Annotated in this window: 52 protein-coding genes (1 of these 52 running past the window's edge); 22 read left to right on the top strand and 30 right to left on the bottom strand. The window is 53.9% G+C overall.

Annotated elements, in window-relative coordinates; genetic code table 11:
* From ACYVHB_RS21980 to ACYVHB_RS21945, 8 genes are all read right to left on the bottom strand, one after another.
* A protein-coding gene (locus ACYVHB_RS21980) for an HD domain-containing protein (RefSeq protein ID WP_461053951.1) crosses the window boundary here: on the bottom strand, nucleotides 1-539 show its 5' portion. 91 nt of this gene lie to the left of the window's left edge; 539 of the gene's 630 nt are visible here — the first part of the coding sequence; its start codon is at nucleotides 537-539; the stop codon falls past the left edge of the window.
* Nucleotides 540-658: 119 nt separating this feature from the next.
* Complete coding sequence (locus ACYVHB_RS21975) at nucleotides 659-1,024, bottom strand: heavy-metal-associated domain-containing protein (protein ID WP_461053950.1); 366 nt, start codon at nucleotides 1,022-1,024, stop codon at nucleotides 659-661.
* A 43-nt stretch (nucleotides 1,025-1,067) separates the two neighbouring features.
* Nucleotides 1,068-2,561 (bottom strand): hypothetical protein, encoded by a 1,494-nt coding sequence (locus ACYVHB_RS21970; protein WP_461053949.1) that lies wholly within the window; start codon nucleotides 2,559-2,561, stop codon nucleotides 1,068-1,070.
* Nucleotides 2,562-2,631: 70 nt separating this feature from the next.
* Nucleotides 2,632-2,985, bottom strand: a complete 354-nt coding sequence (locus ACYVHB_RS21965) for a four-helix bundle copper-binding protein (protein ID WP_461053948.1) — start codon at nucleotides 2,983-2,985, stop codon at nucleotides 2,632-2,634.
* Nucleotides 2,986-3,093: 108 nt separating this feature from the next.
* Nucleotides 3,094-3,660 (bottom strand): helix-turn-helix domain-containing protein, encoded by a 567-nt coding sequence (locus tag ACYVHB_RS21960; RefSeq protein ID WP_461053947.1) that lies wholly within the window; start codon nucleotides 3,658-3,660, stop codon nucleotides 3,094-3,096.
* Entirely contained in the window at nucleotides 3,660-5,990 is a 2,331-nt protein-coding gene (locus ACYVHB_RS21955) for a TonB-dependent receptor plug domain-containing protein (protein WP_461053946.1), read from the bottom strand. Before ACYVHB_RS21955 ends, ACYVHB_RS21960 begins: the two co-directional genes overlap by 1 nt.
* A 74-nt stretch (nucleotides 5,991-6,064) precedes the next feature.
* The gene (locus ACYVHB_RS21950) at nucleotides 6,065-6,511 is read right to left on the bottom strand and encodes an HYC_CC_PP family protein (protein ID WP_461053945.1); all 447 of its coding nucleotides are present in this window, start codon (nucleotides 6,509-6,511) and stop codon (nucleotides 6,065-6,067) included.
* Between the two features lie 148 nt (nucleotides 6,512-6,659).
* Nucleotides 6,660-7,187: a DUF4494 domain-containing protein gene (locus ACYVHB_RS21945; RefSeq protein WP_461053944.1), complete on the bottom strand. Its 528-nt coding sequence runs from the start codon at nucleotides 7,185-7,187 to the stop codon at nucleotides 6,660-6,662.
* Nucleotides 7,188-7,414: 227 nt separating this feature from the next.
* On the opposite strand from ACYVHB_RS21945, the gene ACYVHB_RS21940 reads away from it, so the two are divergent.
* Nucleotides 7,415-8,188 (top strand): hypothetical protein, encoded by a 774-nt coding sequence (locus ACYVHB_RS21940; RefSeq protein WP_461053943.1) that lies wholly within the window; start codon nucleotides 7,415-7,417, stop codon nucleotides 8,186-8,188.
* A gap of 58 nt (nucleotides 8,189-8,246) precedes the next feature.
* On the opposite strand, the gene ACYVHB_RS21935 is transcribed toward ACYVHB_RS21940, so the two are convergent.
* The 7 genes from ACYVHB_RS21935 to ACYVHB_RS21905 form a co-directional block, all read right to left on the bottom strand.
* A complete protein-coding gene (locus tag ACYVHB_RS21935) occupies nucleotides 8,247-8,864 on the bottom strand; it encodes a DUF1579 family protein (RefSeq protein ID WP_461053942.1) in 618 nt (205 codons plus the stop codon).
* A 144-nt stretch (nucleotides 8,865-9,008) separates the two neighbouring features.
* The gene (locus tag ACYVHB_RS21930; protein WP_461053941.1) at nucleotides 9,009-9,638 is read right to left on the bottom strand and encodes a DUF2490 domain-containing protein; all 630 of its coding nucleotides are present in this window, start codon (nucleotides 9,636-9,638) and stop codon (nucleotides 9,009-9,011) included.
* Between the two features lie 39 nt (nucleotides 9,639-9,677).
* Nucleotides 9,678-10,496, bottom strand: coding sequence for an N-acyl homoserine lactonase family protein (locus ACYVHB_RS21925; RefSeq protein ID WP_461053940.1), 819 nt, complete (start codon nucleotides 10,494-10,496; stop codon nucleotides 9,678-9,680).
* A gap of 132 nt (nucleotides 10,497-10,628) precedes the next feature.
* The gene (locus tag ACYVHB_RS21920) at nucleotides 10,629-11,060 is read right to left on the bottom strand and encodes a nuclear transport factor 2 family protein (RefSeq protein WP_461053939.1); all 432 of its coding nucleotides are present in this window, start codon (nucleotides 11,058-11,060) and stop codon (nucleotides 10,629-10,631) included.
* 41 nt (nucleotides 11,061-11,101) lie between these two features.
* A complete protein-coding gene (locus ACYVHB_RS21915; RefSeq protein WP_461053938.1) occupies nucleotides 11,102-11,998 on the bottom strand; it encodes an alpha/beta hydrolase in 897 nt (298 codons plus the stop codon).
* Nucleotides 11,999-12,098: 100 nt separating this feature from the next.
* Nucleotides 12,099-13,004, bottom strand: coding sequence for a helix-turn-helix domain-containing protein (locus ACYVHB_RS21910; protein ID WP_461053937.1), 906 nt, complete (start codon nucleotides 13,002-13,004; stop codon nucleotides 12,099-12,101).
* Between the two features lie 255 nt (nucleotides 13,005-13,259).
* Nucleotides 13,260-15,422 (bottom strand): M3 family metallopeptidase, encoded by a 2,163-nt coding sequence (locus ACYVHB_RS21905; protein WP_461053936.1) that lies wholly within the window; start codon nucleotides 15,420-15,422, stop codon nucleotides 13,260-13,262.
* Nucleotides 15,423-15,649: 227 nt separating this feature from the next.
* Here ACYVHB_RS21905 and ACYVHB_RS21900 point away from each other — a divergent pair, with 227 nt between their 5' ends.
* The 6 genes from ACYVHB_RS21900 to ACYVHB_RS21875 all read left to right on the top strand — a co-directional run bounded on the left by ACYVHB_RS21900 (nucleotide 15,650) and on the right by ACYVHB_RS21875 (nucleotide 23,613).
* Entirely contained in the window at nucleotides 15,650-16,810 is a 1,161-nt protein-coding gene (locus ACYVHB_RS21900; RefSeq protein ID WP_461053935.1) for a glycosyltransferase family 61 protein, read from the top strand.
* Between the two features lie 694 nt (nucleotides 16,811-17,504).
* Nucleotides 17,505-17,975, top strand: coding sequence for a MarR family winged helix-turn-helix transcriptional regulator (locus tag ACYVHB_RS21895; protein WP_461053934.1), 471 nt, complete (start codon nucleotides 17,505-17,507; stop codon nucleotides 17,973-17,975).
* A 57-nt stretch (nucleotides 17,976-18,032) separates the two neighbouring features.
* Nucleotides 18,033-18,260, top strand: a complete 228-nt coding sequence (locus ACYVHB_RS21890) for a hypothetical protein (RefSeq protein WP_461053933.1) — start codon at nucleotides 18,033-18,035, stop codon at nucleotides 18,258-18,260.
* Nucleotides 18,261-18,313: 53 nt separating this feature from the next.
* The gene (locus ACYVHB_RS21885) at nucleotides 18,314-19,387 is read left to right on the top strand and encodes a TolC family protein (RefSeq protein ID WP_461053932.1); all 1,074 of its coding nucleotides are present in this window, start codon (nucleotides 18,314-18,316) and stop codon (nucleotides 19,385-19,387) included.
* Between the two features lie 23 nt (nucleotides 19,388-19,410).
* Nucleotides 19,411-20,466 (top strand): efflux RND transporter periplasmic adaptor subunit, encoded by a 1,056-nt coding sequence (locus ACYVHB_RS21880; protein ID WP_461053931.1) that lies wholly within the window; start codon nucleotides 19,411-19,413, stop codon nucleotides 20,464-20,466.
* Between the two features lie 12 nt (nucleotides 20,467-20,478).
* Nucleotides 20,479-23,613, top strand: coding sequence for an efflux RND transporter permease subunit (locus ACYVHB_RS21875; protein ID WP_461053930.1), 3,135 nt, complete (start codon nucleotides 20,479-20,481; stop codon nucleotides 23,611-23,613).
* An 85-nt stretch (nucleotides 23,614-23,698) separates the two neighbouring features.
* Here ACYVHB_RS21875 and ACYVHB_RS21870 read toward each other — a convergent pair whose 3' ends face one another.
* The 7 genes from ACYVHB_RS21870 to ACYVHB_RS21840 all read right to left on the bottom strand — a co-directional run bounded on the left by ACYVHB_RS21870 (nucleotide 23,699) and on the right by ACYVHB_RS21840 (nucleotide 29,565).
* Nucleotides 23,699-24,265, bottom strand: a complete 567-nt coding sequence (locus ACYVHB_RS21870) for a DUF4256 domain-containing protein (RefSeq protein ID WP_461053929.1) — start codon at nucleotides 24,263-24,265, stop codon at nucleotides 23,699-23,701.
* A gap of 21 nt (nucleotides 24,266-24,286) precedes the next feature.
* Nucleotides 24,287-24,667: a DoxX family protein gene (locus ACYVHB_RS21865; protein ID WP_461053928.1), complete on the bottom strand. Its 381-nt coding sequence runs from the start codon at nucleotides 24,665-24,667 to the stop codon at nucleotides 24,287-24,289.
* Nucleotides 24,668-24,673: 6 nt separating this feature from the next.
* Nucleotides 24,674-25,153, bottom strand: a complete 480-nt coding sequence (locus ACYVHB_RS21860) for an SRPBCC domain-containing protein (RefSeq protein ID WP_461053927.1) — start codon at nucleotides 25,151-25,153, stop codon at nucleotides 24,674-24,676.
* A 6-nt stretch (nucleotides 25,154-25,159) separates the two neighbouring features.
* The gene (locus ACYVHB_RS21855; RefSeq protein ID WP_461053926.1) at nucleotides 25,160-25,483 is read right to left on the bottom strand and encodes an ArsR/SmtB family transcription factor; all 324 of its coding nucleotides are present in this window, start codon (nucleotides 25,481-25,483) and stop codon (nucleotides 25,160-25,162) included.
* Nucleotides 25,484-25,610: 127 nt separating this feature from the next.
* Entirely contained in the window at nucleotides 25,611-26,807 is a 1,197-nt protein-coding gene (locus ACYVHB_RS21850) for an acetate/propionate family kinase (protein ID WP_461053925.1), read from the bottom strand.
* A gap of 14 nt (nucleotides 26,808-26,821) precedes the next feature.
* Complete coding sequence (gene pta, locus ACYVHB_RS21845; protein WP_461053924.1) at nucleotides 26,822-28,936, bottom strand: phosphate acetyltransferase; 2,115 nt, start codon at nucleotides 28,934-28,936, stop codon at nucleotides 26,822-26,824.
* 98 nt (nucleotides 28,937-29,034) lie between these two features.
* Nucleotides 29,035-29,565 carry an acyl-CoA thioesterase gene (locus ACYVHB_RS21840; protein ID WP_461053923.1) on the bottom strand — a complete coding sequence of 177 codons (531 nt, stop codon included), beginning with the start codon at nucleotides 29,563-29,565 and terminating at the stop codon, nucleotides 29,035-29,037.
* A gap of 162 nt (nucleotides 29,566-29,727) precedes the next feature.
* Between ACYVHB_RS21840 and ACYVHB_RS21835 the strand changes: the two genes are divergently transcribed.
* The 14 genes from ACYVHB_RS21835 to ACYVHB_RS21770 all read left to right on the top strand — a co-directional run bounded on the left by ACYVHB_RS21835 (nucleotide 29,728) and on the right by ACYVHB_RS21770 (nucleotide 48,138).
* A complete protein-coding gene (locus ACYVHB_RS21835) occupies nucleotides 29,728-30,177 on the top strand; it encodes a DUF2147 domain-containing protein (protein WP_461053922.1) in 450 nt (149 codons plus the stop codon).
* 127 nt (nucleotides 30,178-30,304) lie between these two features.
* Nucleotides 30,305-31,453 (top strand): flavin-containing monooxygenase, encoded by a 1,149-nt coding sequence (locus ACYVHB_RS21830; RefSeq protein WP_461053921.1) that lies wholly within the window; start codon nucleotides 30,305-30,307, stop codon nucleotides 31,451-31,453.
* A 57-nt stretch (nucleotides 31,454-31,510) separates the two neighbouring features.
* On the top strand, nucleotides 31,511-31,696 hold the full coding sequence (locus ACYVHB_RS21825) for a CsbD family protein (RefSeq protein WP_461053920.1): 186 nt from the start codon (nucleotides 31,511-31,513) through the stop codon (nucleotides 31,694-31,696).
* Nucleotides 31,697-31,851: 155 nt separating this feature from the next.
* Nucleotides 31,852-33,168, top strand: a complete 1,317-nt coding sequence (locus ACYVHB_RS21820; protein WP_461053919.1) for a TolC family protein — start codon at nucleotides 31,852-31,854, stop codon at nucleotides 33,166-33,168.
* Nucleotides 33,169-33,202: 34 nt separating this feature from the next.
* Nucleotides 33,203-34,294 carry an efflux RND transporter periplasmic adaptor subunit gene (locus tag ACYVHB_RS21815; RefSeq protein ID WP_461053918.1) on the top strand — a complete coding sequence of 364 codons (1,092 nt, stop codon included), beginning with the start codon at nucleotides 33,203-33,205 and terminating at the stop codon, nucleotides 34,292-34,294.
* Between the two features lie 110 nt (nucleotides 34,295-34,404).
* Complete coding sequence (locus ACYVHB_RS21810) at nucleotides 34,405-35,655, top strand: ABC transporter permease (protein ID WP_461053917.1); 1,251 nt, start codon at nucleotides 34,405-34,407, stop codon at nucleotides 35,653-35,655.
* Nucleotides 35,656-35,776: 121 nt separating this feature from the next.
* Nucleotides 35,777-36,478, top strand: a complete 702-nt coding sequence (locus ACYVHB_RS21805) for an ABC transporter ATP-binding protein (protein ID WP_461053916.1) — start codon at nucleotides 35,777-35,779, stop codon at nucleotides 36,476-36,478.
* Nucleotides 36,450-37,475, top strand: coding sequence for a sensor histidine kinase (locus ACYVHB_RS21800; RefSeq protein ID WP_461053915.1), 1,026 nt, complete (start codon nucleotides 36,450-36,452; stop codon nucleotides 37,473-37,475). The genes ACYVHB_RS21805 and ACYVHB_RS21800 overlap by 29 nt, the downstream gene beginning before the upstream one ends.
* Before the next feature lie 90 nt (nucleotides 37,476-37,565).
* Nucleotides 37,566-38,333, top strand: a complete 768-nt coding sequence (locus ACYVHB_RS21795; protein ID WP_461053914.1) for a LytR/AlgR family response regulator transcription factor — start codon at nucleotides 37,566-37,568, stop codon at nucleotides 38,331-38,333.
* Between the two features lie 282 nt (nucleotides 38,334-38,615).
* The gene (locus tag ACYVHB_RS21790; protein WP_461053913.1) at nucleotides 38,616-41,846 is read left to right on the top strand and encodes a ligand-binding sensor domain-containing protein; all 3,231 of its coding nucleotides are present in this window, start codon (nucleotides 38,616-38,618) and stop codon (nucleotides 41,844-41,846) included.
* A gap of 117 nt (nucleotides 41,847-41,963) precedes the next feature.
* Entirely contained in the window at nucleotides 41,964-44,789 is a 2,826-nt protein-coding gene (locus ACYVHB_RS21785) for a M16 family metallopeptidase (protein ID WP_461053912.1), read from the top strand.
* 157 nt (nucleotides 44,790-44,946) lie between these two features.
* Nucleotides 44,947-46,353 carry a leucine-rich repeat domain-containing protein gene (locus ACYVHB_RS21780; protein ID WP_461053911.1) on the top strand — a complete coding sequence of 469 codons (1,407 nt, stop codon included), beginning with the start codon at nucleotides 44,947-44,949 and terminating at the stop codon, nucleotides 46,351-46,353.
* Between the two features lie 154 nt (nucleotides 46,354-46,507).
* A complete protein-coding gene (locus ACYVHB_RS21775) occupies nucleotides 46,508-47,470 on the top strand; it encodes an EamA family transporter (protein WP_461053910.1) in 963 nt (320 codons plus the stop codon).
* Nucleotides 47,471-47,532: 62 nt separating this feature from the next.
* On the top strand, nucleotides 47,533-48,138 hold the full coding sequence (locus tag ACYVHB_RS21770; protein WP_461053909.1) for a DJ-1/PfpI family protein: 606 nt from the start codon (nucleotides 47,533-47,535) through the stop codon (nucleotides 48,136-48,138).
* Between the two features lie 6 nt (nucleotides 48,139-48,144).
* Here ACYVHB_RS21770 and ACYVHB_RS21765 read toward each other — a convergent pair whose 3' ends face one another.
* The 5 genes from ACYVHB_RS21765 to ACYVHB_RS21745 form a co-directional block, all read right to left on the bottom strand.
* The gene (locus ACYVHB_RS21765; RefSeq protein WP_461053908.1) at nucleotides 48,145-49,173 is read right to left on the bottom strand and encodes a patatin-like phospholipase family protein; all 1,029 of its coding nucleotides are present in this window, start codon (nucleotides 49,171-49,173) and stop codon (nucleotides 48,145-48,147) included.
* An 11-nt stretch (nucleotides 49,174-49,184) separates the two neighbouring features.
* Complete coding sequence (locus ACYVHB_RS21760; protein ID WP_461053907.1) at nucleotides 49,185-49,691, bottom strand: hypothetical protein; 507 nt, start codon at nucleotides 49,689-49,691, stop codon at nucleotides 49,185-49,187.
* Between the two features lie 99 nt (nucleotides 49,692-49,790).
* Nucleotides 49,791-50,564: an SDR family NAD(P)-dependent oxidoreductase gene (locus ACYVHB_RS21755; protein ID WP_461053906.1), complete on the bottom strand. Its 774-nt coding sequence runs from the start codon at nucleotides 50,562-50,564 to the stop codon at nucleotides 49,791-49,793.
* Nucleotides 50,565-50,649: 85 nt separating this feature from the next.
* Nucleotides 50,650-51,519 (bottom strand): SMP-30/gluconolactonase/LRE family protein, encoded by an 870-nt coding sequence (locus tag ACYVHB_RS21750; RefSeq protein WP_461054080.1) that lies wholly within the window; start codon nucleotides 51,517-51,519, stop codon nucleotides 50,650-50,652.
* A gap of 205 nt (nucleotides 51,520-51,724) precedes the next feature.
* Nucleotides 51,725-53,101 (bottom strand): Gfo/Idh/MocA family protein, encoded by a 1,377-nt coding sequence (locus ACYVHB_RS21745; protein WP_461053905.1) that lies wholly within the window; start codon nucleotides 53,099-53,101, stop codon nucleotides 51,725-51,727.
* Nucleotides 53,102-53,289: 188 nt separating this feature from the next.
* On the opposite strand from ACYVHB_RS21745, the gene ACYVHB_RS21740 reads away from it, so the two are divergent.
* Entirely contained in the window at nucleotides 53,290-54,420 is a 1,131-nt protein-coding gene (locus ACYVHB_RS21740; RefSeq protein WP_461053904.1) for an aldose epimerase family protein, read from the top strand.
* A 92-nt stretch (nucleotides 54,421-54,512) separates the two neighbouring features.
* Here ACYVHB_RS21740 and ACYVHB_RS21735 read toward each other — a convergent pair whose 3' ends face one another.
* From ACYVHB_RS21735 to ACYVHB_RS21725, 3 genes are all read right to left on the bottom strand, one after another.
* Complete coding sequence (locus ACYVHB_RS21735) at nucleotides 54,513-56,234, bottom strand: IlvD/Edd family dehydratase (protein ID WP_461053903.1); 1,722 nt, start codon at nucleotides 56,232-56,234, stop codon at nucleotides 54,513-54,515.
* A gap of 394 nt (nucleotides 56,235-56,628) precedes the next feature.
* Nucleotides 56,629-57,045, bottom strand: a complete 417-nt coding sequence (locus ACYVHB_RS21730) for a PIN domain-containing protein (RefSeq protein ID WP_461053902.1) — start codon at nucleotides 57,043-57,045, stop codon at nucleotides 56,629-56,631.
* On the bottom strand, nucleotides 57,027-57,248 hold the full coding sequence (locus ACYVHB_RS21725; protein WP_461053901.1) for a hypothetical protein: 222 nt from the start codon (nucleotides 57,246-57,248) through the stop codon (nucleotides 57,027-57,029). The genes ACYVHB_RS21730 and ACYVHB_RS21725 overlap by 19 nt, the downstream gene beginning before the upstream one ends.
* Between the last annotated feature and the right edge of the window lie 423 nt (nucleotides 57,249-57,671).

The raw sequence follows: 57,671 nt of genomic DNA, 5'->3' as shown, positions 1-57,671 counted from the left end.
AACGACAGATTTTTGTCGAAATCCACGTGGCGGTTCATCATGTACGACATATCATACTCAATTGGCTCCCAGGTAGTAATATCGGCGTCGTTGTGCTGAAGCTGCACTTCCATTTTATCGAACGCGTTCGCTACTTTGGCCACGTACGTTTCCTTGTCCTCAAACTCGTACCACAACGCATAGATCTGCGGTCCTAACGGGTCACCCAGCCGGTCGCGCAGGTGTTCGATAGCAGCTACTTCACGCTGTTGTTTTAGCTCTTTCAGCGACGGATCACGTAAAATGTCCAAGGCCGACATATCGCCCGCTTCGGCTTCGATCAGGTCGTGGACAATAATCATTTTAAGCAATTTAGCCATGTCGATTTTTTGCTCAAGATGCGGCTCCATCAGAACCGCCATCAGGCTCATCCGCCAGGTGTGTTCGGCCACACTCTCCTGACGACCGCTCGACGTATAACTATGACGAAGCTCAAACTTCAGCCGTTCGGCCAATTTAAGCACCCCCAACACCGCCTGTAATTGATCCATCGTTGCCATAAATACCGTGGTTAGCTCGCATTGATAGCTACTAAACTACGAACGATTTGTTTTAAACAAACAAAGGCTCAGTCGATAAACGCTGGGCCTTTGTTGCATCCTTCCTACTTCAGAACGGTCTACTGGTTATCCATCGGACCGCCTTTTTTACAACAACTGGGTAGTTTGGCATACCCTGCTGCGTCGGCGGGGACTTCTTCAGCATCGTAGCCCGTTTTGCTGATATTCGCTTTTAGTTTCATCACGTCAGTTTTGGCCGGGTTGTATTTGATCGTCACAATCTTGGTCTTCACGTCCAGCGTGGATTCTTTAACACCCTTCTCAAACGCCAGATTGCGCTCAATGCGGGCTTTGCACATGCCGCAAATAGCCGACGTTTTTATCTTCACTTCCTTTTCTTTGTCGTCACGGGCTGACGCGCCAGCGAAACTATTGCCCAGGATCAATAGCGAAGTCAGAGCGGTTAGAAACAGGTTACGCAACATAATTGTACGTGGTTTATGGTTGATTGATAACGAAAATTAACTGTTAATGGTGCCCGTGACGGCTCATGCCCCGCATCATGCTGGTCATGGTCATCAGTGAGGGCGACAGACGTAGGTAAATCTGACCGGAAAGGGGCATTTTACCGTAGAACGTTTGCAATGTCTCATCCGGCACGGCACCTGTTAGTTGCACACCCAACACCAAATCGGTGTTGTATCGCTGCGCAAGGCGGTAGTTCATGCCGAGGGTAAGGTTGTTGATGGTCAGCACCCGGCTTTCCGGCTCTACCCGGTCCTGTAGTTCCAGTTCTTCGACGGACTTACCGACGTTTTCGTACCGGCCATAAAACGCTACGCGCTTAAGTTGTAAACTACTTTCGGCTAAGTACGAATCCTCCCGGCGGCCGGTCTGCGCATGGTCGTCCCGGCGGTTAAAACCCCACACAAACGCAGACGTAATGTAACTACCCGGTCCTAAGCCTTTGCTGTGCAGGATTGAAGCTGTTGTGCGCGTAACGTTTTCGCCGGGGTGTGCTTCTTCGGGATCGGTCAGAAAACCCTGTGAGAACTGTAGTGCCAGCGACGGCGAGGGATTCACCGACACGCGATACGAATAGCTGTCGAATTTGGGCTTGTCGAAGTCAAACCGGTTCTCGTCGGGTTCACGGCCTTTGAACGTCGAGCCTTCGAGCTTGACCCATTTGTAGCGAAAACCCACCGTTGCCACGCCGAAAAGAATGTGCGTGGCATCCTGCCAGTGGTGACCTAAGGGCGCGTCGGGGTTGTTGAACGACGAGATTCGGTGCATGAACGCGGGCGGGCCAACGGCCGGTTCGCCGGGGTAGCCAACGTAGCCGTACAGGTCAATGTCTTTGCTGAACGCGTGGGCGTAACTCACCGACAGTTCCGACACGATGTCGTGCGGGTGCTGCTTATCAATGAGCGGCTGACCCCGGTAGGTTTCGCCCGTCTGGAACAGCAGCGGATAACCACCATTGCCCACCGTGAGCGGGTCGAGCGAGAGCATGGCCCGCGCCTGAAATAGCCCGCGTTGCCCCACTTTGCGCTGAGCCATGCCCATCACCCAGTTCGGTGCGCCAAACTGCCGATCCCCACCGCGCCCGGTGGGATTGTTGACGTTCTGGTTCGTATAGCGCAGGTAAACAGCATAGTGAAGCATGTAACTCCACCCACCGGGGCTGGCCGGATGACGCATGTAGGCGTACATGGGTGTGTTGTCGGGATGCCACGACGTACCGGACCCGTTGCGGTTCATGGACAGGTTACGCGACAGCGAATGCGTCATGCCCATACTCGTGTCCATCGTCATTCCGTCGTTCAGTACCCGCATGTTCCTTGTCGAACCGTCCATTGCCAACGCACCGGCGGACCGTCCCGCAGGCACGGAATGATCCATTGATTTCGTGGTATCGGCAGAATCTGCCTTTGCAGGCATTGCCATTCCCTCGTGATGCTGGTGCTGCGCCGATGTCACAATCGGTAAGGCGAGGAAGGCGAAAAATATAAGATTGTTCATTCCGTTGACTTGTTAGTGAATAGGCGTAGCAGCGATAACGGTTTCCGTTCGCGTTATCGCTGCCACACCATCAGGCAGTCGCCATCTGGCGGCATTCCTGAGCACATTTGCGGCACGCTTCGGCGCAGGCTTTGCAGTGCGCCACGTGGTCGGCATGTTTCTCGCATTCGGCTGCGCAGGCGTCGCATACGTCGGCGCAAAGCCGCATGCACTGTTGCATAAACTGCGAACCCCGCGCTTCCAGCCGACCGCAGAGCGTACAGATATCGGCGCAGTCGCGGCAGAGTTTGATGCAGGCGGTCATGTCGTGATCCCGGCTATCACGGTCACCCATTTCGAGACAGGCAGTGGCGCAACGTTCGCAGGCTTCGGCGCACTCGAAACAGGTGTCGGCGTGGTTGTGGGAGTGTTGCATCGTGTCCATAGTCGTTTCTAAAGGTTGGGGAGACCACCGATGGTCTGATTCATAAACGGCCCCAAACTCATTCCGTTTTTACAAAATTCCAGGTGGATTGTGCACCATCGGGTATCCCTAAATCGAATCCAGCGGCCGACGGGCACTGGCAGCGGCTTTTCGGAACTGACCCGGCGTCTGGCCCGTCACCTGCCGGAACTGATTGGACAAGTGTTGCACACTGCTATAACTCAGCCGCCAGGCCATTTCGGTAAGGGTCAGCTCGTTATAGTGCAGCCATTCTTTCACCTTCTCGATTTTCAGGGCGATGGTATATTTTTCAACGGTTTGCCCTTCGATTGCCGAAAACAACCCGCTCAGGTACGAATACTCATAGCCGAGTTTGCGCTCCAGGAAGGTCGAATAATTTTCGGTTGGTAACCGGTCACCTTTCAGGTGCTGCACCTCGTTGATTAACAGCACTTTTATGCGTTCCACCAGTGCCTGTTTCCGGTCGTCGATCAGATCGAATCCATTCGCCTGTAACACTCGCCGAACGTCGTCGGGCGTGACCGCCAGGGGGAGATCGTCAATGGCCACCTCACCCAGTTCCACCCGGATTACCATCAGGCCGAGCGTTTCGAGTTCGTCGCGCACGACCCGCTTGCAGCGGTCGCACACCATGTTTCGAATTGTGAGCGTCATTATCGTACGGGTTTAAAGCGAAAGCCTGCGTACACCATCCGGCCCGTGACGGGTCCCCACACCCGCGACCCGGCGTCGAAATCCGCTCCGAAGGGATCGTTGGCTGCCACAATCGGATTCAACTGACGAAAACCGGTGAGATTCTCCCCTCCCAAATACACCTCCCAGCCGCTTTTGAACGCCCGGCTCACCTGCGCATTTAAGTTGTAATAACTGGGGGCATACTCCAGCGGAACAATCGCGTAGTCAACTCCCGCCCCCGTGCGCAGGTACGGAATTCGCCGGGTGCCATTCCATTGCAGCGTCGCGTCGAACTTCCACTTGTCATACGGCAGCGCGTAGCCGACGTTCAGCAACACCCGATCACGGGGAATCATCATGCGCGGCAGAAGCAACGTGTCTTCCGAGGGGACGCTCATGCTCTGCCGTACATCGAACAGCCGGTACGCCACTTTTACATCCATCCGGCGGATGGGCTGGTAGTTCAGTTCGGCCTGAAAACTATTGGCGAATGATTTACCGTATAGGTTGTGAAAGTGAAGCTCACGGGGGTGCTCGATGTCCACAAAAAGCTGCTCCCGGAAATCAGTTCGGTGGTAGTCTATCACCAGCGATGCTTTTTTGCCCAGCAAGGTAAAGTCATTGGTCAGGCTTCCGCCGTAATTCCAAGACACTTCGGGCCGAAGTTGGGCGTCGTTGATGACGGTCCGCGAACTGACCAAATAGCCAAAATTCTCAGCTAAGAAGTTGGGCACCCGGAAACCCCGCCCCGCCGACGCCCGCAGACTCAGGTTCGGGCTGATGTCGTACTTCAAATGAGCGCGGGGCGTCCACTGCGGGCCGAACAGATTGTGGTAATCGAACCGCCCGCCCAGCACAATGGTCACTTTTTCGGGATGGATGTAGGTGTATTCCGCAAAAACGCCCGGTACTGATTCGGTACGGCTCGTTTGCAACGTTCCCAATTGCTCCCGGTAATCATCGAGCAGGTAGCTGACGCCCGCTTTGTAGGCATGATTCGTGTTGCCGATGATGCTCTGGTAGATCACATTAGCGTAGACTGTCCGCTGCCGCCCGGCGTAGGGCCGAAAGCCGAAGTTGGCCGTCTGCTCGTGGTTCAGCGCGTTCAAAATCAGCCCCAATCCTTTGTAAGGCTGATCGGGATAGAGTTTAGCCGTTTTCGAAAAGAACTCCAGACGCTTCGTGGTATTGCCAAAGCTATAACGCGATGGGCCGGAGCCGGTGCCCTGGTTGCCACCGGATAACTGCCCCCCGTCGCGGTCTTCGTACAGGGCTTTTACACCAAACTGCGCTACAAACCGCTCACTGCTGTATTTGTAGCGGTTGATGGCGTTGAGCTGAGTATAGAGCGGCAGGTCGCGGAAGCCGTCGTTGTTCTGGTCCCGTTCGGTTTGCAGCGTACTGGCGTGACCCAGCACACCTACGCTCCATTTCTCGCCCATCGGCTTCGACCAGTTGACGTTGCCTTCCACCCGACCGAAACTATTGACGTAGCCATTTATAAACAGCCGGTCCGGGCTGTCGGGCTTTTGCAGTTCGATGTTCATCTGGCCGCTCATCGACTCGTAGCCGTTCACAACCGACCCGGCTCCCTTGCCCACGTCGATGCTGGTAATCCACGTACCGGGAATGTAGTTAAGCCCGAACGTTGTTCCTAAGCCGCGCACGGTCGGGATGTTTTCGACGTTGGTCTGGACGTACTGCCCGCCCAGCCCCAGAAACTGAATTTGCCGCGCCCCCGTCACAGCATCGGCGTAGGACACGCTCACCGACGCGTTGGTTTCGAAGCTCTCAGAGAGGTTGCAGCAGGCGGCTTTGGCCAGCGTCCGCTGGGTAATGAGTTCGGTCTGAATGGGGTTGATGCGGTCGATCTGACCCGGCGCACCCAACACCGTCACTTCCTGCAACGTTCGCCCACCACCAGGCAAGTCGGCCCGTAGGGTAACCGTCAACTCAGCCGTGGAATCAGTAATCGTCAATGTATCCGACTGGTAACCGACATAGCTGACTACCAGCCGGTTGGATATTGGCGGTGCATTGAGTTGAAAGCGACCGACCAAGTCGGTGACGGTGCCCACCGACGTACCGGCCCACACGACCGTAGCCCCTACGAGTGGAACACGTTTGCCGCCAACGGTTTCGCCAACGCTGCCCCGTACGGTGGTAGTCGCGGCCTGGAGTGGGCGGGTCGAAACGACCGAATCAGCCGGTAGTTTGCTGATGGAAACAGAATCGGATTGGGCCAGCGCCGGATGGCTAAGCCACAGCAAAGCGATTAGCGCAACAAGCCAATTAAGGGGAAAATGCATGATTTCGTTGATTGATGAAAAACACAACAAGCCCACGTCAGCCTGACGCAGGAGCGGTGAAATCAATCAACAAATCAAAGGAGGAGACTGCGAACGAGCGTCAGAATGTCGCGCCCGGAGGGGGAAGGGGGTGAATCAACAACCGAAAGAGCCGACGACTGCTGGTCAAAAATCCATTCGGCGAGGTAGGCAATAACAACCATAACGCCCGCCAGCACCGCTTCGGTAACGGTCTTGACAAATTTGGCAATGAGCTGACTCAGCGACGATTGACTGTCTACGTTCTGGTAGCTGCTTTCGTTCTGGCAACAGTCGGTTTTCCTGACGATCTGCTCCGATGGCATGGGCTTCCCATCGGCGGAGCAGCCCGGTTGTGTTTTAGCGTCGCTGAACGCCACTACCATCGTCGTTCGCTTACCGCGCATCTGACACGAGTGTTCAACCAGCCCAAAGCCGGTACTGCTCAGCAGCACGACGCAGACCATCAGTAGGTTGACCAGTTGGAACAGAGTGCGTTTCATGATGGGTCAAATATCCGCATTGGCAACGTTCAACGCAAGTATTTTCGGGTGAAATCCACGAATTGTGTAAACATGAACGATAATTCTACTCATCCGACAACTAAACCGGAACGCCGGGCGGTCGTCGGATGAGTACGCAGCCAGCCACTTACACCGTTTCCGGTTCGTGTTCGGCTACTTCGCTGAGCGGGCGCAGGTTGCGTTGCTCCTCTTCATTATACGGGAAAATGTCAAGAATCTTCGTCATGTTCACGTCCGTAATCTCATAGGGATCGAGGGCGGTTCTCAAACTCAACTCAATGCGCTCATACGCCTGCTTGGGCGTCTCGGCATTAACAAGCATGAGACTCGGCGTTTTCTTCTGCTTACCCGACTTCTCATCGTCGGTGATGAACATCGCCTTCACCTTATACCAGACCTCGCCCCCGTCTTCGTTGTGAAACACGTCGGCGAGTTTCATGCGGGAAATGTCCGTAATCTCGAAATCGGGCATCGAGGTGGTGTTGGCCGCAATTTCCTGATAAAGGCGGGCTTCGGCGTCGGTGTACGAGACGGCGTCGACTAAATACGCTTCGGTAACGGTTTTCTGCTTGATAAACTCTTCGTTGCGAGTGCCGACGGTCGCGTCGTCAATGGGTTGCTGATAGCGGATTTTTCCGAGGAACCAGTTAGGCATTTTTTGGAGATTTGTTACGTAAATAGAACAGAAAAAGTAGGGCAAAAGTGCCGGTTTTGGCTGGATTCATACCCCGCAAAGAGACTCCTTAGCCGGGCATGGCGTACAGTTAGTCAGAGCGCGTAATTCAACCTTATCTGACACGTATTTCTACTGAATCGGCCGCTATTCATTTGACAATCAACTAAGTTTTAGCCAATTTCCGTTCCTCTTAAACGCGAACGGCTATGAACGGGCAGCTAACTACTACAAATTTCACCGTATCGGCACCAGCCGCCAACGGCTCTGAACGGTCCACGCCCTCGTCGGGCAAAGCAGGGCATCTTCACGAACTGGGTGTGGCTGATCGATTTTTCATGTCGACAGCCGGGATTGCTTTGTTTCTAAGCTGGCTTCTCCTGTTCATAATGGGCATGAGTCTGAATTCTGGTCAATATACGGACTGCCTGACCAACCCCGACAGCAGCGTGAACTGGTACTTTTTGATTATCTACGGCCTCTTGTTCACGCCCACCAACTGCGCAATTCTGGCGTCGCTGGCGGGGGTTTTGGGCGGTATTGCCTCCAAATTAGCTGCGTATAACAAGTTTCGTCATGCTCCGCCAGATCTCTCCCAGAAGGATTCCGACGACGCCCACAACTACATGTACATGACCGAAAACCCATTGGTGTCCATGCTGAGGGGGTTTACAACGTATCTGATTTTTATCGCTGGCTCCTACCTGACCACGTTCACCACGTCCAGCGATACCAACAATCCGGGCCAGTTTTTAGGGTTGACCGCTTCGGCTTACTTCAAATTCGCGGTTACCGTATCGTTGCTGGCTTACTTAGTGGGCTACGATCCATCCCGCCTGAAGGCATTAATCAATTCCTTCAGTCCAGCACCAAGAGACCCCGTTCCTCCCATCCAGGGCGACCTGCACGTTCGTCAGAAGGAAACAGAAATTGATATTCGTAACCAACCCGCCCCAAACACCCCGGCACCTGCCCTAAAGTAAGCAGGGTGAGCCGTTTCAACGGCTCACCCTGCTTACTTTACTTTCCCGAGAAAAACTGTCATTTAACGGCCGGTTGGTCTTTCCTAACTCGTGTATACACGTATTCGATGGCCAGATATTCCTTACCGGCGGGCAACGTCAGGTACTGCCGCATCAGTTGCTGGTCTGGCCCCAGAAGGGTAATCGTACGCCGTTGCCGGGCTAACTGACCAGCCTGTTCTTTCCCCATCATCGGCGGCATGACAAAGGCATCCAGATAGAAGGATAGTTGGTTGCCCTTCGCCACCGCTTCATCGGTACTGGTCTCAAACATCATCGCTGGCCAGCGCGTGTCCAGCACGATATATTCCCACCGGCGGTTGGCATTGTTAAAATTAAGGTAGGATAGTCGGGTAAAGGGCGGCACTTGCGTGCCCTGGACAGGCTCCATTACCTCCTGCAAAAAATGCCCAATGAGCTGCCGACGCACTCGGAATGGTGGTGAAGAGACGGGTTTCGCACCGGCTTTCGCCCACGTCCGCTGCTGCACTTGCCAACTGCCCATCATGGGGCGAACCAGGTCGTATTCGGGTCCCAGCATAGCGGCCTTATCCAGCGGCAGTATCCGCGCAGAATTCGATTTGGGGGCTGATTGGCCATAAATAAACCCGGATGTAATCGTTAAGGCGAGCAGCAAGTTATATCTAATCCGTCGCGGCCCCGCGGTATTTCTTGGGTGCATGTTTAGTTTAGTCGATTTATAAGCTGGGAAATTTTTGTTGTTGAATTCGGGTTACTGCTTGCTGCCCACCAGCAAAATGGCCGGGACAATGCCCGCATCTTACCAGCGAATGGTTGCTTCGGGAAAACCAGCCCATCGATTAAAATAAACCAATTCGATTTTCAAATGATGTAGCTTCTGCCAGCGAATACCCGCCTGTGACCGTATTTCCCGCATAAAAAGCCCATTCCGAAGCAGAAACGGCTCCGTATTGGCTAAGAGTGTCCAGATGGGAGAGAGGGACGGCTCGATACCTGCCAAAAAGCGCACCCGATTGACGGTGGAAGCCATCGTAGCTTCGGCCGGACGGGCCGGTATCCAAAGCCGGTCGAGGGTCAATCGCCCATTAGGACGTAGCCGCCAGTGGAAACGGTTGTAGCTGAGCCGCAACTGAGCCAGGTGTACCGATCCTAATTGGTCCTGCTGGCCCAGTACGTATCCCCCGCCAACGGTCCAGTCCCGCTTACCGACCTGCCGCGTGACGTACACTGAGCCAGCTCGCAGAAAAAAACGCGATGCGTTCTGATTCCGAATGTACAGATACGCGGCATCGACCGTCCAGGCGGCACTGTCCAGCTCCACATGGACACCCGCGTTTCCCCAGGTCCAGACATCGACTACATCCTGCGCCGTAGCCGTTGCATAAAAGCCAGGCCACAGGCTGATGAATAACCCCAGTTTTGTCACCATCTCCGTATCTGAGCTGCCCGTCCGTAAGCGGTTGTCTGGTCAGTCGTAAAAAGCCGGGGCCAGCCGGGCGGTCGCGCTGAAGATTGAATCGTGCTGAATCCAGAGTTTTGCCCTTTTGCGGGCGATGAAGGCTTCCATTCGTTTCATGCTTTGGAGGGTTTGGGGGCGGCTGAAATTATAGGCTGGCATGCCCTGTATGCGCCGGTTGAGCTGGTGATGATACAGGTCGCCCGAAACCAGAACCGGCCCGGTCTTAGCCAAATCCAGAAACAGCACCTGATGCCCCGGCGTATGGCCGGGGGTCTTCATGATCACGACGCGGCCATCGCCAAACACGTCATGATCGCCCTCCAACTGGCGAAAATTGGTCAGCTTGTTGTAAAAAGCCGGGTTATAAAAATACTGCTTCGCATCCGGCCCGAACGCCCGTTTATACTCATCGCGTTGCATCAGAACGACCACCCGCTGGAAGAGGTTGGCATTACCCGCATGATCGGTATGGCCGTGTGAGAGGGCCAGATAGTTCACTTGGTTAGGCGTTATGCCCACCCCAGCCAACTGGTCCGTTAGTGTCTGTTTCAGCACTAACAGGGCTGGTCCCTCCTGTTTTCCGTTGGGATAGGCTACTAATGAATCCGACAAACCAGTGTCCCACAGCAGGATACCTTTGGGATGCCGGATCAGAAAGCAGGTATTGCCCATCACTAACCGTTTGCCTTTATTAACACCCGCCGAAATGACGGATGCATCGGTACTAATCAACTGACCCCGCTGAAAAACGTACACCCGCATCGCCGGTTCAGGTGGGTTAAACGTGCTGACAAGGAGCGAAATAAGCATGATTAGCGGGTGTGCCATAGTATGGTAAAATTTAGTGCCGAACGTTGGTTGGCGATTAAGCCGGTCAAAAGAGCGAATACATAAAGCATCCGTGACGGCGGCAAGACCGACGCTAACACTCTGATAATCAATTCGCTGACTTTAGGAGAATCAGGGCAGGCGCTGGGGAATCGGAGCTAAGGGGTAGTTAGCCCAGAACATCGAGTCGGCTGCGTGCTGGTCGGCCGCAAAATTGGTTACCTCCTTGATCTTGCCGGTTTCAATGCGGTACGCCAGCACCCAGAGCATGTCCACCTGGGCTTTGCCGCCTTCGTTCCAGCCCCGGTGCAGTTCGACCACCCACTCGTCGTTGGCTTCCATGAACAGGGTCGTTGCCTTAAACTTAGCTTTGTCGAGCTGCTGGAAAAAGGCGATTACTTCATCGGCGCTGGCTTTGGTGCCCGCCAGCGGGTGGTGACCGGGGATGGTCCACCGAACATCGGGCGCCAATACGGCCCGGATACCGTCAAAATCTTCTTTGGCGTACGCATCGAAGAATTGCTCGACAACCGCGAGGTTTAGATTTTTGGTTTGCTGAGTCATGTCGTTCAGGTTGTATGTTAATCAGGTATTCTAAACTCTACTTAATCCAGTTTCTTAAAAAAGTCGGTAATGGTCGCCACCGCTTCTAAAACCGGCTTGGGCTGGTCGTAGAAGTCCATTTGCGTGCCAGTTGTCCAGTGCAGTTTCTTGTTATCGTGGGGGATGTCCCTGAAGAACCGCTTGACGTTATCGGGTAAAACAGCGTCGTCGGAATGCACCATCAGCACCGGTAGCTGAAGACGCTTAGCCGTTGGCATCGGGTCGAACGTCAGCCAGCCCTCCCAGCTCATGACGGCGAATTTATCCGCAGACCATTCCGGAATGGCACCCCGGTCAGGGTTGAGGTAATAGTCGAATTCCTCCCCGAACATGGCCGCCTGTTTATCGCTCGTGCTGATGGCGGGAATATAATCGACCTCACCGGTTTCGGCAAACTTCGTCTTGGCGGCCTGCGCCTGACTGATTTTTGTCTTTATGGCTTCTTCACCCCCATATATGCCCTTTACCGACTCGGCATCGTGGAGCCAGGCCGCCACCGTTGCCAGGGCTTTTACGCGTTCGTCTTCGGCGGCTACGTTGACCATGTAGCCAGAACTGGCACAAACCGAAACCAGAAATAGCTTGTCCGCATCGACCCCGTCGACGGTGAGCAGGTACGTAATGGCGTTTTTGAAGTCGGCCGTTTTGGCGGCTGGATTTTCCCAGAACTGAGGTTGCCCTTCGCTTTTGCCGAAGTAGCGGGGATCAATGGCCAACGTGATGAAGCCCTGTTTGGCCAGTTCGCCCGCGTAGAGACCGCTCATCTGTTCCTTGACTGTGGTCCACGACCCGCCGACCAAAATAGCCGGGTAAGTTTTGGTAGAATCGAAATCGTGGGGCGTGTAGAGATTACCCGCCAGCACTAACCCGTCGCTGGTGAACCGAACTGCCTGTACCATCGTAGTTGAGATTTAGAATTCAACAACTAAGGTGCGGCTTCCAGACAAAGTAGTGCTGACACGGTTCAAACAAATACTGACAAATTTCAAAGCCTCGCTTTCAAATTCTATACCGCTCCCGGTACTGGCGGGGTGTGAGACCGGTTCTTTTCTTGAAAAAGGAATTAAAATGGGTGGGTTCGGAAAAATGCAGCCGGAACGTAATCTCTTTAGCCGACAAGTTCGTTTGCTGAAGTAGGGATTTGGCCGAGGTAATTAACTGGTTATGAATTAAATAAATGGCCGTACTGCCGGTAATTCGTTTTACGACGGCGTTCAGGTAGTTGGGGTGAATCTTTAGTTTATTGGCATAGAACGAGGTTTGCCGGATTTTGGCGCTGGCCGATTCATTCGTCATCGACGTTTCGATTAGCGTCTGAAACCGGGATACCAACAAAATATCCGCGTTTCGGCTGGCCTGCCTGCTGTTTTTATCAAAGTCAGCCTGGTTAAAATAACGCTTCGTCAGTACCAGTAAAAGTTGCGCATAGGCCTGAATGAACAGAAACTTATCGTCCCGGTCCGACTGATATTCGGCAAAAATTCGCTCAAAAATCTGCGTTGCGAATGCCATATCATCCGCCGACAGATCGAATGGGATGGTCTCGTCTAACCGGAAGAAGGGAAAGTCAACGATAAAATCTTTCCAGGCGGGATTCAGCGCCAGGAAATCCTGCCCGAACATGATGTACCAGCCTTTCCAGTCGGGCAGCACGTCCCAGGAAACCGTCTGGTAAGGTGAATTGAAAAACAGGTTATTGAGCAGGGGTTGCCCGTTTACTTCTTTATTCTGACCGGCCTGGCGCACCGCTACCGCGTAAAATTCGTGGCGGAACGGAGCTTGCTTTGCGTTTTCAGTTTTCGTTTTGTCCTCAAACCGCCGGATATCGAAAAAGGCGTATTTGGGCTGCGGAATGTTGACATGTCGGCAATAGTCCGGGAGGGTCGTGATTGTTTTCAACGTCATTCGGGGTTATAGAGACAAGGTCGGCTTAATTCGTGAATCACCGGATGCATACGCAGTCAAACCCCAGTACCAATAGTTTGCTATAAAGGATGCGTTTGCCGAAGTTAATGGGTGTCAGGCCCGGTCGAAATGGGTATGGCAGGAAGACGGGATACTGGACTAACCGGCACTATTTGACGAGCGTCGTAATGGGCTGACTAAAAATATAGGGAGCCACAATAGCTCCCTACTAACAACATGAGGCAACGATTGTGCCTACAGAATCAATCCGCTTCGGCGCAGCATTGCTTTGGGCGAGGGTTCGCGGCCCCGGAATTTTTTGTACAGTTCCATGGGCTTCTCGCTGCCCCCCTTTTCGAGCACGTTCTTACGGAAACTGTCGGCGGCTGCTTTGTTGTCCAAACCCCCTTTTTCCTTGAAGAACTCAAACGCGTCGGCATCCAATACTTCACTCCACTTGTAGCTGTAATACCCCGCCGAGTAGCCGCCTGCAAAAATGTGCGAGAACGCCGGGCTGGTGGCAACACCCTCCACGCGCGGAAACAGGTTCGCGACCGAGTCTACTCTCGACTCAACCTGCGTAATGGTTTCGCCGGTGGGTTTCTGGCCGTGGTAATACATATCGACTAAGCCAAAGCGTAATTGCCGTAGGTTAGCCAGACCGGCTAAGAAGTTCTGACTGGCGCGGATTTTCTCGATCAGATCGTTCGGAATAACCTCGCCCGTCTGGTAGTGTTTGGCAAAGAGTTTAAGCGCGTCGGGGTCATAGCACCAGTTTTCCATTACCTGCGAGGGCAGTTCTACAAAGTCGCGGGGAACGCTCGTGCCCGTCAGGCTTTCGTACGTGCCGTTGGCCAGCATCCCGTGCAGGCCGTGGCCGAACTCGTGAAACAGCGTTATGACTTCGGAAAACGTCAGCAGTGACGGCTTGGTGTCGGTGGCCGATACCACGACGGGACGGGTGAAGCTACAGACGTTAACGATGTGCGGCCGAACGTTGGTGCCGTTCTCCACTTTCTGACCCTGAACGTCACTCATCCACGCGCCACTGCGCTTGCCGGTCCGGGGGAAGTAGTCGCCGTAGAACACCGCCAAAAATTTCCCGTCTTTATCGAACACGTCGAAGGTCCGTACCTCTGGGTTATACACCGGAATGTCGGTGCGCTCCTTAAACGTGATGCCGTAGAGTTTGTTAGCGACCGTGAAGGCCCCGTTCAGGACGTTGTCGAGCTTAAAGTAAGGCTTTAACGTCTCGTCGTCTAAGTCGTACTTTTCTTTCTTGAGTTTCTCGGCGTAGTAACTGTTGTCCCACGCCTGGAGTTTGTCTTCCATAAAGCCGTGCGCTTTGGCGTAGGTCGTCAGTTCAATTAACTGGCGTTCGGCGGCCGGGCGGGCGTAGGTCACCAGTTCGTCTAAGAAACTCTGTACTTTGCCCCTCGACCCGGCCATGCTTTCTTCCAGCACAAAGTCGGCGTGGGTCTTGTAGCCCAGCAGGTTAGCCCGCTCGTAGCGCAAGTTCACGATCTTGCCGATAATGGCCGAATTGTCGTTTTTGTCCCCGTGGTAACCGCGCCCGTTGAAGGCCATGTACATTTTTCTGCGCAGTTCCCGGTTGTCGGCATGCTGCATGAACGGCCCGTAGCTGGGAGCCTGCAGCGTGAAAACGTAGCCTTCTTTGCCTTTCTCCTTCGCGGTTGCTTTGGCGGCTTCGCGCACGTAGTCGGGCAACCCGGCGAGGTCTTTTTCGTCGGTCACGGGCATCATGAACTCGTTGGTCTCGGCCAGCACGTTCTCACCAAACTGGAGCGACAACTGCGACAGATCTTTATCAATAGCCCGCAGGCGCTCTTTGCCTTTGAGGTCGAGATTGGCCCCGTTACGGGCAAAGCGTTTGTAGGCTTTTTCGAGCAACATCGCCTGCTCCGTACTGAGTTTCAGACTCGCCCGTCCTTCATACACCGACTTGACGCGGGCGAACAGTTTCTCATTCAGCGTAATGTCATTACCGTATTCGCTCAGCAATGGGGAAGCTTCTTTTACAATCGCCTGCAGTTCGGGCGTGGTTTCGGCGCTGTTAAGATTAAACAGCACCGACGTCACCCGCCCCAACAGATCGCCCGACCGCTCAAGCGCGACGATGGTATTCTCGAATGTTGGTTTATCGGTATTGTTGACAATAGCGGCTACGTCTTTGCGGCCCTGGGCGAGTCCTTTGGTCAGGGCGGGCATGTAGTACTCATTCTTGACTTTGTCGAACGGGGCCGTCTGGTGGGGCGTGGTGTAGGGAGTTAAAAACGGATTCTGCGTCATTGGGGCTTGTTTGGGCACGGGCTGGGATGCGGGCGACTGCGCAAGCGCCGAAAAAGCCGCTGCTATCAACAGGGTGCCCGTTTGTTTGATTCGTTGCGGAATGAACATACAGTTTTGGGGTATGAGTTTCCCCGAAAAATACGAAACAAACGCGGGCGGGTCAAATCAGGGCAGTGAAAACAGGCGGGCACCAGACCAACTGGTGGCTACCTGCCCCGGTAAAAACTACTTTTCTTACGCAGCGTTTTTAACAAAAAAAGCTTTTTTGTCACCTATTTTCATTTAATTTCAGAAAAATTGGCAAACTGATACGGGCGCTGAACTGGCCTTCTAGTATGAAACAAGTAAATGCGCTGCTGTCGGGAGTTTACGGCCGGGTTCAGAAAATAGTGACGAGGCTGGCCTTGTCAGGAGCCGGGTGGTTTGGTTATAATCTGCTGAGCAAAGAGCAAACCAAGTCTTACTTAGCCCCTCACCTGCTCGTCACCCATCGGGGCAAAACAGTTAGCTTAAGTCCCGTGCACGACGCGGCTGACGCAGCCAAAACGATTTTTCCACCAACCGACGTGGTCACCGAGTCCAGTTCCGTCTGGCAGTATGAGCGCGGTAGTGAGCAAGTTGTCCAGCTTCGTTCCGGGGGGCTGATGAGCGGCCGTACGGTGCTCAACACCGACTACTGGAGCCACGACTTATTCAAAAATGGATTAGCCCAAAAGAAACGGGATCGGCGCAGCGTGCAGACGCTGATTGCGCCCTTCAGCCATTATTTCGATAACAACGTGTTCATCGGGTATTATGATTACGTGTTTCTGGTAGCGGCCAAGCTGTGCCGGATCAAAGCCGCCCTGCCCGACGGGTCCTTTTCGGACGCCGTCGTCTCGTACCCGCTGGTCAACACCTCCTACGAGCGTGAATTTTTAGCGTTGATTGGCTTCCAGCCGCACCAGATTGTCGACAGCCGACAGGTTAGCGTTGCGTTTGAGCGTTGCCTGCTGGGTAACCACGATAACTGGGCGCACCAGAATGAAGCGGACATCCGCTTTCTAAAAACCCAGATCGACGCCAGTTTACCAATAAAACGGACCGAACGAAATCGGATTTACATCAGCCGCTCGGGTCGACGCCGTATCCTGAATGAAAAAGCGCTAATCAGCCTGTTGGAGCGGTACGACTTCCAGATTATTGAGGACAAGCCCCGGTCCGTCGCTGAGCAGTATGCCATTTATAAAAACGCGTCCTTCATTATGGGGCCACACGGCGCGTCGTTTGCCAACATCCTGTGGTGCGAGCCGGGCACTCACCTGCTTGAATTGTTTTCGTCGAATTACGTGCCTAATTATTTTTATTATTTAGCGCAGGTGCTGGGACTTCACTACTCGGCTTATTGCCAGGGAGACGGTATTAAGCTGGATATCGGCACCATAGCGGAAGACATTGAGGTGTCTATCGACGACCTGGAACGGTGCTTGATCCCCCTAATTACCAAATTAGCCTGAGCCTTACTCCCCGAAAAGCGGCCGATTTAATCGGTGGTGTTTCGGCTACAGCATCCCAATTATTGATGCTGCCCAGCTACTGCCACTACGGGCACTGGCTGGGCAGCGTACTTTCTCCTCACAGGTGAAACTTCGTCAATCAGACATGCTTATGCGCCTGCCGGTCTTGTCCCTGCTTCACCATTGGGGCAGGTTAAACCGGCCCTTCTTAATGCGGCTGTAACGTTGGCCGCCCGCTTAGCAATCTCCTGGCGTACTTCGTCCTCAGTAGTACACTCCGCTAACTTGTCCGAACCCCCGGGATCGACCGATCCGTACAAAGGTTCCATCAAGATGTAGAACCGTTCGATGTCGCTCATTTGATGAGCGACATCTGTTTTCTTCACATGTTTCATACTATTATGATATGGGTTAGTTAATTACGCGCTGAATACCCGTGGATCGACAAGCAGCGTTGACGTTAACAGGCACCAGCACGTAATAATGACTTCGTAAATCCCGGCCTGTCACCCACATCCAATAATTCTGTAACTTTTAATCTAAAAATGTATAGTACGGATAGAGTAGTGAGCGTATCCTTCCCGCTGTGCGAAACCTTACTATCGGGTTAAATTGACTTTATTGCTTAGGCAGATCGAAGAAACTTTTCTCATACCCATTTGGTTGATATAGCAACCTTCTATACCTTTGCAGCATGACAACGGAAAAAAGCATTCAGGCCAAGTTTACGGAGCGAATGGGTTCTCAGGCCGTCTTCATGATTAGTCACGTGAGTAATTTGATGGCTAAGAAGGCCAATCGTGAACTATCCCGCTTAGGCTTCACCCTCCAGATCGAGCAGTTCCCCGTCCTGTTTGTCGCTTACTTTTCGGGCGATGATCTGTTATCGCAGCAGGAGATTGCCAACATGCTGCAAAAGGACAAATCGGGCATTCAGCGATCCATTCGTACATTAGAGCGTGATGGCTACCTGCGGGTAGCGGCTGATAGTGTTGACCGGCGGAAGAATTTGATTCGGTTGACGCCTGCCGGTAAGCTGGTTATTGAACAGGCTCTTCAAATTACGGCGACGATGGATCAACAGGTGATGAGTCAGTTATCTGAGGACGAACGGGAGGCCTTTCTGGCTACGACCCGCAAAATTATTTCCCTATTAGACAAGTAACTTTTTTTTATAAAATTGGTTGACATATCTACAGTAGATAGCTCAACCGTTGGATTTATGGAACGATTAATTGCACTTGGTTTAGTTCTCATGCTGGCTTCTCCCCTATCGGGATGGGCGCAGGCTCAACCTCAATCTCCGGCTACGGCAGGTTTCCGGTTAAAAGACTGCATTGATTTTGGACTTAAAAATTTCGGCAGCATTCGGATTGCGCAGTACCAGGTAGAGACCGCTAATGAGCAGGCCCGGCAGGCGCTGGGTCAATATCTGCCGCAGGTGAACTAACGGGCACCTCGGTCAACAACATCAAGCTTCAGCAGAGCATCATCCCCGCCGGGGTGTTTGGTCCCGATCCCCGTGTGTTTATCATCGGTCAGAAGTATCAAACCAACCTCACGGCGCAGGCGTCTCAACCGATCTTCGACAAGTCATTGCTGATCGGTCTCAAAGCCAATAAGCCTAACCAGCAGTTGGCCACGCTCAACACGCGGCAAACCCAGGAGGACGTCATTTATAACATCGCCAGCAATTACTACCAGGTTTTTGTGGCCCAGCAGCAGATCGCCCTGCTGCGCGATAACCTCCAGCGGACGCAGCAGGTACTCAATATTCTGAAGCTCCAGCGCGACAACGGCGTTATTCAGCCGGTCGATTACACCCGGACGGAGGTGAGCTACAACAGTACCCAGTCGCAACTGACGCTGGCGGAGAATGGCCTGAATCTGGCTCTGAACCGACTGAAATATCAGATGGGTATGGAGCAGGAGCAAACGCTGGTGCTGTCGGACTCGACGCTGCTGACGCAACTGCCCACGCTGGAGCCGGGTCAATTCGACGCCCAGCGGTTGGTTTCCTTTCAGCAGGCCCAAACCAACATCGCCCTGCAACAACTGCAATTGCAGCGCATTAAGGCGGGTTATCTGCCTACGTTGAGTCTGACGGCCAACTACGGCACAGTGAACGTGGGTGCCCAAACCATCGACCGGATATTCAGCAACTTCGTGGGCTTTGGCTCGTTTGGGCTGCGGCTGAACATTCCCATTTTCGACGGTTTCCAGCGGGATGCCCAGCTAAAGCAGCAGCGGTTAACGCTGTTGACCCAGGAACAGCAGCAAAAACTGAATGTGTCGGCCTACCGGCTTCAGTTCAATAATGCCCAGTCGCAAATCCAGCGTGCCCAGACCAGCCTGCAAAACGACGACCGGAACGTGAAGCTGGCCCAGGAAGTTTACAACATCACCACCCTGCAATACAAGCAGGGAACCAAGCTGCTGACTGACCTGATTAACGCCGACAACGCGCTCAGCGAGGCCCGGACCAACTACATCAATTCCCTGATTAACCTGTATCAGGCTCGCTTAGATTACGAACAGTCGCAGGGCAAGCTTCTCACTTTTTATAACCAACTCTGATTCATCCAACCGACGCATAGATCATGAAAAAGACAACGATTATCGTTGTAGTAGCCCTACTGGCCATTACTTCCCTGATTGGTTTTCGATTGGCTTCTAACAAGAAGAAAATCGACGCCCAGAAGCAGCCGGTCGTCAGGACGAACGTTGCGATTCCGGTGACCGTAGCGGCCGCATCGGTCGGCACGGTGAGCCAGCAACTCATTAAAACCGGCAACCTGATCCCCTTCAAAGAAGCCGATATTATTGCCACCACGGCCGGAAAAGTGTCGAGGGTTAATTTTGGTTTGGGTTCCTCGGTCCGGGCGGGCGCTACGCTGGTTCAGTTAGACAACCGGCTAAGAGAACTGTCGCTGGAAGCCACCCAGCTTTCCATTGACCGGCTGAAGAAAGACGTCACGCGCTACAACACGCTGCTGGCGGGCAATGCCACCACCGAGATTCAAGTGAACGACACGAAGTTCAACTACGAAAACGCCATCAATCAGGCCGAGCAGATCAAAAAGCAAATTGCCGATGCGGCCGTGAAAGCGCCGATTGGCGGCCGCATCGTGCAAAAAGATATCGAACCCGGTGAGTATGTCACCGTTGGGAAAGTGCTGGGCCGGGTGCTCGACGTTGCCCGCCTGAAAGTGGAGGTACCAGTGAACGAAAGCGATGTCTACCGGCTGCGCGAAGGTCAGCCGGTCAAGGTAGCGGCCGATGTATTTCCGGGCCGGACCTTCAACGGCCGCATCACCTACATTGCGCCCCAGGGCAGCGATGAACACAACTACCCCGTCGAAATCACCATCGACAATGCCAGTGGGTTGCGGGCTGGTACGTTCGTCAACGTAGATTTCTCGCAGAAATCGGCTCAGAAAGCGCTCCAGATTCCGCGTTCAGCGCTGGTCGAAAGCATCAAGAATCCGTACGTGTTCGTCATTGAGGGGAACGTAGCCCGTCGGCGCACCATCACAGTGGGCCGGGACTTTGGTGACACGATTGAAGTTCGCAGTGGCCTGGTAGCTGGCAATCAGGTGGTGACCACCGGCCAGTTGAACCTGAGCGATGGCAAGCCGGTACAAATCACTAAATAGTCGACTCAACCCATGTCTATATCCGAAATAGCCGTTAAACGGCCGCTGCTGGTGACGACCATTTTCACCGTCCTTATTTTGTTTGGGGCGCTGAGTTATCAGCAGTTGTCCTATAACCTGCTGCCCAAGTTTGAAGCCAACGTCATCAGCGTGGCCACCACCTACCGGGGGGCCTCGGCCGACGAAGTGGAGACCAACGTAACCAAGCGCATCGAAGACGCGCTGTCGGCACTGGAAGGCCTGGATCGCATGACGTCGACCTCGCAGGAAGGCGTATCGAGCGTGATCATCCAGTTGAAAAACGGGGTGAATACCACGCTGGCCCAACAGGATGCCCAGCGTAAAATTGAGCAGATCGTTAACCTGCTGCCCGACGGAGCCGACCGCCCAGTTCTGAATAAGTTTTCGACCGACGAGATTCCGGTGCTGCGGATGGGGGTTACGGCAAATATGTCGCCGACGGCCCTGTATGACCTGATCAACAATGATATAAAACCGCAGTTGTCGAACGTTTCGGGCGTTGGTCAGGTCAATATTATTGGGGGCAACGAGCGGGAAATCCAGGTAAACGTCAATCCCGAAAAACTGCGGGGCTACGGTGTTTCCATCGGCCAGGTATCGCAGGCCATCAACGCGGCCAACGCCAGCTACCCCGCCGGTCAGCTGGAAACGCGGGAATCGCAGTACTCTATCCGGTTCGATGCGTCCGTGCAAACGGTGAATCGCCTGCGGGACTTGATCATTGCCCGCCGGACCGACGGGTCGCAGGTGTTGCTGCGCGACGTGGCCGAGGTAGTCGATGCCAGCACGAAGCCAACCGCCATCAACCACATCAACGCCCAGCCGTCCATCGGGTTGCAGATCCAGAAACAGTCCGATGCCAACGCCGTGTCGGTTAGTCAGCAGGCGCAGGTCAAGATTACCCAGTTGGAAAAGCAGTACGGCAAGGTGGGCTTGAAATTCAACGTTGCTTCTGACCAGTCGACCTACACGCTGGCCTCGGCCAATGCGGTCGTGTTCGACATGGGCCTGGCAATTCTGATTGTATCGGTGGTGATGCTGCTGTTTCTGCACAGCTTCCGGTCGGCCCTGTTCGTGCTGGTGGCCCTGCCCTCGTCTATGATTCCAACCTTTGCCCTGATGTACCTGATGGGCTTTTCGCTGAATCTGATGACGCTGATGGCGCTGTCGCTGGTAGTGGGTATCCTGGTCGATGACTCGATTGTGGTGCTGGAGAACATCAACCGGCACCTGGAAATGGGCAAGGACCGACGGCAGGCCGCGCTGGATGGCCGGAGCGAAATTGGGTTCACGGCCTTAGCCATTACCTTAGTCGACGTGGTGGTATTCATCCCCTTAGCCATGACGGGCGGCCTGATTGGGAACATCCTGCGGGAATTTGCCTTGGTGGTTGTTTTCTCGACGCTGATGAGCTTGCTGGTGTCGTTTACCCTGACGCCCCTGCTGGCTTCCCGGTTCGGTAAAGTTGAGGTGTTGAATCCAAAATCGTTGTGGGGCAGTCTGAACCTCGGTTTCGAGCGTATAATTGACCGGATGACGAATGCCTACGGCCGGATTCTGGTTTGGGTATTGGGCCACAAGCGGTACATTTTTTTGGCGGTGATCGCCTTGCTGGTTGGGTCGATTTCCTTAGTTCCGGCGGGCTTCATTGGGGCGGCTTTCATGCCCCAGAATGACATGGGTGAGATGAGCGTTCAGCTTGAGCTGGCCCCGACGGCGTCCATATACCAGACGAACACGGTGGCGCAACGGGCGGAGCAGATCATCATGAAACACCCGGAAGTGACCAACGTGTTCACCAACGTCGGCTACAGCAGTACCGGGTTGGGTACGGCCGCCAACAGCAACCGGGCCGATCTGAACGTGAAGCTGATCGATAAAAAGCAGCGGACACTGTCGACCGAAGCGTTTGGCCAGTTGCTGAAGGATGAAGTGGGTCAGATTCCAGGCGTGAAGGTGACGGTGAGTCCCGTGGGCATTGTGGGGGCGTCGCAGGCCCCAATCATGATTGCTATCAAAGGCACGAACCTGACGGACATCAGGAAAGCGGCTGCCTTAGTTAAACAGGTGACCGAATCGGTGCCCGGCACGCAGGACGTGAAGTACTCGGTGAAAGATCCCAAACCGGAAGTAACGGTCAATCTTGACCGGGAGCGGATGGCGCAGCTCGGCCTGAGTGCCGCAGATGTGGGCCTTTCGCTGCAAAACGCTTTCCGGGGAAACGATCTGTCGAAGTTCAAGCAGGGCGGTAATGAATACGACATTCTGGTTAGCCTCGATCAGTTCGACCGGACGCAGCCAGCGGATGTTGCCCGCCTGACGTTCGTCAACAACCAGGGTAAAACCTTCGAGCTGTCGCAGTTTGCCACCGTTCAGGAGCAAGTGGGCGAAAGCGTGCTGGAACGCATCGACCGGCTCTCCTCCATCACCATCAACGCCCAGGTCGTTGGTCGGCCGGTGGGTACCGTGGGGGCCGACATTCAGACCAAAATGGGGCAACAGAAGCTACCGGAAGGCGTTTCTATCCAGTACCTCGGTCAGTTGCAGCAGCAGTCCGACGCCTTCGGGAGCTTAGGGCTGGCGTTAGGAATCGCTATTCTGCTGGTGTATTTCATCATGGTCGCACTCTACGAAAGCGTCGTGTATCCGTTCGTGGTGTTGTTTTCCATTCCGGTGGCCCTAATTGGTGCCCTGCTGGCGCTGGCCCTGACGATGGAAAGCCTGACCGTTTTCGCCATTGTCGGCATGATTATGCTGCTGGGGCTGGTGGCCAAGAATGCCATTTTGATCGTTGACTTTGCCAACCAGTTGAAAGCAGAAGGCCACGACGTAGTCGATGCGCTGATTGAAGCCGGGAAGGAACGCCTGCGCCCGATTCTGATGACGACGCTGGCGATGATTCTGGGGATGCTGCCCATTGCCTTAGCCAGCGGAGCCAGTGCCGAAACGAAAAACGGCATGGCCTGGGTCATCATTGGCGGGCTGAGTTCCTCGCTGGTGCTGACGCTGCTGGTGGTGCCATCGACGTACTTAGTCGTTGACCGATTAATTGCCCGCTTCACCCGCAAAAAAGTGGTGCCCAAAAAGCCCCAGGAATTAGAAGTCGCCAGGGCGATGAATGAATAAATAGTATGTTGGGCCTGCTCGTGAGCAGGCCCAACTCATTTTAAGGTGGTGGGTAGTTACGGTAAAATCCAATCAGGCTATTTTGTTAAACTCTCAGCGAGCCACGGAACGCTCTTGCACCATAGTACGATTCGGCACCGTTGTGGTAGATGAAGACAGTGCCGTAGCGGAAATCAGCGAAGAGGGCACCACCGAGTTTTCTGATCTCAGCGGGTGTTTTCACCCAGCACGATGTCTTCGTATCGAACTTGCCAAGTTCCTGCAATTCCCGATATTGTTCTTCGGTTAACAGGTCAATACCCATAGCGGCAGCCATATCAGCAGCGTTATTGGCCGGTTTATGCTCTTTTCTTGACTCCTGCCCTTCGCGGTCATAGCACACACTTCGGCGGCCTTTAGGACTTTCGGCTGAACAATCATAAACGATGTATTCGTCCGTGTTTTTATCGTAGCCGACAACATCCGGTTCCCCACCCGTTGATTCCATTTCATGGAGTGACCACAGTTTCTCCGTATCAGCGTCCAGCTTCGCCAGTACGTTAGCCCAGTCAAGACCTTCGTGGCGATTCATGTTTTTTTCAAAACGGGCTTTCAACGCGCTGAGTAGTTCGTCACGTTGTTCTGAGGACAACACTTTTTTGTCTCTGTTCATGGTGTTGATACTATTCAATTATTAATTAACCAAAACGAGTCTTTTATCCGCCGGTCTGAAATACCACGATAGCACAGTTAGGATTAGTAATAATAACGAGGGAAGTAGTTCATTCATGGAATCACCCGAAGCGATACGTGACAGTGTTGCTCCCGACATAGCAAAGAAAAATCCGGCATAAGCCCATTCCTTCAGTAGAGGAAACTTAGGAATAAGCACGGCTACAACGCCCAGAATTTTCCAAATACCCAGTATTGTCAGCAGATAGGTCGGATAACCTAATTGTTTAATGCTCGCTACTTCTCCTTCCATCATTGATAGCTGCACGGCTCCGGTTGATAGCATACCCAATGCCAGCCAGATCGTAGCAATCCAGTAAATGATTTTGTTTCTCTTTGTCATGGTGCGTTAGTTTAATTCACTGACAATACTCTCCAATCGGTTGTGTGCCGAATTTATGCCCTGAGCAAAAGGCAGTTTGAGCATTTGGTCTCTGTCTGCCAGTGTTTTGTAAACTATTTTCATATTGAGTCTGCTGGTGTCGTCGGTGAGTTTTTCAAATTCCAGGAATTCAAGCTGAACGGGAAATCGGACTGCCGAATCGGGCGTATTTTCCATTTCAAATGTCCGCGTGATTTTCTGGTTCGGGCTAAACTCATGGATTACCCCATTGAACCCGTATTTATTTCCTTCAGCATCGATTGTTTCAAATTGATAACTACCGTGCTTTTTACTGTCGAGTTTCACAACTTTCGTCCCCATCCATTGCTCAACAATTTCGGGCTCTACGTACGCTCTAAAAAGTAGTTCTACTGGTAATTCAAATACCCTTGTAATCACCAATTCCTGCTTACCTTCTTCGGCATTGACCTTTGTTTTTTGTTCCATACTGTTTTATTCTTTTGGATGGTGTTTTTTCATTATTGTTTCCAATTTATTGAATCGATCTTCCCACATCTGACGGAATGGCTCGATGAAATCGGCTACCTCTTTCATTTTTTTTGCGCTGATATGATAGTAAATCTCCCGGCCGTTTTGCTCCTGTTCCAGCAATTCGCACTCGGTGAGTATTTGCAGGTGTTTTGAAACGGTCGGTCTCGCCGTGTCAAAGTTTGCCGCTATGGCACCGGCTGTCATGGATTGTGCCGCTACTAACAGCAGTATGGCCCTCCTGGTCGGGTCTGCTATGGCTTGAAATACGTCCCGTCTTAAATTCATTTTGTAGTCATTTGACTACAAATATACGTGTAGTTAAATAGCTACGCAAGTTTTTATGCGATTCATTTAGTACCCGGTGCGACACTCTGGCGCTGAAGGCTTCGGGCCCGGTTCAGTCAGTATGCGTTTACCCGGCCAGGACCGCGTAACTCTGCCAGGCAATTTCCAACTCCTCGTTGGTTGGTACAACTAAAACCGTAACCCGTGAATCCGTTGTGCTGACCGCCCGAATGGTGCGGGCCGGAGCGCTGTTTTCGGTTAGATCGAGAACGATGCCCAAGAAGTTGAGGTGGGTGCAGATCGTTTCGCGCATCACCCGGTCATTTTCTCCAATGCCGCCCGTAAAGAGGATCGCATCGACCCCGTTCAGGATGGCCGCGTAGGCACCAATGTACTTTTTCACCCGGTAGGCGTAGAGTTCGCAGGCCAAAGCCGCCGCCGGGTCGCCCGCAGCTAATGCCTTTCGGATGTCGCGCATATCGCTGAAGCCCGTTAGCCCCTGCATCCCCGACTGCTTATTGAGCAGGTTGTTAACGGCCTCCGGACTGTAGCCACGGGTTATTAAATGCAGGATAACGGCGGGGTCTACGTCACCCGACCGCGTACCCATCACCAGACCGCTCAACGGACTGAAACCCATACTCGTGTCGATGGATTTGCCGCCGTCAACGGCCGTAATGCTACTTCCGTTGCCCAAGTGAATGCTAATCAGTTTAGCGTCCGGCTTGCCCAGCCAGGCCATTGCCTGCTGACTGACGTACTGGTGCGAGGTACCGTGAAAGCCGTAGACCCGGATGGCTTCCTGCTGATACAATTCAGTCGGCAGGGCGTAACGGAAGGCGTAGTCGGGCATCGTCTGGTGAAAGGCGGTATCAAACACCGCTACCTGTCTGGCCCTGGGGAAGGTCATCTGGGCCAGTTCGATGCAGGCATAATTGATTGGGTTGTGCAGCGGAGCCAGCGGAAACAGTGCCCTGATCGTTTCTTTCACGGCGGGCGTAACGAGGGTCGCGCCCGCGAAGCGTTCCCCGCCGTGCACCACCCGGTGGCCAACGGCGTCGATGGCGTCGGGCGTTGAAATTACGCCCGTGACGGGATCGGTCAGGAGCGCCAGCACCCGCCCAAAACCAGCCGCGTGATTGGCGATGATCTCGTCAAATTCAATGACTTGGGCGGACTGATCAGCCCCGGTTTGGTGACGAATAGACGAACCCGCCGTGCCGATTCGTTCAATCTGCCCCCGGCACAGGGGCGCTTCGGCGGGCAGGGCGAAGAGTTGGTATTTTAGCGAACTGCTCCCTGCATTGATAACCAAAATGTGCATAGCGTGTGGCCGAATCAGGCGGGTAGGGTCTGGGGAGTCTCATCCTGACACTGGATGGCGGTGATGATGACCGTATTAAAAATATCGTCCACGGTGCAGCCCCGGCTCAGGTCGTTGATGGGCTTGTTCAGCCCCTGGAGCATTGGCCCGATGGCCAGCGCCCCGGTTTCCCGCTGCACTGCTTTGTAGGTGTTGTTGCCCGTGTTCAAATCCGGAAAGATCAGCACACTGGCCCGGCCCGCTACCGCCGAGTTGGGCAATTTCTGGCTGCCGACTAAGGGGTCCACGGCCGCGTCGTACTGAATGGGACCTTCTATTTTCAGGTCCGGCCGTTTCTGGCGCACGAGGGCCGTCGCCTGCCGGACCTTTTCCACGTCTTCGCCCTCGCCGGAACTGCCCGAGGAGTAGGAAAGCATGGCAATTCGGGGTTCAATGCCAAAGCGGGCGCTGCTCTCGGCGGACGAAATAGCGATGTCGGCTAATTGGTCCGCTGTCGGATTGGGATTCACCGCGCAGTCGCCAAAGACGGATACCCGTTCGGGCAGGCACATGAAAAATACCGACGAAACCAGCGACACGCCCGGTTTGGTTTTGATGAACTGGAGGGCGGGGCGGATCGTGTGCTGGGTCGTGTGCACCGCTCCCGACACCATGCCGTCGGCGTGGCCCAGGTGCACCATCATAGTGCCAAAGTACGAGACGTCCAGGAGCATGTCCCGCGCCATCTCGAGTGTCACATTTTTGGCTTTACGCAGTTCGTAGAGCTTTTCAGCGTAGGACGCGTAGTTGTCCGACGTGGCCGGATCAATAATCTGTAGTGCCGTCGGATCAAGGGTCAGCCCCAACCGCCGGACGGACGCCGTCACCTCCGCCGGATCGCCCAGGATGGTCAGGTCCACCACATCCTGACTGATGAGCCGGGCGGCTGCTTTCAGGATGCGGTCATCGTTGCCTTCGGGCAGGACGATGTGTTTTTTCTGCCGTTTAGCCGTTTGAAAAAGCTGGTACTGAAACATGTGGGGCGTTATGCCTTCGGATCGGAACGTAGTAATCCTGTCCTCCAGCGCCTGCGTGTCCACGTACTTTTCAAACACGTCGATGGCCAGTTCGATCTTCTTGCGGTTGTCCGCCGTGATGCGCGAATGAATGGACCCAATGGCGGTTATTGTTTCAAACGTGCCCTTTTGCACCGTCAGGATGGGAATTACCGTTTGAAGGCCCTCAATTAACCGCGTGACGGGTTCATCGGGCACGGTTCCCGCCGTCAGCACGATACCGGCCACGCGGGGGTAGTTGGCCGACAGATTAGCCTGAATGGCCCCGATAATGATGTCGGCCCGGTCGCCCGGCGTCACAATCAGGACGTTTTCTTTGATGTAATTTAGGAAGTTGGGCAGCATCATGGCACCGGTAACAAAGTTATCGACCTGATTGGTCAGCAACTCGTCGCCGATGAGCACCGTAGCGCCCAGGCCTTCCTTTATTTCCTTCATGGTCGGGCTTTGCAGGCCTTTTTCCCACGGGATGACGGTAATCATGATCCCGGCGGGCAACTGCATGGCCAGCAACGCCCGCACATCGTCGACCTGCCCGGTGCTGACCCGGTTGGCAACGATGCCCAGCACCTGCACCTCCCGGCCCTCGAATGCCTGCAGGGCACTCAGGGCGGAACTGACGATCTGAGCGGTTGTTTTGGCCTCGCCGGTAATCACAATGAGCACGGGCGCCCCTAAGTTTTTGGCGATAACCGCATTCGATTCAAACTCAAACGCGGTACCCTCGCCCAGAAAGTCACTGCCTTCAATAACCGTGAAATCGCTGGTTTCCTCCAGCTTTTTATAGGCACTGATGACCGTATTGAGCATGTCGCCCCGGCTTTCGGACTCGATGTGTTCGAGGGCTTCCTGCCGGTTGAACGCGTACGTATCTTCATACCGGATGGGCAGGGAAAAATAATCCAGCATGGTTTCGATATGAACTTCTTTCCGGCCGGGTACCTGGGGGGAGATGATGGGTTTGAAGTAGCCAACTTTTTTGGTTTTACCCAGTAACCGATTGACCAGGCCGAGCGCGATCAGCGATTTACCCGTGTAAGGCTCTACCGAAGCGATATAAATTGCTTTCGTCATACGGTAACTACTCCATTTACCATTCATTGTTTAGCGTCACCTCACCTACCTGAGCAGGTGTGTACATATACCGACGGGGCCATCGTAATCAACCTGATTTATCGGCTCACTACAGCCGGTGTAATCTGCTGCTTAATTTCCCGAATGCGGTCGTTAAAGTTCAGGTCGAGGAAATCGACGTTCGGCACAAGCGTGGCCTGCAAATAACCCAGCACAGCTTCATCGTGCGGAATCCGTTTACCCGTTGCCACACTGATGTACTTGGATGTGACCCACAACACGTTTTTAAGGTGCGTTTTAGCATCGTCGGTCATGAAGTATTCCGTTACCGTCGTGTCTTCACTAACGTAAATCAGCCGCGACATAATCCGCACCCATTCGCTCACCTGCGCCGGACGGACGTAGGCGATCTGGTGCTGATAGACAACCCAACTGGTTTTCAACTCACGGAAAAGCTGGCCGGGGTTGAAGTCGTACAGCTTGGCCACCTGATCTTCGCGGGCGTTAAAGTAATAGTCGAAGTATTTGGCGTTGTTGAGGTGCTGCAATGGATCGCAATCCTGAAAGCGGATGATTGTCCGCGATTCGGTTTCGGTGGGGTAGCTACGGCTGGGGTCGCGTTTAAACATAGTCCGTCGGTTTTCTGTCGTCACCAGATCCGCCAAAATAGTCAGCGAATAGCTGGTACGATTCCGCAAAAATCTGTTTAAATCGGTTCATCCGCGTAATCACAATTCAGATATTTGCGTTAGTACAACAGAATTACTCATTAGTTCCAATCCCGCGATTCCATGAAATTCACACATTTCCAGTTGCCCCTGCTTCTGCTGTTCGTTACCTTATTTTCGTTTGCGCCCAGCGACAACCCCGACGCGGTGGTGGGTACGTGGCTGAACGGCACTAAAAAAGGGCATGTGCAGATTTATAAACAGGGCGGCACTTTTTTTGGTAAACTCATCTACCTCACCGAACCCAACGACCCGACGAGCGGCAAGCCCAAAACGGACATCAAGAATGCGGATGAAAAGAAACGCACCCGTCCCCTGCTCAACCTGCCATTGATGTACAATTTTAAGTACGATGGGGACAATGTCTGGGCTGACGGCAAAATATACAACCCCGAAGACGGCAAAGAATACAACTGCAAGATGACCCTCAAGGACCCCAACACGCTCGACGTGCGCGGGTACGTGGGCATCTCGCTGCTCGGCAAAACCCAGACTTGGACGAGGATAAAATAAGTTAAAGGAGTCGTAGAAGTCGTAGATCGTAAAGTCAAAAGTCGCTGCCGCATGAGTGTTGCTTACGCGCAGCGACTTTTGACTTTACGACCTACGACTTCTACGACTCCTTTATCCTCTACGACTTATGACTTTTACGACTTCTACAACTTTAATTATCGGTGCCGGACCGGCGGGGCTGGCGATGGCCGGGCAATTAGCGCATCGAAAACTGCCGTTTACCGTGCTGGAAGCCAGCGACTACATCGGCTTCGCCTGGCGCAATCACTACGACCGGCTCCACCTGCACACCGTTAAGCAGCACTCGGCCCTGCCGCACCTGCCCTACCCCATTGATTACCCAACCTACGTGTCCCGGCTTCAGGTGGTCGAGTATCTGGAGCAGTACGCAGCGCAATTCGGCATCAGGCCAAAATTTAATCAAAACGTCGTCAGCATCCGGCGCAGGGCGGGGGGAACGTGGCAGGTAACCACCGAAACGGATACGTTCGAGGCCGAACGGGTGATTGTGTCCACGGGCTATAACCGCATTCCGAACGTGCCGGAGTTGCCGGGGCTACGCGATTTCCGGGGCATTGTCTGGCACAGCCGCGAATACCGCAACGGCGCGCCCTTCCGGGGCGAAAACGTGCTGGTGGTGGGCATGGGCAACACGGGGGCCGAGATTGCGCTGGACCTGCTGGAGCACGGCGCAACCCCGTTTATTTCGGTGCGGGGGCCGGTCAACATCGTCCGGCGCGACGTGTTGGGCAGGCCTGCCCAACCGACGGCCATTTTCCTGAGCAAATTCCCCCATTGGTTCTATGATCTGGTAACGGGCCTGTCGCAACGGTTTACGGTGGGTGATTTGTCGCCGTACGGCCTGGGCAAACCCGCGCATCCGGCGTCGTACGACACACGCCGGGGCAAGATTCCCGTCATTGACCTTGGTACACTCGACCAAATCAAGGCGGGTGCCATTAAAGTCGTGCCGGGCATTGACCGGGTCACCCGCAACGGCGTCACGTTTGCCGATGGCAGTGCGCACTCCTTCGACGCCATCATTCTGGCAACGGGCTACCGGCCGGGCCTCGCTCCCATTTTGGGCGACGATCTGCTGGCGCGCATCGCGAACGAGCGTGGCTATCCGAAACGACTCTGGTTCGACGACCCGGATTTGCGGGGGTTGTACTTTCTGGGATTCACTACGCCCCTGACGGGCATTATTTATAACCTGACCATTGATTCAGAGACGATTGCGGAACACGTTGTCAAAAACAATTCGGTTCCGGCGTAGTTTTAATCAGGCAGTCATACTGATTGCCTCTGTTACTCAACCTTAATCACTACGATCATGAACGAGACAACCCTAAAAGGTGGCTGGAACGAACTGAAAGGCAAAATCAAACAAGCCTACGGCGACCTGACCGACGATGACCTGACCCACGAAGAAGGCAAAGAAGACGAAATGTGGGGTAAGGTTCAGCAGAAGACCGGCAAAACGAAGGATGAGATCAACAAAGCCATTGCTGATTTATAGGCGATGAACAATTAGCGAAACGCCGGGGCCGCAACGCTCCGGCTTTTTCGTACCCAAAAACGGCGAGTTCCCCGGCAGTTTCTTCCGCTTTAAGGTAAAATAGTTGCGCCCTGTTCCGAAAGCCGCGTTTTTTGAGGTGTCCATTCGCGCTACGCATGAACCGGTTTATACTCGTCATTTTGCTGTTGTTCTCGTTACCTATCGACGCTCAGACGGTAGTGTCGAACGTGCAGGACGCTCTGACAATGGCCCAGCGCAGCAACCCCGACCTGGTCAATGCGCGGCAAAACCGGGTGGTGCAGGACCAACAACGAGCGGTGAGCCGGGCAGCCTTGTTACCCTCGGCCCGGCTGTTCACCAATTTCGACTATAACTATGCTCTGCCCGTGCAGTTGGTACCCGCCGAGTTTCTGGGTGGTCGGCCGGGTGAGTTTCGTTCGCTCCGCTTTGGGCTGCCGTTTTTCCTGACGGCGGGCGTCGAGGTGAACGCACCAATTCTGAACCGGCCCGCCCGCGCTGACCGGGGTGTCGTGGAGCAAAACCTGCGGATCATCAACGATCAGACGCTGGTATTGCAGGATGAGATTTCAACCCAGACGGTCCGTGTTTACCACGCGGCACTGCTGACCCGCTCAGCCATCGTCATCACCCGGCGCAACGGATTAGCGGCCGACACGCTCGCGCAGATTGCCCGGCAACGGTTAGACAAGGGCCTCATTGAGCCGCTGGAATACAACCGGATTCGGTCGGTGCAGCTTACTACGACCGACGTGCTGTACCAGAACGAACTGGCCTACGTCCGCAACCTGAGCCAACTCAAACTGCTGCTTGGGCTGGCCCCCACCGACAGCCTCATGCTGACCGAAGAACTCGCGATACGGCCCGCTGCGGTGGTTCCACCAGCCATAGCCAGTAGCCCGGCCGAACGGCCCCAGATCACGCTTCAGCAGTCGCGGGTGGCGTTGTCGCGGCTTCAACTCGACCGCGAACGGTTGCAACGCTGGCCAACGCTCTCGGCCTATGGACGCTATTCCCAGCAGGCGCAGCGCAATCAGGTGAACTTTCTGAACCCGAACGAGCGGTGGTTTACCATTGGCGTCGCGGGGCTACAGTTCAACTGGCCTATTTACACCGGCGGTCTGCGAACCAGCAACCTCACCCGCGCCCGGCTGCAACTCAACCTGGCCGAAAGTGAACTGGCCTACGAACGAAACCGCCAGCAAACCGACACCGACGATGTGCTGAATACGTATAACCAGGCCGTTCGGTCGCTGGACCTGAACCGGCAGAACTATGAACTCAGCAACCAGAACGTGCAGATCGCGTTGGTTAAATACCGGTCGGGGCTGTTCGCTTATGACCAGTACCTGAACGTATTCAACGAAGCACTAACGGCCCAAAATCGGTTTCTGACCAACCTGTCGAACGTATTTATTAACCAGACGATCCTGCAAATCCGGAGTGGTCAATGACCCCAAACCTTGCTGGTTTGGAAAAACGATAAAAATGAAACATTCCCTACTTTTTCTTCTTGTGATACTCACGGTGGCCTGCAAGCGGGGCAGCGACGGTATCTCGCCCACGTACCAGGAACTGACCGAAGCGGTGTACGCGTCGGGTAACGTTTATCCACGCAACGAGTACACCGTCACGGCCGATGCCAACGGGGTGCTGCAACAGCGTTTAGTCAACGAGGGAGACTCCATCCGCCGGAATCAACTCCTGTTCGTACTCGAAAGCGCCACCGAAGACGCCCGTCGGCAGGCGGCAGCCAACGCGTACCGGCAGTCGCGGGCTAACTTAGGAGCCAGTTCACCGGTACTGGCTGAGTTGGAAGCGCAGGTCCGCAACGCCCGAACCCGGCTCAGTAACGACTCGATCAACTACAACCGGTTTCGTGAATTATACGGCCAAAACGCAACGTCCCGCGCCGAACTGGAACGGGCCGAATTAAACTACACCCTCGCCCGCAACAATTTCCGCGCTCAGCAGAACACGCTCCAGCGCAGCCGCGATCAAATTCGGCTTGATGTCTCTGCCAACCGCAGCCAGTTGGTGGTTTCGGAAGTGGCGGGCCGCAACACCCGCATCCGTAGTTTCGTGGATGGGAAAGTGTACGAGGTGTACAAAGACCCCGGCGAGGTGGTACGGCCGGGCGATCAGTTGGCACTGGTGGGCAGCGGAAACCAGTTGTATGCGCAGTTGGCCGTCGACGAAAGCGACTTCGGCCGGATTCGCAAGGGGCAGGATGTTGTCATCAAAACCGACCTGTATCCCGACAAAACCTTTAGGGCACGCGTCAAAAAGACGTATCCTAAACTAAACCGCACAGACCAGTCGTTTCGGGTCGATGCGGAGTTTGTGGGCGAAAGTCCTGCGTCGTACTATGGCCTGACGGTGGAAGCCAACATTATCATCAGCCAGAACCGGCGCGTGCTGACACTTCCCAAATCATACGTCGTCGGCAGCGACAGCGTGTGGATCGAGCAGGACGGCAAAAAACAGAAAGTGAAGTTCAGGAAAGGGGCCGAAAACTTCGATCTGGTCGAGGTGAAAGGCGGGTTAAACGAGAAATCAATTGTGCTGATTGAAGAGTGAGATGTAAACACAGAGAAACGGAGGAAATCATGGAGGACACAGAGTTTACTCTTTATTCCTTCATTTCTCCGTGTCCTCCGTAATTTCTTCCGTTTCTCTGTGTTAAAAAAATGGATATCAAGATCGCTGCTCAGATTGCCCGGACGCATTTGCTGGCCAAGAAACGCCAGACGCTCGTCGCCATGCTCGGCGTCACGTTCGGTATTGCTATGTTCATTACGATGATCTCGTTCATGCAGGGTGTCAACCAGTTTCTTGAAGATTCGGCACTCGATGCCAGTCCGCACATCCGAATGTATAACGAAGTGAACACGCAACGGCCCAGCCTGATTGATGAGCAGCATCCGGGCGGTTTCAACGTCGTCTATCATCAGAAACCCAAGAACGAATCGGCCAAACTCAAAAACGGTCTCATCATGGCCAACCGCATCGAACGCGAACCGGGCGTACTGGGCACGTCGCCCCAGATTGCCACGCAGGTGTTCTACAACAACGGCCCCATTCAACTCTCCGGCACGATCTCGGGCGTGGATATCGACCGCGAAAACCGGCTCTACAAACTGACGGCCCGGCTGAAATCGGGTAGCCTGAACACCTTAAAAACTAATCCCGACGGCCTAATTATGGGGGCGGTACTGGCCCGCAAACTCAACGTCCGCACGGGCGACAAAGTGACCGTTACGCTCCCCGGTGGCGGTACGCGCGTGCTGCGGGTGGTCGGCACGTTTGGCTTCGGCGTCGGCACGGTAGACAATACCAAGAGCTACGCCAACCTGTCGACGGTGCAGGAAATTTTGCAGCGCGACCCCAGCTACGTTACCGACATCCACGTCAAGATGTATAATCCTTTACAGGCCATTCCGTTTGGGCTGAAATTACGCGCTATGTACGGCTATTACACTGAGGACTGGGCCACGGCCAACACGGCGATTCTGGCGGGCGAAAAAATCCGGGGTATGCTCACCTACGTTGTATCCATCACACTCCTGATCGTGGCCGGATTTGGCATTTACAACATCATGAACATGACCGTCATCAACAAAATCAAGGACATCGCCATCCTGAAAGCCACCGGCTTCGACGGCCGCGACATCATCGCTATTTTCCTGTTGCAGGCCGTATTTATCGGCGTGGCGGGCGGATTGCTGGGTCTGGGGATTGGCTTCGGATTAAGCTACCTGCTCTCGATCACGCCCTTCGACGCGGGTGACTTTTTGAGCATCAAAACCTTTCCTGTCATTTTCGCACCAAAATATTACGGGATGGGCCTGCTGTTCGGCATCATTACCACAGTACTGGCAGGGTATTTTCCGTCGCGCAAAGCCGCGCAGGTGGACCCGGTTTCGATACTCAGAGGATGAACTGAGTTTGTCGTTCGTGGTTAGTAGTGGGCTGACCGCACCGGAATGCCGGACGACGGCGGACGTCTTTTGCGTCAGCCCACTACTAACCACGAACGACAAACTACAAACGACCAAGCAAATGCAACCCGTTCTCTCCGCCCGGCACCTCAATAAGTACTTCTACGACCCGGACAAATTCCGGGTGCTCAACGACATTTCGTTCGACGTGCGGGCGGGTGAATTTGTGGCCATTGTGGGTAAGTCGGGCTGCGGCAAATCGACGCTGTTGTACCTGCTGTCGACGATGGACACTGACTACGACGGTCAGGTTGAGATGGCGGGTACGCTGCTGACGGGCCGCAGCCAGAACTTTTTGGCCCATTTTCGCAATGAGCACCTCGGCTTCGTGTTCCAGTTTCACTTCCTGTTGCCGGAGTTTACGGTACTCCAGAACGTGATGTTGCCGGGTCTGAAATTAGGCAAATATCCGGCAAAGCAGGTGGAAGAACGGGCGATGGAGAAACTGCGACTCATGGGCATGGCCGACTACGCCCGCAAACCAGCCAGCAAAATCTCCGGGGGGCAGCAGCAGCGCGTGGCCATTGCCCGCGCGCTCATCAACGACCCCACCATCGTCATGGGCGACGAGCCGACGGGCAACCTGGACCGGGCCAACTCGGAGAATGTATTCGCCATTTTTCGCGACCTTGCTGCCAACGGCCAAACCATCATCACCGTCACGCACGACCCCGACTTCGCGGCCCGAACCGACCGCATCATCGAAATGAGCGACGGCCAGATTATCAGCAACCATGAAAATCCGATTCGACAAACGCGTTGAAGCCGTTTTCCTGCTCATTGCTTCGCTGGGCATTGTTGGGCGGGAGTGGATCCTGTCCAGCATTACCTGGCAGCTTCAGGCGCTGCTGTTTGGCCTGACATTAGTAATGCTCAATGGCGTGTGGGCCTTTCATTACTGGTTCAACGCGTGGCTGAATCAACGGATGCCCTTTGAACGCGACGTGAGCAAACGGGTGGCCGTTCAGTTGCTGGGCGGGTGGGCCATTATCATCACCGCCCTGATTGGGGTGGGTCTATTTCTGATCAACCACGTAGTGCCGGAGCTGTCCCAATCAATGAACCGCCTGAATAGTGTGGCGTTGGGGGTTGGGGGATTTATGGCTAACATGGTGATGAGCCTCGGCTTCATTGCCAGTCACTTTTTCAACCAGTGGCAGGCGAATTTGCTGCGGGCAACCCGGCTCGAAAAAGAGAAAGCCCAGGTGCAGTACGATAACCTGACGAATCAGCTAAATCCCCATTTCCTGTTCAACAGCTTATCGTCGCTGGACAGCCTGATTGAGGAGAACCCGGCGCTGGCCCGGCGGTTTTTGCAGCAACTATCCAGAGTGTATCGCTACGTGCTGCAACATAAGGAGCGTGAACGGGTGTCGCTCGAAACCGAACTGAACTTCATTAAAAACTATGTTTCGTTACTGCAAACCCGTTTCGACGGCATGTTCAGGCTCTCCTGCCAGATTAGCCCGGACGCGCTGGAACGCCAGATTGTACCCGTGACGCTTCAGATTCTGATCGAGAACGCGATCAAGCACAATAGCATCAGTGAGAGCAAACCCCTGACGGTGTGCATTACCGCCGACGCCCATTTTCTGACCGTATCGAACGCCATTCAACGCAAGAAACAGGTACTCACCTCAAACGGCCAGGGGCTGCAGAATCTAACGACGCTATATAGCCACCTCAGCACCAGCCCGGTCGACGTGCAGCAGGACGGTGACACCTTCCGGGTGCGGGTGCCGTTGCTATCGAGTGTGTAAGTGTTTGGGTGTTTAGGTGTGTGAGTGCGTAAGTTACCCCGTCTTAAACGCACTCACACACCTAAACACATTTTCAAAAACCGCCCTTTTATGACCATTCTCCTGATCGAAGATGAACCGTTGATTGGGCGGCAACTCAAGAAGTTGGTTCATACGCTGGAGCCGACGGCTACCATCGACGGGCCGCTGACCAGCGTACAGGCCGTGGTTGAGTACCTGCGTACGCACCGGCCAGATCTGGTCATTGCCGACATCCAGCTATCCGACGGGGTAAGTTTCGACGCCTTCGGGCAGGTGAACCTGAACGTGCCAGTTATCTTCACAACCGCCTACGATGAGTACGCCATCCGCGCCTTCAAACTCAATAGCATCGACTATTTGCTCAAACCCATTGACCCCGACGAACTACGGGCAGCTCTGACCAAATACCACCGCTGGCAGCCAACGGGCACCGACTTTGCCGATCAGTTTCAGACGTTTCTGACCCAGTTCACGAACCCAAGTGCTACGCCTGCTTACAAACGACGGTTCACGGCTCACCACGGCCGTCAGATCGTGTCGGTGCCGCAGGAACAGGTTGCCTATTTCATGCGCGACGAACTGATCTACCTACACACGGCTACCGGGCAACGATTGGTGACGGATTATAAAACGCTGGATGAACTGGATGAACTATCTGACCCCGCCCGGTTTTTCCGCGCCAGCCGCCAGTGTCTGGTCAGTCTTGATGCCGTTGCGGGCTACCGGTCGCATTACAGCGGAAAAGTGCAGGTATTGCTCCAACCCCCAAGCGACCGGGTAGAGTTAATGGTCAGCAAAGAGAAGGCGGCTCAATTCCGGCAGTGGTTTGAAGGCTGAGGTACGCCCGTCATTGCCGTCTGATTATACGCCCTTAATTTCAATTCTTTCAAATACTGAATTCGTTTTGACATAATCTGCTTATCGCTTTTAAACCTATACCGTAATCGAATTCTTTTTCACATTAATGACAGATTTACAATTAATCGTATAGTTATAAAACAACGCTTATACTCGTAAGAAAACAAATCGTTAACTAATTTCGCTGTATCTGGCAAACACCCGTACATTGCGTTGCTGTTGCTCAACTCCTACCTTAGCTTTCACCAGATCACCTGATTCATGAAACGTTTAGCAGTGCTGATTATGGGCGTCCTTTCTTTGTGCGCAGGAACGGGGTTTGCACAAGGGCAGAAGCCTGATTTCACCCACCTGACCACCAACGAAGGACTCTCGCAAAGCACTGTCCTGAGCATACTAAAAGACAGCAAAGGATTTATGTGGTTCGGAACCAACGAAGGACTGAATAAATACGATGGGTACGAATTTTCGATTTACAAACACTATCCTAACGATCAGACGAGTCTTAGAAATAATATAATCAATGATATCCTCGAAGATAATCAGGGAACAATTTGGGTGGCAACCAGCGCCGGTCTGGACCTGTTCAATCGCAGCACAAACAGTTTCTCACACTATTCATTAACGCCTTTTCAACTTATTATTTACGATATATTTCAGGACAGTAAACAGAGAATCTGGCTGGGAACGGCTTCCGGTTTGTATTTGGTAGATGTAAAAACTAACACATTCAGTTCGTATAGATCTAAGAAAACCAGTACAACGTTAAGCAATGACGTTGTCTTGAAAATTACGGAAGATAAAGCGGGCATTCTTTGGGTCGGTACGCAGAATGGGTTAAATCGATTCAATCCGAAGTCGGGGAACTTCAGCCACTTTTTTCACAATCCTAAAGACGCTGGAAGTATTGCATCTAACTGGGTTAGAGCCGTGTACATAGATCAAAACCAAACGTTATGGATCGGCACATTGGGTGGTGGTATCGCCAGATACAATCCGGTCACGAATTCATTCACGAATTTTTTACACAATACGAAAATACCAGCCAGCCTGGGACACAATGATATTTTTTGCCTGACTGAAGACAATCAAAATAACCTTTGGGTAGGAACCGAAAACGGCGGCATCAGCATATATGACACTAAGCGTAATGAATTTACTACAGTTGTGACTGATCCAGCTAATCCAAATAGTTTAAATAGTAATTCTATCTACTCTTTATACAAAGACAACATCGGAAATATTTGGGCAGGCACCTATTCGGGTGGCGTAAATTATGTACCAAAGTTTGGTAAAAAATTCAGGCTATACCGGAATATGCTCAACGAAAATAGCCTCAGTAATAACATCGTCTTATCAATAAAAGGAGACGATGACGGAAACATCTGGATTGGTACCGATGGCGGTGGTTTGAATCTGTTCAATCCGAAAACGAGTAGGTTTTCGACTTACAAAAATCGGCCTTCGGTCAGCAACAGTCCCGGCTCCGATTACCTGATTACCATTGTAAATTCAGGAGAAAATTTACTGGCATTAGGGTATCACCGAAAAGGGTTTGATTTATTTAACACAAAAAAGATGTCTTTCACGCACTACGTGCCCCTCGAAGGAAATACCAATGATCTGCCGACGGCAAGCGTGAATGTTTTATGCAGCGACAGGGAAACCAATCTTTGGGTTGGCACCTGGGCGCGGGGCTTGTATTTTTATGATAGGCGCTCTAAGCAGGCCACCCGGTTTCTGCACGATAACAACGACCCCAACACATTGTGTGACAACCACTTGAACGCTATCTACGAAGACGACGACCGGGACATTTGGTTGGGTACGGAGAATGGCCTTGACATGCTCGACCGCACAACGTACCGCTTTGTACACTATACCCACAATCCTGAAAACAGCCGCACAATTGGCAGCAATACGATCAACTGTGTTTTAGGAGCTGGCGTTAATAAATTGTGGATTGGTACGACCGGTGGCCTGTGTTTATTAAACAAGAAAACCAAACAGGTTTCGGTAATTACCGAAAAGGAAGGCCTTCCCAATAATGTTATCAATGCATTAATTTATGACTTAAGCGGGAACCTTTGGATGAGCACCAACAAAGGAATCAGTAACTACAACCCGCGCACTAAAATGATTCGCAATTATGGCCTTTTAGATGGCTTGCAGGGAAATGAATTTAAAGTGGGGTCCGTGTTCAGAGCCGCCGATGGAATGCTGCTATTTGGCGGCTCCAGCGGATTCAATACCGTCTATCCCGAACGGATGCTGAATAATACGTATGTGCCGCCGGTTCATATTACAGATTTTCAGGTGTTCAATAAATCAATTCAGACAGGCGACGCTGATTCTATTTTAACGAAGCATATTAGTGAGACGAGTGCCCTTTCTCTCAAACACGACCAAAATGTTTTTTCCGTTGAGTTTGCTGCGCTGAATTACACCTTTCCCGAAAAAAATCAGTATGCTTATATGTTGCAGGGATTCGATGACAACTGGAATTATGTTGGCAACAAGCGCAGTGCTACCTATACGAATTTAGACCCCGGCACATACACATTCCGGGTGAAAGCATCGAACAATGATGGTCTGTGGAACGAGACAGGCACGTCTATTCAAATCAACGTGTTACCTCCCTTTTGGCACACATGGTGGTTTAAATTGCTGCTGGTTAGTTTAGTTATCGGCTCTGCCTATGCATTTTATGAGGCACGTACCAGTGTGCTCAGATCGCAGAAATGGGCGCTGGAGCGAGTCCTTGAAGAACGAACGGAACGCCTTCATCAGGAGCAGGTACTCAATAAAATGAAATCACAGTTTGTGTCGACGGCATCGCATGAATTCAGAACCCCGCTGGCAACGATTCAATCGAGTGTTAATCTGGTGGGTATGTACATTGACCTGCCACCGGAGCGGGGTAAACTTCAAATTCAAAAACACCTGACAGTCGTTGAAAAAGAAATTGGCAAGTTTGTCAGTCTGCTGGACGATATACTCGCCATCGAAAAGATGAGCGCGGGCAAGCAACTCTTTTCGCCCGAACCGGTGAATCCGCTGACAATCGCACACGAGGTGGTATCAACTTATTTTCAGTCGCGCCCCGACCAGCGCTCGGTTGATCTGTCAACAACGGGAACGCCACGTTCTGTGCGCTTAGACGAAAAACTGATTGCTCAGGTATTGATAAACTTACTGTCGAATGCCTTCAAATTTTCCAGTACAAATCCTGCTTTACACGTCGACTTTAATGAGGCATCTCTTGTCTTATCGGTCATTGACCACGGCATCGGGATCCCGGAGAAGGATTTGCCGCACTTATTTGAGACGTTTTTCCGGGCGGGCAATGCGGTTGCCGTTCAGGGAACCGGCCTGGGCCTTTTCATTATCAAACAATCTGTAGAACTCCACGGGGGTACTGTGCGGGTGCAAAGTAAAGAGAACGTCGGTACAACGTTTACCGTTACCCTGCCCGCTGCGCCTTGTAACTGATCAATCCGTACGGGTATCGCCCGACTGTTAAAAAACCCAAAAAGTCTATTTACAATTGGGTTGATCCCGACTATAGGTGTAGTTTTACTGGTATCTAACCGTTATCCTCCTACGTGTATGCATTCAGTTTATAAACAACTGCGAGCGGTGCTACTGACCGTTTCGCTGGCCGTCGGCAGCCAGACCATCGCTTCGGCCCAGGCCAAATTACCCGATGGCGTCACCCGCGTCACATCGGTGGAAGGCATCACCGAGTACAACCTCAAAAACGGCCTGCGGGTCCTGCTCTTCCCCGATCCGTCGAAGGCGACCATCACTGTTAACATGACCTACATGGTGGGGTCGCGGCACGAGGGACTCGGCGAAACGGGCATGGCCCACCTGCTGGAGCACATGGTGTTCAAAGGCTCCACTAAGCACACGAACATTCCGCAGGAACTAACGGCGCACGGCTCCTGGCCCAACGGCACCACCTGGCTCGACCGAACCAATTATTTCGAGACGTTTTCGGCAACGGACGAAAATATACGGTGGGCGCTCGACCTCGAAAGTGACCGGATGGTGAATTCGTTTATCAAGAAAGAAGACCTCGAAACCGAGTTTACCGTGGTGCGCAACGAGTTCGAGATGGGCGAAAACTCACCCCAGTACGTGCTGATGGAGCGGGTGCTGTCGGCAGCCTACCTGTGGCACAACTACGGAAAATCGACTATCGGCTCCCGCGAAGACATCGAACGGGTGCCCATCGACAACCTCAAAGCATTTTACCAGAAATACTACCAGCCCGACAACGCCATTCTATTAGTGGCGGGGAAGTTCGACGAAGCCAAAACGCTGGCGATGGTCCATGAACTGTTCAGCCCAATTCCCCGGCCGACGCGGGTGCTCAAACAACCCTACACCGTGGAGCCAACGCAGGACGGCGAGCGGCAGGTGACGCTCAAACGCGTGGGCGATACGCAGGGTGTGGCAGCGGCCTACCACACCCCCGCAGGGACGCACGCTGACTACCCCGTGCTGGACGTGCTGATGGACGTGATGACCAACGAACCCGGCGGCAGGCTTTATAAGGCTCTAGTAGAGAACAAGAAAGCGGCTTTTCAGTACGGATGGACCCCCGCCCTCCACGACCCCGGCTTCGCCTATTTCTACGCCGAAGTTCGCAAAGAAAGTTCGCTGGACTCGGCCCGGACGGTGATGATGAACACGCTGGACGAAGCGGCCCAAAAGGCACCAACGGCCGAAGAAGTCGAACGGGCCAAAACCAAAATCCTGAGCAACATCGACCTGATGTTCAAGCAGGTGGATCGCTTAGGCCTGCAACTCAGCGAGTACATGGCCGCTGGCGACTGGCGCTTGGTATTCCTCTACCGGGACAACGTGCGCAAGGTGACGCCCGCCGACGTGGCGCGGGTGGCGAAGGCGTACCTGAAACCAAGTAACCGCACCGTTGGCCTGTTCATTCCCGATCAGAAACCCGACCGCGCCGATATTCCCGACGCGCCCGACGTGATGTCGCTGGTGAAGGATTACAAAGGCGAGCAGATGGTAGCGGCCGGGGAAGCCTTCGACGCATCGCCCGCCAACATCGACGCCCGCACCAAGCGCGGTCAGGAAGCCAATGGCCTGAAGTATGCCCTGCTGCCCAAAAGCACACGGGGCAACTCGGTGAACATGCAGATTCAACTGCGCATGGGCGACGAAAGCAGCCTGATGAATAAAATGACGGTAGCCAGCATGACGGCGTCGATGCTCGAACGCGGCAGCAAAACGCGTTCCTACCAGCAGATTAAAGACGAATTAGACAAGCTGAAAGCCCGCGCTTACGTGTACCCAAGTGGTCAGAGCACCATTGTCGGCATCGAAACGGCGAAGGAGAACCTGCCCGCCGTGCTCAAAATTGCGATGGATTGCCTGCGCAACCCGGCCTTTCCCGAAGCTGAATTCAACAAGCTGAAAGAAGAGCGGCTGGCCCAGATTGAGTCGCAGAAGCAGGAACCGCAGGCCATTGCCTTCAACGTAGCTCAGCGGACCATGAACCCCTATCCCAAGGGTCACGTCTGGTACACGATGACGTTTGATGAGGAGATCGACGCGATTAAGAAGCTGACCATCAACGACGTAAAGCAATTTTATAAAGAGTATTACGGGGCACAGAACGGCGTGGTGTCGGTGGTTGGGGCGTTTGATGAGCCGGTGATCCGGGCCACGCTCAAGAACGATCTGGGTAACTGGAAATCGGCCAAACCGTTCGTGCGGGTGCCGACGCAGCTCTTCGCCGATCTAAAGCCTAAAACCGAGTCTGTGCAGACCAACGACAAAACCAACGCCATGTTTGTAACGGGGCTGAAGTTCCCGATGCGCGACGATGACCCGGAATACCCGGCCCTGTTCATGGCCAACTACATCCTGGGCGACGGGTTCCTGAACTCGCGCTTAGCAACCCGTATCCGGCAGAAAGAAGGCGTCAGCTACGGCGTTGGCTCGTACGTCTACGCCGACGACAACGATAAAGTGGCCAATTTCGGCTCGTATGCCATTTACAACCCCGAAAACTCGGAGCGGCTGGAAAAAGCGTATCGCGAAGAAATCGAGAAGATGGCCAAAGACGGCATCACGCCCGAAGAATTGAAGGCCGCCAAAACCGCCGTGTTGCAGAACAACCAGGTGGAGCGGTCACAGGACGGCATCCTGACCCGCAAGTGGGCGCAGTACCTGACCAAAGCTGACGGACGAACTTTTGCCTACGATGCCGAGTATGAAAAGCGGATCGAGAGCCTGACGCCCGAACAGGTCAACGCGGCCGTGAAAAAATACATCGACTATTCGAAGCTGACGATTGTGAAGGCGGGTGATTTTGAAAAAGCGGCTAAGAAACTGTCGGAGAAGAAACCCGTTCCGCCCCAGCCCGCGTCGTCGGTCGGTGGCGGGAAGAAAGATTAACCAGAATTTTAAGGAGATTGAAATGATTTTCAGGATTGGTGCTGCGTCAGAGCATTGGCACCATCCTAAGAATCGTTTTAATCTCCTTAAAATTCTGGTTGTTTTTTACGCTTATTAACTACAAAATTCGTTATGTACCTAAAACCTACGTTCAGCCATGAAAAAGTCTTTGTTATTGGTGTTACTGATGATGATTGCGCAGCCGGGTTGGGCGCAGGTGAAAGTGATGTTACTGCGGGATACTGCGCGTTATCAGGTTAGCCAGACCAGATTAGACAAAGACTATTCACCGCTGACTAATTTGTTTCGGGCGAAACCGCAAGGTGCTCACCAAGCAATGCAGGCGCACTGGAAACAATTCGATGCGTTCATGAAAAAGCGGACGGACGTCCCCCGGATGGGTTTCAGCGTCTTTGTTTATGAGTATTACCAACCTGATGGCAAAGCGCAGTTCGTGCTGATTGACACAGACCGGCCTCATCCTGATTCAGTACTGGCGAACGTAGTAACCGTGCTAACCGACTTTTATTCGACTACGCCTTATCCGGCCAGTGGAACCGTCCCCTTTCGCATGATGTCGGGAATGATGTTCGGCAAAACGTACGTGCCGCCCCGCACGGTCCGTCGCGGACCGGGTCTGATTAGCACCCTGGAAGCCGCCCGGAAAACGACCCGGCCCGATACGGTAACGAAACTGGCGTTTAACCAGCTTGACCTCAGAAACGTGCCGGACATCGTCTACGCGTTTCCGAATCTGGAGGAACTGGATTTATCAAAAAACACCCTCAATGAATTACCCGCCCGCCTGACGTCCGACATTCCGACGCTCAAACGGCTCAGTGTACTTGGCAACGCCATCCCGAACGATAGCGTCTTCATCACGCCCAACAAGCACCTGCTGGCCTTAAATTTACAGAGCAACAAACTAACGTGCGTCCCATCGTCGATCCGCCACAACCGCCGACTCGAAAGTTTGTGGCTCGGCAACAACAACCTGACTAATCTCGACACGAAAACGCTCCGTCGGATGCGCCAGTTAACCGACCTCAACCTGTATAATGCCGGACTGACGACTTTACCCAAAACTATTGGGCGACTGAAACGCGTGAAGGTGCTGGATTTGTATTACAACAAGCTTAAGACATTGCCCCGGCAGGTGGGCCGGATGAAACGGCTGGAGCAGTTGGCCGTCGCGCACAATGACTTGAGCCAGTTACCTGCGTCGCTGGCGAAGTTGCGCCGATTGCAAACGCTTTATGCGCACCACAACCGCATTAGTCAGTTACCCGATGCGTTCACAAAGTTGAAAAATCTGCGGGTGCTGGATATTGGCTACAACTGGTTCACGGTGGCCCCGGCGGTGCTGGCGTCGCTGCCCGCGCTGGAAGAACTCGACCTGAATAACAATAATTTACAGGAATTGCCCGCGTCGCTCGGTACGGTAAAAGGCTTGAAAAAACTGTATCTGCGGTCGAACCCGCTCACCCGCGACGATGCCAAAGCCGGGCCATACGCGCCCATCATCCGGCAATTAGAGGCTAACCAGACCGAGGTATTTTACTAACCAAATTAAATTCTGCTTAGATTTTTCATAACTAAACACATAAAGTGCAAAAAATACGGGTACGTCGGGAAGAAAAACTCAACTTGCGGCTGTTACTGAATCGGTGATCGGACCGCCGGATTGCCGAACCACCGAACCGTCGGACCGCCACTCTATGCAAGTTTCTACACCCGCTGCCCCCGCCACAACTAATCGCACTACGCTCTGGGTTGCCTTGGTTACCGTCTACATTTTATGGGGATCGACCTACCTATTTGTGCATTTCATGACTGAGCGAATGCCGCCCCTCTACATGGCCGGCATTCGGTTTTTGGTGGCTGGTACGCTACTTTACAGTTACGCCCGGCTGACGGGTGCTCCCCGCCCAAGTATTGGCAACTGGCGGGCAACAGGCTTGCTGGGTTTGTTGTTTTTAACGATTGCCAACGGGGCCGTAGCTACGGCCATTCATTACCTGCCCACTGGACTAACGGCTTTGCTGGTGGCGATGTTGCCGGTATTTGTTCTGTCGTTCGACTATCTATTTTTTGCCCGTACCCGCCCCAAGCCACTCGCCTTAATTGGTTCAGCGGTGGGATTAATCGGCATTTTTGTCCTGTTCCAGCCGGGTAAAATTACGCTTCCCGGTGGTCCCGACGCCCTGCTAATCGGTTTTGGACTGACCATCATCGCGAATATTGGCTGGGCTTTTGGCACGTTGCTGACACCCCGCGTTAACATTCCGGCGTCGGCCGCACTGTCGAGCGGGATGCAGATGCTGACGGGGGGCGGTATGCTGCTCATAGCGGCACTACTAACGGAGCCGGTATCGGTGCTAAGCATTGCGCTGGCCCCAACCAAAGCCCTCTACTCGTTGGCTTATTTAATTGTGTTTGGCTCCATCATCGGCTTTTCGACCTTTTCTTGGCTGGCCCGCAACGCCCCCCCTGCGCTGGCTTCGACCTATGCTTACGTAAACCCAGTGGTGGCCATGCTGCTGGGAGCCGCTTTTGCGGGCGAAGCTATCACCTCGCAGTCACTCATTGGCGCGGCCGTTATCGTCGCGGGCGTCGTGCTGATTACGATGGGGAAAAGTGAAAGAGTGAATGAGCGAAATCGGACCGCCGAAGCGGAGTGAATGAGCGAGTAGCTTCCCCTACGCATTCGCTCTTTCACTCACTTACTCTTTCGCTCTTTAAAATGCGCACCGTTGCTATTCTGCTTTTTAATGAAATTGAAGTGCTCGATTTTGCCGGGCCGTTTGAAGTGTTCGGCGTCGCGGACCGTAAGGCCGATCCCAAGCCATTCCAAGTGTTTACGGTTGCTGAACGTGGGCCGGTTTATGCCCGCAATGGCTTAAGCATCAACCCAACGTACCTGCTCAACGATCATCCCAAGGCCGACATCATTATTGTGCCGGGCGGGGGTGGTCATCATACCGACGGTACGCCGTTCGGTTCGCGCCGGGAGATGGACAACCCGGCCGTAATCAACTGGATTCGGCGCACGGCTGAGCAGGCCGAGTTGGTGCTGTCGGTTTGCACAGGTTCGTTTCTGCTCGGAAAAGCGGGTTTGCTCGATGGGCTGGCGGCAACAACGCACTACTCGGCCGTCGACGGGATGCGGCAGGCAGCGCCCAACACGGAACTGCGCCCAGCCGAACGCTACGTCGACAACGGCAAAATTATTACCTCAGCGGGTATTTCGGCCGGTATCGACATGTCGCTCTACGTCGTCGGGCGGTTGCTCGGCAAGGACATTGCTGACGAAACGGCGCGGTATATGCAGTACGATTACTGGACGTAATTCTGCTCAGACAATGGGGATTGGCGGCTGGGGCAGCGCGTCGAACACGGCTTTCGCGCGTTGCGCACCCTTCTGGAACATACCTTTCATAGCCGCCGGATCGAACGTTAGTCCGCCGGGTCCTCCTTCGGTCAGTTTAGTTTGGGGGCGGATGGCAATGATGCTGGCGATGGACAAACCCGCTACGGGATTACCCGTTTGCTCAAACGCCTGGTCGATGGTCGCCTGCGCAACGCCCCGCGCCAGGAGTTGAGCCTGTACCCGCGCCAGATACACATTCGTTTGCCGGTACAGATTCGCCAATCGGTAGTCATTATCACTCACGTCTTCGGAAAACAGATCGATGGTTCGCTCAAGCATGGCCGTTGCTTTCGTAATCAACCGATCATCGGCGGGAATTTGATCAGGGCTGTTGGTAATGGCAATGATCGTCTGCGCTCCGTTGTCAATGGCGGCTTGCAGGGGCGTCAACTCCCGAATCCCACCATCGACGTACTGCCGCACCGGGACCGCGCCGGGTCGCCACTCCACGGGCTGCATAAATACCGGCTGGCAGGACGAAGCCAGCATGGCCCGGCGCAAGTCAGATGCGCTGCGGATTCGCTCCACATCATAGGCCACATTGGTCGCTACTGCCTGCGTTGCAAAGTGTACGAGGTGTTCGGTTTGCAGGCAGATCGTAGCGAGCATGACGGGTTTCCCCGATGCAATGAGTCGATTGTAGCGGGCGTCGGTCAGGTTTCGTTCGATTTGTTGTTTCAACGGCGTCGCGTCGTGCAGCGACACACTGGTCAACAGGTTCGCAATACCACCCAGTTTGAGCACGTCAGCTTGCCGGGTGGTGGTGTAAATCTGTTCGAGCAGGGCCAGTTCGCCGATTGCTGCTAAGGGGACAATGAGCGCCCCGGTGCTGGTGCCGCAGTAAATGTCGAACTGGTCGATGGGCCGAACGTTTTGGTGAATATAGGACAGGGCACCCACCGCAAACGCGCCTTTTGAACCGCCCCCGCTAATAACTAAGGCTATTTTTGCCATGATTGACTTGCTTAAAGCGGTGGATTTTTACGTTTTGCCGGATTGTAGCTCAAACTGAATTGAAACCACGTTGCCGGTTGCATCAGGTCGCGGTGCAGTTTGAGCGAGACGGTTAGCAGGTCGGAGCTTCCCAACCCGATGCCTCCGCCCAGCAGTTGTCGACCGCTGCCGGGGGCCGTTGCCCACAGAAATTCACCCAGCAGATGTACGTTGAAGGAAGTAGCGGACAGAATGGGAGGACCATCCAGCAGCTTGATCGTCAGGCGGGGACCGGCCAGTCCACCAACCCGCCCACCCGGATAAAAGCCGCCCAGCACCGCCCCCAGCCGCAGCCGACCCGGAATGGGCGTGAACTGCGGTACGGCCTGAAGCGTCACCAGGTAGAGCGGTGACTGACCCACCGGTTGATTGAAGCCCTGCCCCAGTTCAATGGGTAGTGAGAACGCTTTCGGAAACTCCTGCGCCTGTCCCAAATGAGCAAAGCCCCCTAAAAGCATCAGCAAGGTAATTTGTCGCATCGTGTTCTGAATGAAGACGGACACCAAAATACGCGGTTAGCAGTCCGACAAACAAGCCATCAACTACTTGATAAGCAAGGTGTTTTTACGCACTTTTCACTAAACAGGCGGTACACCCACGCTCGTCCAGCCGCCATCGACCACCAAACTCTGACCGGTGATGTGGCGCGACGCGGGCGAGACCAGAAACAGAGCCGCGTTGGCAATGTCGTCGACCGTAGCCGGGCGGCCCATCGGCGTAATGCGCGACCAGGTCGGAATGTAGGTCGGATCGTCCAGCGTACGTTCGGTGAGGGTGGCGCCGGGGGCGATGGCGTTGACAGTGATGCCGAGGGGCGAGAAGTCGATGACTAACTGCTTCGCCAGCATCTCCAGTCCGGCTTTGGTCATGCTGTAGACTGGCAGGCCCGGATGCCCCAAATGCCCCACTACCGACGACATGAACAGAATACTGCCACCCGTTTTTTGTTCGCGCATTTGCCGAGCTGCCGCCTGCGCCAGAAAGAAGCTACCCCGCAAATTGAGGTTCATAATTTTCTCAAACGCGTCGGGCGTCGTCGTGAAAATATCACCGAAAATAGTGATGCCCGCGTTGGCAATGGCGATGTCAACCAATCCAAACGTTCCAACCGCCGTATCGACCATTTGCTGAATGAAGACCACGTCGGAAGCATCACCGGGGTAGGCAACGCACCGGCCGGGTCGCCGTGAATCGTCGGCCTGATTGATCTGTTCCGCAGCTTTTTGGGCTAATTCCTCATCGAAATCATTGAGGAGCACATTGGCTCCCTGCCCAACGAGGGCCTGCGCGATGGCGAAGCCAATGCCGGTTCCGGCACCGGTGATGAGGGCGGTGAGGTTAGTGAAATTCATTTAGACCGAACGGCGTTGGAGCCGCGAAATGAGCTACGAACAGACAGCAGGCGGTATTGACAGGATCTTAATCCAGTTCAGTTCTTTATTCGGTGCCTGCTACCTGCATCGGCAGAGTATACACGGACTCGGACGCGGTGATGAAGAGCGTCCGGCGGGCTTTGCCCCCGAAACACACGTTACCTACCCATTTGGACGGCACCGGAATGGTACCTAATTTTTTCCCGGCCGAATCATACACCGTGACGCCCCGGCCCGTCAGGTATAGGTTTCCCTGGCTGTCGAGTGTCATGCCGTCGGACCCCTGCGGCACGTGCAGTTGACGGTTGGTCAGGCTGCCGTCCGCGCTGATCTGGTATTTGTAGGTTTTATTGGCCCGGATGTCGGCTACGTAAAGAACCTTACCATCGGGCGATCCGACGATGCCGTTGGGCTGCACCAAATCGCCATCGACGAGTACGGGTTCGGCTTTGCCATTCGGCAGGTAATACACTTTTTGTCCGTCGAGGTCGGCGGTTTTACGGGTCCAGTAGTCGCGCTGGTAATACGGATCGGTGAAGTAGATACCGCCTTTCGGATCAATCCAAAGATCATTCGGGCCGTTGAGCCGCTTTCCTTCGTAGTCCTTGAGCAACACCGTAACTTTCTTGGCCGGGCTGATGGACCACAATTCGTTATTCTGGTCGGCGCAGGCAATCAGGTTACCCCTCTTGTCGAAATACAGCCCATTGGAACGACCGGTTTTATCCATAAATAGCGACAGTTTCCCATCAGTATCGAATTTCCAGATTTTATCGTTGGGCTGATCGGTAAAATAAATGTTTCCCGCCTTGTCTACGGCCGGTCCTTCGGTAAACGTGAACTGATTAAACACCTGACGCACGGTGGCACCGGGCTGCACCACCCGAAGCGAGTCGCCTGACGGACTCTCGTTCTGCTGCGCAAAACCGCTCATCGAAACGCTGAATAAGGTGGCTATAAACAAACCAAACTGGGGGAACAACAGCATATGGGTTCAGGTGATTAAGTAATTTAGGGAGTGGCCCCGCAGTAGAAATGAGTGTTTTAGTGTGTGGGTGTGTATGTCATCCCTCCTGCCGCACCGGCGGACCGGTCGGGATGACATACACACCCACACACTAAAACACTAACTCATCTTGTTAAACCCGGCCCGGATTGGGATGCACGTAAGGCTTGCGATAGGGCCGTTCAAGCAGCCCGTTGGCTTCGCGGTCGCCTACAATCTGCCGCTTCTGCGGGTCATATACAATCGGACGTCCCGTTTGCATAGATACGTTGGCCAGGATGCAACTGGCCGTCGAGATGTGGCCCTCCTCAATGTCGGCCACCGGTCGGCCACCGGTTTCAATAGCCTTCACGAAGTCAAGCATGTGCAGGCGGGTGGCCGGGGCTGCGTTCAGTTCAATGCGTTCTTCCTTAAGATCTTCGGGGTACTTCTCTTTTTCGTATACCACGTCTTTGTGAATCTTTTGCCCATCCTTGCCGTCTGCTATGAAATCGTACTGCATGGTGCTGGCCCGCAGGGTGCCTTTGTCGCCGTAGAGCGTAAACGACCAAGGATAGTCCGGAACGGCGGGTGTACCCCAGGTCCGGTGCTGCCAGACGCAGTTGAGACCGTCGTATTCAAACACGGCCGACTGCGTATCGGCAATGTTTGACTTCCCTTCTTTCTGCACATAAATGCCCCCGCTGGACGTGATGCGTTTAGGCCAGCCGAGTTTCAGCATCCAGCGGACGGTGTCGAACATGTGGATGCACATATCGCCCATGATGCCGTTGCCGTACTCGTTGAAGGTGCGCCACCAGCGAATGTGCGGCAGGCCGTCGTAGGGCCGCAGCGGGGCTGGTCCGGTCCACGTCTCGTAGTCGAGAAACGCCGGTACGGGTTCGACGGGGGGGTTGCCGTTGGCCCGCATGTGGAGGTAACAGCACATTTCCACGTGCGACACCTTGCCCAGCAGCCCCGCATCGACAATGTTCTTTTTGGCCTCGATCAGGTGGGGAGTACTTTTGCGTTGGGTGCCCACCTGCACCACGCGGTTATACTTGCGGGCAGCGGCTACCATGGCTTCGCCTTCCATCACGTCTACGCTGATTGGTTTTTGCACGTACACGTGCGCTCCAGCCTTGATGGCATCAATAGTTTGCAGGGCGTGCCAGTGGTCGGGCGTACCGATCAGAACAATGTCTAACTGATTCTCGGCCAGCATTTTCTGGTAATTGCCATAGAGTTTGGGCACTTTCCCCGACTTCTGACGCTGGCTCACGAGCTTACCGGCGGCATCGAGCATGTTTTTATCGACGTCGCAAAGCGCCACAACCTCAACCGGTGCGACCTGAATAAGCCGGAACAAATCGCTCTTACCATACCAGCCGGTGCCAATCAATGCGACGCGGTAGGTCTTGGCCTGATTGATGAAACCCAAGTCCATGCCCGTTGCTCCCAGTGTAGAGAGGGCCAGCGAGGCCGAAGTGCCCTGAATGAACTGACGGCGGTTTATATTGAAGAGATGCATATAGAGTAGGGATTCTGATTTTGATATACTTAAAAAGCGGGTCTGGTTTGTCAATTACTGTTGTCGTGCCAATTTCAACGCAGGGAAAGAACACAGATCGCCCGGATTATACTGATTTGACACGAATAAAGAGCTCGTTTACTCCGTGTTCGATCAGTATAATCCGGGCAATCCGTGTTCTATCTTTTATGAAAACGACGACCCTTCTACTACTAATAAGCGGTGTATTGACCGCTCTTCAATCCTCCGGCAAGCCAGGTATCGAACAGGCGGTGTTTGGCACCTTCCCGGATGGGCGCGTGGCGCAGTTGTTCACGCTCCGCAATGCGGCCGGCATGACCGCTCAGATCACCAACTATGGCGGTTTTATCGTCTCGTTGACCGCACCCGATAAGGCGGGCAGGCAGGAAAATATCACACTTGGCCTGCCCACGTTTGCCGATTACCTGAAAGGGGCGTCCAGTTTAGGACCCATCATTGGCCGCTTCGGCAACCGCATTGGCAACGCCCGGTTCAACCTCGACGGTCAGACCTATACGTTGGCGACCAACAGTGGCAAAAATCACATTCACGGCGGTCGTGTGGGTTTCAACACGAAACTGTGGGAAGCGACCCCAGTCGACGGCGACGAACCCGCGCTCATCCTGCGGTATACCTCACCCGATGGCGAAGAAGGGTATCCCGGTACGCTGGCGGTGACCGTTACGTATACCCTGCGAAAGGACAACGCCCTGCGGATCGACTACCGGGCTACCACCGACAAACCCACCGTCGTGAACCTGACGAACCACGCTTATTTCAACCTGAGCGGGATGAAACGCGACGTGCTGAACCACGAGCTGGTGATTCGGGCGGACAAATTTCTGCCCACCGACAAAGGCCAGATTCCAACGGGTGAGTTGAAACCGGTAGCCGGAACGCCTTTCGACTTTACCAAACCAACCGCCATCGGTGCCCGCATCAACGACACCACCGATGTTCAGATGCGCTACGGCGCGGGCTACGACCACTGCTGGGTGTTTTCCGATCCGGTAAAAACGCTCAAGGTAGGGGCTACGCTGTATGAACCGACGAGTGGCCGACTGCTAACCATGTACACCACCGAACCGGCCGTGCAGCTCTACACGGGCAACCATCTAAACGGTAAACAGCGCGGCAATCAAGGGGTTGCGTACACCCGTCGGTTTGGGGTATGCCTCGAAACGCAGCACTTTCCCGATTCGCCCAACCAGCCCAGTTTCCCAACCACGACACTGCGACCCGGCGAGACGTACCAGAGCACCACCGTGTATCAATTTTCGACGCGTTCCCAACGCTAAAGCGGTGGACTGATAGCTGGGTGAGCTAATAGCTGGAGCAGGCGATTATCAGCCCACCGCTTTAGCGTTGGGACACTAATTTACGATTCTTTTTAATGCGAATCCCGCTTGACCTCGCTGCCCGACCCGCCCCGCAGAAAGTCGAAATCGGCCCCTTCATGGGCCTGCGTCACATGCCGGATGTATAAGTTGACGTAGCCCCGTTCGTAGCCCAGATCGAGTGGCTTGAAATGCACAAGCCGCCCCGCCAGTTCCTCGTCCGATACGTGCAGGTGCAGGCTGCGGTTTTTCACGTCGAGCGTAATGAGGTCGCCGTTCTGCACCAGCGCGAGGTTGCCCCCCACGGCCGCTTCGGGCGATACGTGCAACACCACCGTGCCGAAGCCGGTGCCGCTCATGCGCCCGTCCGAAATGCGAACCATGTCGTGAACGCCCTGCGCCAGAATTTTGGCGGGTAGCTGCATGTTACCCACTTCGGGCATTCCCGGATACCCCCTCGGCCCAACATTCTTAAGCACTAAAACACAAGTCGGGTCCACATCGAGGTTGGGGTCGTCGACACGGGCTTTGTAATCGTCGATGTTCTCAAACACCACCGCCCGGCCTGTGTGCTGCAGCAAAGCGGGCGACGCGGCCGAGGGCTTGAGAACCGCCCCGTTTGGGCAGAGATTACCCCGCAGCACCGCTACGCCCGACTCCGGTTTGACTGGCTTATCCAACGTAGCGATCACGGCCGAATCATAGATGGGTGCGTTGGCGCAGTTGTCGCCGATGGTGTGGCCGTTGACCGTTAGAACATCGTTATGCAGATAGGGTCGCAGTTCGTTGATAACGGCGGGCAGGCCACCGGCGTAGAATAAATCTTCGACGAAATGCTCACCAGACGGCTGTAGGTTGGCTAATAGCGGAATATTGGCGGAAATCCGGTCGAAATCGTCTAATGATAAGTTCACGCCAACCCGGCCCGCAATGGCCGTCAGGTGCAGAATAAAGTTGGTAGAGCCGCCCAAGGCTGCGTTGATGATAATCGCGTTCTCGAAGGCTTGTCGGGTCAGAATATCCGATGGTTTCCCCCGGCCGGACGTTTCGTTCTCCCGCACCAGTTCAACCGCCCGGACGCCGGTCATGTGAGCCAGCACTTTCCGGCGCGAATCGGCTGCCGGGATCGTGGCGTTGTCCGGCAGGCTTAACCCCAGCGACTCAACCATCGCGGCCATTGTACTGGCGGTACCCATGACGGCACAGTGACCCTGGCTGCGGGCCATACTGGCTTCGGCAGCCACAAACTCGGCCTGCGACATCAACCCCATTTTATAATCTTCGGCGAAGCGCCACAAATCCGACGTGCCAATTTTGCGGCCCTGAAACCGTCCGGCCAGCATCGGCCCGCCCGACACAACCAGCGTAGGGATATCGACGCTGCACGCACCCATCACGAGCGACGGCGTTGTTTTGTCGCAACCGCACATCAGAATGACACCGTCAATGGAGTTGCCCCGGATGCTTTCTTCGACGTCCATACTGGCTAAGTTCCGAAACAGCATGGCCGTGGGTTTAATCTGACATTCTCCAAGCGACATCACCGGAAATTCCAGCGGAAAGCCGCCCGCTTCCCACACGCCCCGCTTAATGGCTTCGGCCAGTTCGCGGAAGTGAGCGTTGCAGGGCGTTAGCTCCGACCACGTGTTGCAGATGCCGATGACGGGCTTCCCCTCGAATTCATGATGTGGAAAGCCCTGGTTTTTCATCCAGGCGCGGTATATGAAGCCGTCTTTTCCGGTGCGGCCAAACCAATCTTGTGAGCGAAGGGGCATTGTTATACAGTAGCTGTTTGCAGTAGCCAGTAAAGAGCATCAAAAGCGGGTTTTACTTCATCCGTCAGCCGATAAATCCGGGCAGGTATCCGCCAGCCGCTTAAACATGAGGTCTGAAATTCACGTTGATGATCACGAATTACCAAAGCGGGCGCCCTTTTTCTAACAACCTAGGGATACTGCTGAGTGCTCAACTGGTTGTAGCTCGATGCGCAATGGTCATCTGGGCGGGGCGTTTACATTATCGCCAGGAACCCGGAAATGAAAAAATGACTTGGACGGGCCACCCAACGACCCCATGTGGTGATGGCGACCGTAGGGAGCCTTTACACACATGGCCGGTTAGGCTTTCGGCTTGACCTCGCGGCCTGCATCCTGTCGCCAGTGAGCCGATTTACGCAGATTCAGGGCCGTATTGATGTTTGTACTTAGGCCGGTAAAAGGTGATGCCTTCCACAAAATCGAAATCCTTCTTGTTGAAGGTGAACAGTTCGACCGGATACGTCAAGGCGGTTGCTGCGATAATCATATCGGCAGTGCCCGGTCGTTTCGCGTAATGCTCCCAGGTCAGATTGAGTAACCGACGCGAGATTTCAGCGTCTAAACCAATCACGTTAAACTTATTGATGGTTTCGACCGTCTTGCGTTTTTCGCTACGTTTCATACCCACGTACATTTCCGCTTCCGAAATCACGCTTATATACAGACGGTCAAACCCAAGTTCATCCAATTCCTGAACCATTACTGGTACACCTCGGAAGTAGTCAAACAATACGTTAGAATCGCATAAGACTATCTTCTTTTTGGCCATGCTTTCACCCGGATTGATACCATTGTGCATTCATCAGCAGTCCAAATACCACCGAAAGCGGCTGGAGTCTCGCCAGATTTGGCATCACTCTTACGTAGGAGTGGAATGTTGACTTCGGTTTCTGGCTCGGTTTGAATGCCGTTTTCAATCAACAGCTTTATCGCTTTAGCGTAATCCTTATCGTTGACAGTTAGTGTTTTCATTGTCTTGGAGTGTACAACACAATATTACAACAACTGGGGCATTAATTTGGCTCGCTACAGACAGCTTTTGCCCAAGCCCGACTGTCGAGACGTGCGCCTTGTCGCCGGGACGCTGCCCCGCAAACCAAACCTGCCAAACCGGGGCGTTCCAACTGTCGCACGGAAGCTGCCGAACGAGGCTAAACCTGACTTCTGCAGCCTGCAACCTGTCGCAGGTAACCCGCCCCGCAAGCACTTATTGTATTTCCACCCAACGCCCCAGGGGGCTGATGGTGAGCGAGTTACTTGACTGAACACGAGACGCTTGCACCTTTACACCCCCTGAAGGATGTACGCATGCTTTCTAACTTGCTCATTATCAAGCCATCCTTAAGTTAGTAAAAAGACCCAAATCTTCGCCCGTTATCCCAAACTTAGCCAGCT

This window comes from Spirosoma arcticum, from assembly GCF_054779955.1.
The sequence above is the reverse complement of the archived record's forward strand: the minus strand, read 5'-3'. Positions and strand labels throughout refer to the sequence as shown.

Excerpts from the sequence above, each read along its gene's own strand:
- ACYVHB_RS21910 (WP_461053937.1), bottom strand. The coding sequence starts at position 13,004 with ATGACGTTGAAAACAATCACGACCCTCCCGGACTATTGCCGACATGTC.
- ACYVHB_RS21850 (WP_461053925.1), bottom strand. The coding sequence starts at position 26,807 with ATGCACATTTTGGTTATCAATGCAGGGAGCAGTTCGCTAAAATACCAA.
- ACYVHB_RS21960 (WP_461053947.1), bottom strand. The coding sequence starts at position 3,660 with ATGACGCTCACAATTCGAAACATGGTGTGCGACCGCTGCAAGCGGGTC.
- ACYVHB_RS21875 (WP_461053930.1), top strand. The coding sequence starts at position 20,479 with ATGTCTATATCCGAAATAGCCGTTAAACGGCCGCTGCTGGTGACGACC.
- ACYVHB_RS21970 (WP_461053949.1), bottom strand. The coding sequence starts at position 2,561 with ATGAACAATCTTATATTTTTCGCCTTCCTCGCCTTACCGATTGTGACA.
- ACYVHB_RS21870 (WP_461053929.1), bottom strand. The coding sequence starts at position 24,265 with ATGAACAGAGACAAAAAAGTGTTGTCCTCAGAACAACGTGACGAACTA.
- ACYVHB_RS21800 (WP_461053915.1), top strand. The coding sequence starts at position 36,450 with ATGAAAATCCGATTCGACAAACGCGTTGAAGCCGTTTTCCTGCTCATT.
- ACYVHB_RS21730 (WP_461053902.1), bottom strand. The coding sequence starts at position 57,045 with ATGGCCAAAAAGAAGATAGTCTTATGCGATTCTAACGTATTGTTTGAC.
- ACYVHB_RS21940 (WP_461053943.1), top strand. The coding sequence starts at position 7,415 with ATGAACGGGCAGCTAACTACTACAAATTTCACCGTATCGGCACCAGCC.
- ACYVHB_RS21755 (WP_461053906.1), bottom strand. The coding sequence starts at position 50,564 with ATGAATTTCACTAACCTCACCGCCCTCATCACCGGTGCCGGAACCGGC.
- ACYVHB_RS21890 (WP_461053933.1), top strand. The coding sequence starts at position 18,033 with ATGGAACGATTAATTGCACTTGGTTTAGTTCTCATGCTGGCTTCTCCC.
- ACYVHB_RS21865 (WP_461053928.1), bottom strand. The coding sequence starts at position 24,667 with ATGACAAAGAGAAACAAAATCATTTACTGGATTGCTACGATCTGGCTG.
- ACYVHB_RS21825 (WP_461053920.1), top strand. The coding sequence starts at position 31,511 with ATGAACGAGACAACCCTAAAAGGTGGCTGGAACGAACTGAAAGGCAAA.
- ACYVHB_RS21900 (WP_461053935.1), top strand. The coding sequence starts at position 15,650 with ATGAAACAAGTAAATGCGCTGCTGTCGGGAGTTTACGGCCGGGTTCAG.
- ACYVHB_RS21820 (WP_461053919.1), top strand. The coding sequence starts at position 31,852 with ATGAACCGGTTTATACTCGTCATTTTGCTGTTGTTCTCGTTACCTATC.
- ACYVHB_RS21745 (WP_461053905.1), bottom strand. The coding sequence starts at position 53,101 with ATGCATCTCTTCAATATAAACCGCCGTCAGTTCATTCAGGGCACTTCG.
- ACYVHB_RS21920 (WP_461053939.1), bottom strand. The coding sequence starts at position 11,060 with ATGACTCAGCAAACCAAAAATCTAAACCTCGCGGTTGTCGAGCAATTC.
- ACYVHB_RS21790 (WP_461053913.1), top strand. The coding sequence starts at position 38,616 with ATGAAACGTTTAGCAGTGCTGATTATGGGCGTCCTTTCTTTGTGCGCA.
- ACYVHB_RS21965 (WP_461053948.1), bottom strand. The coding sequence starts at position 2,985 with ATGGACACGATGCAACACTCCCACAACCACGCCGACACCTGTTTCGAG.
- ACYVHB_RS21805 (WP_461053916.1), top strand. The coding sequence starts at position 35,777 with ATGCAACCCGTTCTCTCCGCCCGGCACCTCAATAAGTACTTCTACGAC.
- ACYVHB_RS21815 (WP_461053918.1), top strand. The coding sequence starts at position 33,203 with ATGAAACATTCCCTACTTTTTCTTCTTGTGATACTCACGGTGGCCTGC.
- ACYVHB_RS21975 (WP_461053950.1), bottom strand. The coding sequence starts at position 1,024 with ATGTTGCGTAACCTGTTTCTAACCGCTCTGACTTCGCTATTGATCCTG.
- ACYVHB_RS21760 (WP_461053907.1), bottom strand. The coding sequence starts at position 49,691 with ATGCGACAAATTACCTTGCTGATGCTTTTAGGGGGCTTTGCTCATTTG.
- ACYVHB_RS21725 (WP_461053901.1), bottom strand. The coding sequence starts at position 57,248 with ATGAAAACACTAACTGTCAACGATAAGGATTACGCTAAAGCGATAAAG.
- ACYVHB_RS21915 (WP_461053938.1), bottom strand. The coding sequence starts at position 11,998 with ATGGTACAGGCAGTTCGGTTCACCAGCGACGGGTTAGTGCTGGCGGGT.
- ACYVHB_RS21950 (WP_461053945.1), bottom strand. The coding sequence starts at position 6,511 with ATGAAACGCACTCTGTTCCAACTGGTCAACCTACTGATGGTCTGCGTC.
- ACYVHB_RS21740 (WP_461053904.1), top strand. The coding sequence starts at position 53,290 with ATGAAAACGACGACCCTTCTACTACTAATAAGCGGTGTATTGACCGCT.
- ACYVHB_RS21930 (WP_461053941.1), bottom strand. The coding sequence starts at position 9,638 with ATGGTGACAAAACTGGGGTTATTCATCAGCCTGTGGCCTGGCTTTTAT.
- ACYVHB_RS21810 (WP_461053917.1), top strand. The coding sequence starts at position 34,405 with ATGGATATCAAGATCGCTGCTCAGATTGCCCGGACGCATTTGCTGGCC.
- ACYVHB_RS21840 (WP_461053923.1), bottom strand. The coding sequence starts at position 29,565 with ATGTTTAAACGCGACCCCAGCCGTAGCTACCCCACCGAAACCGAATCG.
- ACYVHB_RS21785 (WP_461053912.1), top strand. The coding sequence starts at position 41,964 with ATGCATTCAGTTTATAAACAACTGCGAGCGGTGCTACTGACCGTTTCG.
- ACYVHB_RS21945 (WP_461053944.1), bottom strand. The coding sequence starts at position 7,187 with ATGCCTAACTGGTTCCTCGGAAAAATCCGCTATCAGCAACCCATTGAC.
- ACYVHB_RS21780 (WP_461053911.1), top strand. The coding sequence starts at position 44,947 with ATGAAAAAGTCTTTGTTATTGGTGTTACTGATGATGATTGCGCAGCCG.
- ACYVHB_RS21750 (WP_461054080.1), bottom strand. The coding sequence starts at position 51,519 with ATGAGCGGTTTTGCGCAGCAGAACGAGAGTCCGTCAGGCGACTCGCTT.
- ACYVHB_RS21880 (WP_461053931.1), top strand. The coding sequence starts at position 19,411 with ATGAAAAAGACAACGATTATCGTTGTAGTAGCCCTACTGGCCATTACT.
- ACYVHB_RS21905 (WP_461053936.1), bottom strand. The coding sequence starts at position 15,422 with ATGTTCATTCCGCAACGAATCAAACAAACGGGCACCCTGTTGATAGCA.
- ACYVHB_RS21735 (WP_461053903.1), bottom strand. The coding sequence starts at position 56,234 with ATGCCCCTTCGCTCACAAGATTGGTTTGGCCGCACCGGAAAAGACGGC.
- ACYVHB_RS21855 (WP_461053926.1), bottom strand. The coding sequence starts at position 25,483 with ATGAATTTAAGACGGGACGTATTTCAAGCCATAGCAGACCCGACCAGG.
- ACYVHB_RS21955 (WP_461053946.1), bottom strand. The coding sequence starts at position 5,990 with ATGCATTTTCCCCTTAATTGGCTTGTTGCGCTAATCGCTTTGCTGTGG.
- ACYVHB_RS21830 (WP_461053921.1), top strand. The coding sequence starts at position 30,305 with ATGACTTTTACGACTTCTACAACTTTAATTATCGGTGCCGGACCGGCG.
- ACYVHB_RS21775 (WP_461053910.1), top strand. The coding sequence starts at position 46,508 with ATGCAAGTTTCTACACCCGCTGCCCCCGCCACAACTAATCGCACTACG.
- ACYVHB_RS21765 (WP_461053908.1), bottom strand. The coding sequence starts at position 49,173 with ATGGCAAAAATAGCCTTAGTTATTAGCGGGGGCGGTTCAAAAGGCGCG.
- pta (WP_461053924.1), bottom strand. The coding sequence starts at position 28,936 with ATGACGAAAGCAATTTATATCGCTTCGGTAGAGCCTTACACGGGTAAA.
- ACYVHB_RS21925 (WP_461053940.1), bottom strand. The coding sequence starts at position 10,496 with ATGGCACACCCGCTAATCATGCTTATTTCGCTCCTTGTCAGCACGTTT.
- ACYVHB_RS21895 (WP_461053934.1), top strand. The coding sequence starts at position 17,505 with ATGACAACGGAAAAAAGCATTCAGGCCAAGTTTACGGAGCGAATGGGT.
- ACYVHB_RS21835 (WP_461053922.1), top strand. The coding sequence starts at position 29,728 with ATGAAATTCACACATTTCCAGTTGCCCCTGCTTCTGCTGTTCGTTACC.
- ACYVHB_RS21770 (WP_461053909.1), top strand. The coding sequence starts at position 47,533 with ATGCGCACCGTTGCTATTCTGCTTTTTAATGAAATTGAAGTGCTCGAT.
- ACYVHB_RS21860 (WP_461053927.1), bottom strand. The coding sequence starts at position 25,153 with ATGGAACAAAAAACAAAGGTCAATGCCGAAGAAGGTAAGCAGGAATTG.
- ACYVHB_RS21795 (WP_461053914.1), top strand. The coding sequence starts at position 37,566 with ATGACCATTCTCCTGATCGAAGATGAACCGTTGATTGGGCGGCAACTC.